Origin of the sequence: Cellulosimicrobium funkei, assembly GCF_001019615.1 — a bacterium.
Classification (GTDB): domain Bacteria; phylum Actinomycetota; class Actinomycetes; order Actinomycetales; family Cellulomonadaceae; genus Cellulosimicrobium; species Cellulosimicrobium cellulans_E.
In genome coordinates, this window is record NZ_JNBQ01000017.1 from 1 (window position 1) to 56949 (window position 56949).

A 56949-nucleotide genomic window follows, 5' to 3' on the forward strand; every position below is an offset into this window, starting at 1 on the left:
CGCGCGGCGTGGGCGGCGCTGGAGTCGACGTGGGCGGCGACGCTCGAGCGGGCGGCGGCCCTGCCCGCGAGCGCCGTGGACGTGTCGGTGGACGGCGAGTGGTCGTTCGCGCAGACGTTGCGGCACCTGGTGCTGGCGACGGACGCGTGGTTGGGGCGGGCGGTGCTGGAGGTGGAGCAGCCGTTCCACCCGTTGGGGCAGGCCGGCCCGCAGGCGGCGGAGGACGGGCTGGACCTGTCGTTGTTCGTGACGGGGACGCCGTCGTACGGGGAGGTGCTGGAGGCGCGCGCGGGCCGGGTGGCGATGGTGCGGGACTTCCTGGCGGGGGTGACGTCGGAGGGGCTGGCGGTGGTACGGCGCAACCCCTGGTCGCCGCAGTACCCGGAGACGACGTTGTCGTGCGTGCACGTGATCCTCGAGGAGGAGTGGGAGCACCACCGCTTCGCGGTGCGCGACCTGGACACGATCGAGGCGTCGTCCGGAGGGTGAGCGGGGCGGCCTGAGCTCCCGGGGTTCAGGGGGTGCGTGAGACCACGGCGGCGAGGTTGGGCGTGACGCGGGTGAGGCCGGCATCGGTGGGGAGGCCGTCGGGGACGAGGACCGCGGTGACCCGCGTCCCGTCCGGGGCGAGGAGGCTGAGCGGGAGGTCGGAGTCGTCGAGGTCGGTGACGAGGCCGCACGTGGCGGCTCCCGCGTCGTCCTGCGGGGTGTCTCCTGGCACGACGGTGACGAGGCAGACGACGTCCTGCCCGTCGCGGCTGCCGGCCCCGGCGTAGAAGGTGACCCCGTCGAGCTCGCCCAGGCGTCGGGCCGAGTCGGGGTCCATCTCGTCGGGCGTCATCGTGCCGGGGAGGGCGTCGTAGGGGACGGGCTCGTCGGCGAGGCGGGTCACGAGGTCGTGGGCCGTCACCCCGCCGGAGCAGGCGGTGAGGGCGGCGAGCACGGCGGTGGCGAGGACGACGGGTCGGGTGCGACGACGGGGTTGGTCCATCGGGGTGGGATATCACGACGCGGAGGACGGGTGCGGCGGGCGCCGGTACACGGACACGTGGGAGCGGGACTCGGCGGTGAACGGCTCCCCCGCCCATCCCGCGTGGCGGGTCTCGAGCTCGAGGCCGGCGAGGCGGGCCATGAGGTCGAGCTCGGCGGGCCAGACGTACCGGTGGGGTGTGCGTCCCACCGTGGTGCGGCCGTCGTCGTCGAACCGGACGTGGTGGGACACGACGCGCTGGTGGAGGACGTCGTAGGTGTCGACGCCGAGGTAGCCGGGCTCGTCGTGCCAGACGGTCGCGGTACGGCCGGGCGGGAGGGCGCGCAGCTCGGGGACCCAGAGCTCGACGACGAACCGGCCTCCGGGGGCGAGGTGGCGGGCGGCGTTGCGGAAGCACGCGACCTGGGCGTCCTGGGTGAGCAGGTTCGAGATCGCGTTGTACACGAGGTAGACGAGCGTGTGCTCCCCCGGGACCCGGGCGGTGGCCATGTCGCCGACGACGACGGGCAGGGTCGTCTCGTCGGCCTTCTCGCGCAGCCGGGCGACCATGTGCCGGGAGATCTCGATGCCGGTCACGGGCACGCCGCGCGCGGCGAGCGGGATCGCGACCCGGCCGGTGCCGACGGCGAGCTCGACCGCGCTCCCCCGGCCTGCGAGCGCCGCGAGCCGGTCGACGGCGGGGTCGAGGACGTCGGGTGCGAACATGCCCTCGCCGGGGGTGTCGTACCGGGCTGCGGCGCCGGCGTCCCAGAGGCGTTCCTGGTCGGTGCCGGCGAGGTCGGTGCGGAAGTCCGTCATCGTGCGACGGTGCCAGGTGGCGTCCGTGGCGGTCCAGGGTTTTCGTGTCGACGTCTTCCCTGTCTCCGGTCCGGCGGGCGGGGCGCTACGGTGGCGCCATGGACCGGGAGACGTTCGTCGGCTATGTCCGTTCTCAGGGGTGGGGTGTCGTCGCGTCGCTGGGCGACGACGGCGGGCCCCAGGCCGCCTTCCTCGCGGTGGCGGCGACGGGCGCGGGCGAGCTGGTGTTCGACGCGCGTGCGACGTCGCGCAAGGTGGCGAACCTGGCTCGAGACCCGCGCGTCGCGGTGACCGTGGGTGGCACGGACGGGACGACGCTGCAGTGCGAGGGCGTGGCGGACGTGCCGGTGGGTGCGGACCGGGAGCGCTGCGCCGCGGCGTACGCGGCGGCGTTCCCGCAGTTCGCGGGGTCGCTGGCCGACGACGGCATCGTCGTGCTGCGGGTCGTGCTCGCCTGGGCGCGGTACGGGGACTTCCGCGACGGCCGGTCCGTCATGACGCAGGTCGACGTGACCGGGTGGGGCCCGACCGGGGACTGACGGCAGCCGGACCCCGGCCGGCCCGTCAGCCGAGCAGCGCCTGCTTCGCGCGCGCGAACTCGGTGTCGGTGAGGTCGCCGGCGCGGTGCAGGGCGGCGAGGCGTTCGAGGCGGGCGACGAGCGCCGCTCCCCCGTCGCCCGTGGTGGCGCTCGCGGCGGGTGTGCCGCGCCCGACGACGCGCCACAGGGCGCGGGCGAACACGCCGGGGCGTCGGGCGGTGCCCGCCTGGTCGGGCTGAAGGCGTGGCACGCGCGGCGAGGGGACGGTCCGGTCGTCGACGACGATGCTCCCGGGTCGCGTGTCCGCGAGCGAGCGCGCGAACCGGGCGAAGCGTGCGGACGACCCGTCGAGCAGGACGGCGCGGGTCGACCGCGCCCCGGGGTGCTCGTCGCGCCAGGTCACGACGACGGTCGGCCCGTCCCCGGTGACGGTCACGACGGGTCGCCCGGCGGGCTCGACCACGGTGTCGTCGCCGCGGACGAGGCGCAGCCGTGCGCCGTCCCACACGAGCCGGCCGCCGGCGACGTGGAACATGGCCGGGTAGCGGGGCGCGGCGGCGAAGCGCGACGTGTCGGGCACCCGGCCGGGGACGGTCACGACGCCTCCGGGTCGCCTCCGGGGCGGGGCCGGGAGGCGGCCGTCGGCGTGCGCGGCGAGCGCCTCGACGACCGGGACCGCGACCGTGACGGGGGCGACGGCCTCGACGCCGGGCTCCGGGGCCGGTCCTGCCGGCTGCGCCTCGGTGTGGCCCTCGGTCGCGCTGGTGCTCATGGTGCTCCCCCGTCGTCGTCGGTCCCCCGATCCTGCCGCGCGACACCCTCCGAGAGCAACCCCTCGGGTGGTGTCGCCGCAGGTCAGGACGACGTGAGCGCGCCCCCGGCCGGGAGCACCGGTGGCCGGGGGCGCGCGGTCACGGGGTGGGTCAGAGTCCGCCGAGCAGCGCCGTGAAGTCGGGCGTGGCCGCGAACGGGTCGGCGGGGCCGGTGTTCTTGCGCAGGGCGACCTTCTCCGCGAGCTCGCGTCCCGCGCGCGCGATCCGGGCGGGCAGCCCGCCGCCGGCGTCGGCCTCGGCGGCGGCCCAGTCGTCCGTCGCGGCGAACACGGACGTCGTGGCGACGTCGGCCCGCAGGTAGGTGAACAGCGGCCGAAGGGAGTACTCGAGCGCGAGCGAGTGGCGCGAGGTGCCGCCGGTCGCGCCGAGCAGCACGGGCGTGCCGGTGAGCGAGTCCTTGTCGAGGACGTCGACGAACGACTTGAGCAGCCCGGAGTACGTGGTGGTGAACAGCGGGGTGGTCACGACGATCCCGTCGGCGGCGGTCAGGCGCTCGAGGACCCCGGCGAGCTCGCCCGTGGGGAAGCCGGTGAGCATGGCGTCGACGACGGCGTGCGCGTGGTCGCGCAGCTCGACGGTCTCGACCTCGGCGCTCACGCCGAGGCCCTGGAGCTCGCGCACGGTGGCCTCGCCGAGCCGGTCGGCGAGCAGGCGCGTGGAGGACGGCTTGGACAGGCCGGCGGACACCACGACGAGGCGGCGGTCCGGGGCGGGGGTGCTGGCGGTCATGCGGTGCTCCTGGGGTGTGGCGAGTCGTGCGGGGGTCGGCCCGTCGCCGGGCCGGGTGGTGCGGGTGCCCGACGGCGGCCGGTCGACCGGGTGCGCGGGGCACCCCTCGACCGTACGTCGTCGGGCGGCCGGTCTCGCGGCCGGTCGTGCCGGCCGCGGGACGGCGCGGGCTACAGCCCGAACGCGGCGCCGGCCTTCGCCGGCTCCTGGTCGTCCTCGGCGGTGCGCCCGGTCCAGCGGTCCTCGGTGCCGCCGACGTGCGCGGCGCCCTCGGTCCCGGCGGCGCGGGCCGCGGCGACCCGCTCGGCGTGGCTCGGCGGGTTCGCCGGCACGTGCGCGGGCCGGGCGGCCTCCATCTCCTTGCGGAGCACGGGCACGACCTCGCCCGCGAGGAGGTCGATCTGCTCGAGCACCGTCTTGAGCGGCAGGCCGGCGTGGTCCATGAGGAACAGCTGACGCTGGTAGTCGCCCACGTGCTCGCGCATCGCGGCGTACCGGTCGATCACCTGCTGCGGGGAGCCGACGGTGAGCGGCGTCTCGCGCGTGAAGTCCTCCATCGACGGGCCGTGCCCGTACACGGGCGCGTTGTCGAAGTAGGGGCGGAACTCGTCCCACGCCTTCTGGGAGTCCTTGCGCATGAACACCTGGCCGCCGAGCCCGACGATCGCGGTGTCCGCGGGGCCGTGGCCGTGGTGCTCCCAGCGCTGGCGGTAGAACTGCACCATCTGCTTCGTGTGGCTGATGGGCCAGAAGATGTTGTTGTGGAAGAACCCGTCGCCGTAGTAGGCCGCCTGCTCGGCGATCTCGGGGCTGCGGATCGACCCGTGCCACACGAACGGCGGCACGCCGTCCAGCGGGCGCGGGGTCGAGGTGAAGCCCTGCAGCGGGGTGCGGAACTTGCCCTCCCAGTCCACGACGTCCTCGGTCCACAGGCGACGCAGCAGCGCGTAGTTCTCGATCGCGAGCGGGATGCCGTTGCGGATGTCCTGCCCGAACCACGGGTACACCGGGCCCGTGTTGCCGCGGCCCATCATGAGGTCCATGCGCCCGTTCGAGATGACCTGGAGCATCGCGTACTCCTCCGCGAGGCGCACCGGGTCGTTCGTCGTGATGAGGGTCGTGGACGTCGACAGGACGATGTTCTTCGTCACACCGGTGAGGTAGCCGAGCATGGTCGTCGGCGAGGACGGGACGAACGGCGGGTTGTGGTGCTCGCCCGTGGCGAAGACGTCCAGGCCCGCCTCGTCCGCGTGCTTCGCGATGGTCAGCATCGCGCGCACGCGCTCGGTGTCGTCGGGGGTCCGGCCCGTCGTGGGGTCCGTCGTGACGTCGCCGACGGTGAAGATGCCGAACTGCATGGTGTGCTCCCGTGAGTCCTAGGTCGATGCGTTTGCATGTACATGCCGCTCAACCCCCCGCCCCGCGGGTTTGTTCCCGGGTCCTCGCGCCGCCGGTGTGAGCGTGCGCACGTCCGGGCGGTGGCGGCCGTGACGAGTTGCGTCGGGCATCGAAACCCGGGAGCCTGGGACCGCGACGCGCCGAGGCGGACCGGCCGGGCGCCGTGGGGGGCGGCGAGGCCGCGGACACCCCGCGACGTTCACCGGACCTTCACGACGCGTCGGAACACCGACCGACGGTGAGGCGTTGCCTCTCGTAGACCGGGCCGCTGCCCGCACCCCACCGGGCGCGCCCACCCACCCCCGAAGACCCCTCAGGAGGACACCATGGCCGACCGTTCGCTGCGCGGGATGAGCATCGGTGCGAAGAGCATGGAGTCGGACGAGGGCGTCGACTTCGCCCCCCGCTTCCAGGCGCACTACGACTGCCCCAACGGGCACACCATCATCCTGCCGTTCTCGACCGACGCCGAGGTCCCCCCGGTGTGGGAGTGCCGCTGCGGCGCCGAGGCGCTCCTGCGCGACGCGGAGCGTCCCGAGCCCAAGGCCGGCAAGCCCGCCCGCACCCACTGGGACATGCTGCTCGAGCGCCGCACGATCTCCGAGCTCGAGGAGCTCCTCGACGAGCGCCTCGGCCTGCTGCGCGCCGGCAAGCTGCGCCGCAGCGCCTGACACCGCGCGGTCGCCCGACGACCGGAGAGGCCCGGACCCCGCAGGGTCCGGGCCTCTCGTGCGTCACGGGCAGGTCGCAGGCCCCCGCCCCGCTCGCGCACCGCTCCGTCCCCGCTGCGCCCGGCCTCAGCGAGAGGCCCGGCTCCCCCGCCCCCGGACCGCCCCCGCGAGCTGGGCGGCGCGGCGTCGCGCACCCCACACCGTCACCTTCCACAGCGCCTCGGTGACGATCGCGCGGCTCATCTTCGACCGGCCCGCGGTGCGCTCGACGAACGTGATCGGCACCTCGACCACCCGCCCGCCCGCACGCACGACCCGCCAGGCCATGTCCACCTGGAAGCAGTAGCCGTGCGACTCCACGCTCGCGAGGTCGACGGCGCGCAGCGCGTCGGCGCGGTACGCGCGGAAGCCCGCCGTCGCGTCCCCCAGGTCCAGCCCGAGCGCGACGCGCACGTACACGTTCCCCGCCCGCGAGAGCACCTCGCGGTGCCACGGCCAGTTCTCCACCCGCCCGCCCGGCACCCAGCGCGAGCCGATGACGAGGTCAGCACCGTCGCCGGGCTCCCCCGCCGGGGCGAGCGCCGCGAGCAGGGACGGCAGCTGCTCGGGCTGGTGCGACCCGTCGGCGTCCATCTCGACCAGGACGTCGTACCCGGCGTCCAGGCCCCAGCCGAACCCCGCGACGTACGCGGCGCCCAGGCCCTCCTTGCCCGCCCGGTGCAGCACGTGCACGCCCGGGTCCGCGACGGCCGCGGCGTCGGCGAGGTCGCCCGTCCCGTCCGGGCTCGCGTCGTCGACCACGAGCACGTCCGCGTCGGGCACCGCGGCACGCAGGCGCGCGAGCGTGCCCGGTAGGGTCAGCGCCTCGTCGTACGTGGGCACGACGACGAGCACGCGGCCCGGCGCGGCGGGCTCCCCGGGGGCGCTCGCTCACCGCGCGGCGTCCCCGGTCGCAGCGGACGTCGCGGACGCCCGGACCGCGCGGCGCTCGCGGACGGCGCCCACGACCCCGCCGCGAGCAGGCCGAGCGCGAGGAGCTCGACGACGCGCCCGGGCCAGTCCCCCGCCTGCACGGCCGGGGTCAGGCTCGTGCGCAGCGGCAGGTCCGCGACGAGCTGGTCGGCGGTGAACAGCCCGGTGCTCTGCAGCAGGGTGCCGTCGGGGGCGATGACGCCGCTCACGCCGACGGTCGAGACCTGCACGGTCGCGCGCCCGGTCGACACGGCGCGCAGCCGCGACATGGCGAGCTGCTGCGTGGACTCGGCGGTGTACCCGAAGGAGGCGTTGTTGGTCTGCACGACGAGCACCTCGGCGCCCGCGTCCACGGCGTCGTTCACGAGGCCGTCGTAGGCGACCTCGAAGCAGATGACGACGCCGAGCGGCACGGTGCGCCCGAGGCGCTCGGACGCGAGGTCGACGACCCCGGTCTCGGTGCCGGGGATCATGTCGATGCTCACGCGGTCGACCTGGTCGGAGAAGATCCGCAGCAGCGATCGCAGCGGGATGTACTCGCCGAACGGCGCGGGGTGCTGCTTGGCGTACCGGTCCACGACGCCCGCGCCGGGCTCCCACAGCAGCGACACGTTGTACCGGCCGCCGGTCTCGGGGTACTCCTGGGCGCCGACGAGGATCGGGGCGCCGACCTCGCGCGCGGCGTCGTCGATGGCGCGCGCGACGTCGGGCGCGGTCTGCGGGTCGAGGTCGGACCCGTTCTCCGGCCACAGCACGACGTCGAGGTCGCCGGGCTCCACCTGGTCCAGCAGCGCGACGGTCCCCTGCAGGTGGTTGTTCAGCACCTCCGCCCGGTTCGCGAACGACCCGAGGCCGGGCTCGCCCACGTTGCCCTGCACGGCGCCGACGGCGAGCGTCCCCGCCTCGGCGCGCGTGTCGAGCGGCACGAGCAGCGGCGCCGCGACGAGCGCGCCGGCCACGGCGACGGGGACGACGACGCCCGTCACGCCGCCGCGGCGGCGCACCAGCGCGAGGACGGCGACCGCGAGCAGCGACCCGGCGAGCGCGACGAGCAGGGACACGAGGACCTCGCCCCCGAGCCACGCCGCGCGCCCGAGCGGGGAGTCCGCCTGGGAGAACGCGAGCCGGCCCCAGGGGAAGCCCCCGAAAGGGACCTCGGTGCGTGCCTGCTCGACACCGACGAACAGCAGCGCGAACGCGACGGCCCGCGCCCACGGGCGCCCGGCCAGCCACGGCCAGCGCCGCGCCCACACCCACGCGGCGCCGAGCACGGCGACGAAGCACGCCTCCATGACGGACAGCGCGACCCACGGCACGGTCTCGGTCGCGTAGTTGGCCCACCACAGGTGCGGCAGGAAGAACGCCAGGCCCCACACGAGCCCGACGAGGAAGCCCCACCGCGCACCGTCGCGGCGCAACGCCCAGAACAGCGCGGCGACGCCGACGAACGCGAGAGGCCACCACCCGCGGTCGGGGAACGCCGCGTCGCTGACCAGGCCGCCCGCGAGGGCCAGGAGCAGCGTGAGCGGCCGCGACGGCGTCCCGACCCGGGTGCGCGCGTCCGCCGCGCCGGGGACGTCGGGGCCGGTCTCCGTGGGTCCGGCCGCGGGTGCCGACGAGATCGTGGCGGGGGCGTCAGGTCCGACGGGGCGGGATCGCCCGGCCGGGGCGGCCGTGGGCTCGGGGGCGTGCACGGGTGCACCCTACGCCACCCACCTGCACGGACCCGGGTCCGCGGCGGCGGCCCAGCGGGTGAACGAGGGGTGGTGTGTGCGGGCCCGCGCGCCCTTCGGCCCGTACACCGCCGCCACCGGCGGAGCACGTTTTCTACTGAGCGCGCGGGCCCGGCCAGGTACCCGGCGCGGCACGCCGAGGGGTCGTCGTCGGTGGCTGATCCCCCTGCGGCCGCGGGGGCCGGAACACCCTGTCGAACCTACTCCGGCTCAGGGCCGTGTCAAGCGGTAGCGGTCAGACGAACGTGTCGAACAGGGGGACGCCGTCGCGCACGGTCTGCAGGCACCGCGGCCGCGGCACGTCCGGGCCGAGCTCCGGCAGGAGCGGCTGCCCGGCGCGCGCGTCCGTGCTCCACGACGACGTCGTGCGCCCGAGCGCACCCTGCACGACCAGGTGCTCGCCCCGCCACACCGCCAGGTGTGCGGGAGCACCGACGCGCAGCTGCCCGGCGCCCGTGTGGTCCAGCCCCGCGATGCGCCACCCGCCGCGCGTGTGCGCGCGGAACGCGGCCCGCGCCGAGATCTGCTGGTCCGGGTCCACGTGCGACATCGCCGCGAGCACGCCTGCCCACGGGTCGAGCCGCGTCACCGGCGCGTCCGACCCGAACGCGAGCGGGACGCCCGCGCCCGCGAGGTCCGCGAACGGGCTCAGGCCCTCGGCCCGGGTCGCGCCCACGCGCGCCGCGTACATGCCCTGCGGGCCGCCCCACGCGGCGTCGAACCCCGGCTGGATGCTCAGGCTCACCCCGAACAGCAGCAGGGAGGCCAGCGCCGACGCGTCCACGAACAGCGCGTGCTCCACCCGGTGCCGCGCCGCGCGCACCGCGCCCTGGCCGTGGACCTCCGCGGCGACCTTCAGCCCGAGGACGAGCTCGTCCATCGCGCGGTCCCCGATGACGTGGAAACCGCCCTGCGAGCCCGCCGCGCCCACCGCGGACAGGTGGTTCGCGATCTGCTCCGCGCTCAGGTAGAGGTTCCCGCGGTCGGTCCGGTCCGGCCCGTCCTGGTACGGCAGGCGCATCGCCGCGGTGCGCGACCCGATCGAGCCGTCCACGTTGAGGTCGCCCGCGATGCCCGCCAGGCCCGGCACGTCCGCAAGGAGCTCGCGCGCGTCGTCGACCGTGGTGCACAGCTCGCCCCGGTACCCGACGACGTGCGCCAGCCCCGAGGACGCCTCGCCCGTGAGCGCGAGCAGCTCGCGCAGCCCGGCCCGCGTGTCGATGTGCGGAGCGCTCATCTCGTGCACCGACACGATCCCCTGCTCCGCCGCGGCACGCAGCGCCGCCCGGTACAGGTCGGTGCGCCGCGCCGGCGACACGTCGCGCGCGACGTCCCGCGCGACGTGGTGCGCCTCCCCCGTGACCCAGCCCGACTCGTCCCACCCCGGCCGCTCCGCCAGGGCGCACCGCCGCGCGAGCGTCGTCGAGACCACGGCCGAGTGCACGTCGACCCGCGCCGCGTACACCGCGCGCCCGCCGGCGGCCGCGTCGAGCTCGTCGCGCGTCGGGGGGCGCCCCTCGGGCCAGGACCGCTCGTCCCACCCGAACGCGAGCACGACGTCGTCGTCCCCGACGTCCGCGGCGGCCTTCGCGACCGCCTCGAGCGCGGCCGCGAGGGTCGTCACGCCGGCGCTCGCGGACAGGTCGACGCCCGCGAGGGCGAGCCCGACCTCGAACAGGTGGACGTGCGCGTCGACGAACCCGGGCGCGACGAGCGCGCCGTCGAGGTCGATCACGCGGTCGGCGCGGGCGGCGAGCCCGTCGGCCGTGTCGTCGGCGCCGATCCAGGCGATGACGCCGTCGTCGACGAGGAGCGCTTCCGCGAACGGGTCGGCCGGGGAGTGGATCACGCCGCCGCGGTACAGGGTTGAGGCCACAATCCTTCACGATACCGCCACAACCGCCCGAACCTCACCCCTCCCGACCCCGCGTCCACGCAGGTGGGACCGGGTGTCGTGCACGTCACGCCGCCGCCTTCCCCGGCGCGGCCGTGCGCCGCCGTCGGCTCAGACGCTGGAGTACGCGACGACGCCGCGCCGCAGCTTCTCGATCGCCTGGTGCGCGGTGCGGCGCACCGCGGGGGTGGGCGCGGCGGTCGCGACCTGGTCGAGGACGTCGATCACCTGCTTGCACCAGCGCACGAAGTCACCGGCCGCGATCTCCGAGCCGCGCAGCACGGCGTCGAGGCTGCGGCCCACGGCCCACCGGTGCACGGCGGTGACGAGGCCCTCGTCGAGGGCGCCGGTCGCGTCGATGTCGTGCGCCTCCTCGAGGTCGTCCACCTCGGACCACACGCGCGTGGTCGCCTCGAGCGCGCGGGCGAGCTTGCCGTGGGGGCCGCCGGGGACGTCGGGCTCGCCGTGGTCCTCGCGCCGCCCCGCGTACACGCACGTGGACACCACCGCCGCGAGGGCGGGGGCGTCGAGGTCCTCCCACACGCCGCGGCGCAGGCACTCGGCGAGCAGCAGGTCGTTCTCCGCGTACAGGCGGCGCAGCCACTGCCCGTCGGGGGTGACGCGCAGCCCCGCTCGGACCGCCCCCCGTCCGCCCGCGCGGCCGGAGCCGTCCTCGTCGTCGGGGGACCCGCCCGCGGGTTCCTCCGCGTCCAGGGCGTCCTCGAGCGGAGCGACCGGGTCGTCCGCGACCTCGCCGGGGGCGAGGTAGCCGAGGGTGAGCAGCACGTCGCAGATGCGGTCGAACACGCGCGCGATGGACCCGGTGCGGCCCTCGACGCGGCGCACGAGCTGGTCGTGCTCCTTCTTGAGCCGTGCCCACCGCTCGGCCCAGCGGGCGTGGTCCTCGCGGTCGGGGCAGTCGTGGCACGGGTGGGCGCGCAGCTGGGCGCGCAGCCGCGAGAGCTCGGCGTCGTCCGCGGCGGCCGACCGGGAGCGGGTGGTGCGCCCGGGGCGCGCGCCGGGCTCGTCGAGCGCCCCGAGGGCGTTGCGCAGCGTGGACGCGAGGTCGCGGCGCTGCGCCGGGACGCGCGGGTTGAACGACTTGGGCACCCGGACCTTGGCGACGGTGCGGATGCCGCCGGGCGCGTCGGCGACGGTGAGCTTCTTCACCTGCCGGTCCTGGGTGAGCACGGTGGGGCGCGGTCCGTCGAACCCTGCCCCCTCCCCCGGGTCGAGCACGACGACGTAGCCCGCGCGCCGCCCCGACGGCACCTCGACGACGTCCCCGGGTCGCAACCGCTCGAACGCGGCCACGACCTCCGCGCGGCGGGACCGGCTCGCGGCGCGCGACAGGTCGCCCTCGCGGGCGGTGATGCGCCGCCGCAGCGCGGCGTACTGGGCGAAGTCTCCCCGGTCGCACGTCATGGCCTGGGCGTACCCGTCGAGGGCCTCGGCGTGCGCCTGCGCCTGCTTCGCGAGCCCGACGACGCCGCGGTCGGCCTGGAACTGGGCGAACGACGTCTCCAGCACCTCGCGCGCCCGGTCCCGCCCGACCTGCGCGACGAGGTTGACCGCCATGTTGTACGTGGGCCGGAAGCTGGAGCGCAGCGGGTACAGGCGCTTGGACGCCAGGCCCGCGAGGTGCACGGGGTCGAGGCCCGCGTGGTCGACGACGACGGCGTGCCCCTCGACGTCGATGCCGCGCCGCCCCGCCCGGCCGGTGAGCTGGGTGTACTCGCCGGGCGTGACGTCCACGTGCGCGGTCCCGTCCCACTTGACGAGCTTCTCCAGCGCGACGGACCGCGCGGGCATGTTGATGCCGAGCGCGAGCGTCTCGGTCGCGAACACGACCTTGACGAGGCCGCGGCTGAACAGCTCCTCGACGGTCTCCTTGAACACGGGCAGCATCCCGGCGTGGTGCGCCGCGATCCCGCGCGCGAGCGACTCCGTCCACGTCCAGTAGCCGAGCACCTCGAGGTCCTCCGCGGGGATGGTCTCGGTGCGCTCCTCGGCGACGCGCCGGATCTCCGCCTCCTCCGCGGGCGAGGTGAGGCGCAGCCCCGCGGCCAGGCACTGCTGCACGGCACCCTCGCACCCGGCGCGGGAGAAGATGAAGTAGATCGCGGGCAGCAGCCCGTCGGCGTCCAGGGCGTCCACGACGGCGAACCGCGCCGGGGTGCGGCGCGCCCCGAGCCCGGACCGGTCGGGGCCGGGACGCCGCCCGCCCCGCCCCCGGTACCCGCGGTCGCCCGGGCCGCGCCGCCCGCCCGGACCCGACGCGCCCGTGCGCGGGGCCGCGCGGAACGCGGCCAGCAGGTCCGGGTTGATGGGCGGGTTCACGCCCGGGTCCGTGGGGTCCACGTGCCCCGCGTACAGGTCGAGCAGGTCCGCGCCGAGCGCCCGGCCGCCGCCCGCGTGCGCGACCCCGGTCGCCGGGTTCGCCGACGCGACGAGCACGTGCTGCCACAGCGGCACGGGCCGACGCTCGCTGACGACGACGGTCGTGTCGCCGCGCACCATCTCGAGCCAGTCGCCGAACTCCTCCGCGTTGGACACCGTCGCGGACAGGGACACGAGCTGGACGTCGTCGGGCAGGTGGATGATGACCTCCTCCCACACCGGCCCGCGGAACCGGTCGGCGAGGTAGTGCACCTCGTCCATGACGACGAACGCGAGGCCCTCCAGCGTGCGCGAGCCCGCGTACAGCATGTTGCGCAGCACCTCGGTCGTCATGACGACGACGGGCGCCTCCCCGTTGATCGTCGTGTCGCCGGTGAGCAGGCCCACCGAGTCCGCGCCGTAGCGGCGCACGAGGTCGCCGTACTTCTGGTTGGACAGCGCCTTGATCGGGGTGGTGTAGAACGCCTTGCGCCCGCCGGCGAGGGCGAGGTGGACCGCGAACTCGCCCACGACCGTCTTTCCGGCACCCGTGGGGGCCGCCACGAGGACGCCGCGCCCCTCCTCGAGCGCCTCGCACGCGCGCTCCTGGAAGTCGTCGAGCGGGAAGTCGAGGACCTGCCGGAACTCCGCGAGCCGGGTGCGGGACGCCGCCTGGCGGGCCCGGGACGCGGCGTAACGGGCGGCGGGCGATTCAGCGGCCGTCATGGTGCCAGCCTACGGTCCGGCGCCGACCTCGCCGGTCGGCGCGCGAGGTGCGGCGCGGCGGGCCGTCGGGACGCGGTCGGCGCGTCGTCGGCGGAGGGTCAGGGCGCGGCGTGGCCGGCCGTGTCGTCCAGGACGTGCAGCGCGCCGGGGACCACGTCGACCCGTAGCGGCAGGGGACCCAGGTGCTCCCCGTCGGCGAACGCGTGCGGCGGGGTCGCGCCCGCCTCGGTCGCCGCGACCGTCACCGACGTCGCACGCAGGGTCCCGACCCCGGGGTTCGCCAGGTGCCGCCCCGCGTACATGCCGGGGAAGATGCGCGTCGCGCCCCAGCGCCCGAACGGGCCCGCGACGACGACGTCGAGCAGGCCGTCGTCGAGCGCCGCGCCCGGCGCGATCCGGATGCCGCCGCCGATGCGCGGACCCGTTCGCGACCGACACGAGCGCGACCCGGCGACTCCCACACCACGGTCCGCCCGCCCTGCGCGCCGGGGGCGTCCGCGCTCGTCCCGAGGGCGGCGCCGTCGAGCAGGAGGGGCGCGCCGGCGAGCAGGTCGGGCAGCTCGTCGCCCGCGGGCACGCCGCGCAGCGTGACCCGGTACCCGTACGGGCGGTACCGCGTGATCTCCGTGAGGGCCGAGCGCGCGTACCGCGACCGCCCGCGCGGCCACGTGGCCGCGTTCGCGTGGGCGTTGACGGCCGCGTCGATCCCCGCGGACAGCACGCCCGCGTACCAGCGGGGCGCCACCAGGTGCTCGCCCGTGACGCGGGCGGCGTCGACCGCGCGCACGGACGGCGGCGCGCTCGCCGAGGACCCGGCGCTCGCGACGGTGCCGAGAGCGGTGAGGACGGCGTCCACGCACCGGTCGGTGCGGGTCGTGGGCAGCCCGAGGCCGTGCGCGAAGTCGTTGCCCGTCCCGACCGCGACGATGCCGAGCGGGACGCCGGTCCCGGCGGTCGCGTTGACGCCGAGGTGCACCATGCCGTCCCCGCCGACGACGACGAGGGCGTCCACCCCGGGTCGGGCTCCCGCGCCGTCGCCGCCCGGGCCGCGCACGGCGGCGTCGGCCGACTCCTGGGCGAGGGGAAGGCTCGGGGCGCTGAGGTCGACGACGTCGTGCCCCGCCGCGCGCAGCGCCTCGGCGGTGCGCGCCCCCGCGGTGCGACCGCGGCCGCGCCCCGCCGTCGGGTTGACGACGAGCGCGACCGTGCTCATGCGCGTCCCCCGCGCCCGGCGGGGCGCGGCCGGGGCGTGGCGCTCACAGAGCCAGCCGTGCGGCGTCGCGCTTGTCGACGCGCCGGTCGTGGAGGTAGCTGATGCCGAGCGCGGCGAAGTAGAGCCCGCAGATGGGCAGCGCCACGAAGATCATCGTCAGCGCGTCGGGCGTCGGGGTCATGACGGCCGCGAACACGAACGCGACGAGCACCGCCCAGCGCCAGCCCTTGGCCATCGCGGACGCGCGCAGGAGGCCGGCAGCGTTGAGCGCGACGAGCACCACGGGCAGCACGAACGCGAGACCGAACGCCAGCACGAGGCGCATGACGAAGCTCAGGTAGCCCTGCGCGTCGGCGAGGTTGGTCGCGCCGTCGGGCACGAACCCGGCGAGGATGTCGACCGCGTGGGGCAGGACCCACCACGCGAGGTACGCGCCGCCGAGGAACAGCGGGACGGACCCGCCGAGGAACGCGAACGCGTACCGCTTCTCCCGGGTCGTCAGACCCGGGGTGATGAACGCCCACAGCTGGTACAGCCACCACGGGCACGTGACGAGGACGCCGAGGAAGAGCGAGACCTTGACCTTCATGTCGAGCGCGGAGGCCAGGCCCGAGAAGTTCAGGCTGATGACCTTGCCCTGCTCCTCCGCCGCCTTGAGCAGCGGCGCCTGCAGCGCCTCGAGCAGCGGCTCGTAGAGGAACCATCCGACGATCGCGCCGACCACGAGGCCGCACGCGGCGAGGAAGAGACGCTTGCGCAGCTCCAGGAGGTGCTCTCGGAGCGGCATCCGCCCCTCGGGGTCACGGGAGGTACGTGACACCGACTATCCCTTCGAGGTGTCGCCCGGTTCGGGCGACGTGGTCCCTCCGGTCACGGTCGGCGCGGAGGTACCGGTCGACGGGTTCGTCGTGCCCGGGCCACCCGCCGCGGGCGGGGGGTTGTCGTCCTCGCGCAGGTCCTTGACCTCGCTCTTGAAGATCTTCAGCGACTGGCCGACGCTCTTGGCCAGGTCCGGGAGCCGGCGCGCGCCGAACAGGAGCAGGATGACGACGACCAGCACGATGATGTGCCAGGGCTTGAGCATGCCCATGGGCTAACTCCTCCTCGAGGCGAACGGCGCTACGCGAGCGAGTCTACGCGGTGAACCCTACGCGTTGAACCGGCGCCAGCGGGACCAGACCTGCTCGTCGCGCCGCCGCCGCAGCACGCGCCGCTCCGCGCGCTCGGCGCGCAGCAGGTCCACGCGCTCCTGGAGCACGACGGGGTCGTCGAACAGCGTCGGCGCGGTCGAGGGCTGCGCCTCCTCCAGGGCGCGCGACAGCTCGTCCGCCCGCGCGCTCAGGTCCGCCGCGACCTGCGAGGCGCGCGACAGCTCGCGCCCCAGACCCTTCACGGACCGCCACAGGCGTCGCGCGAGGAAGAACGCGCCGACGAGCGTGCCCACGACGAGCAGCGTCCAGACCCAGAACCACATGCCGCCCACCCTAGCCAGCGGTCCGCTCGTCGCCCGCCCCGCCGTCGGGCTCGCCCGGCAGGTGCGCGTACGCGGACAGGGCGGCGCTCGCGGCGTCGCGCACGTCGCGCGCGACCGACGCGGGTTCGACGGCGAGCACGTGCCGCGCCCGCTCGGTGAGGAGGTGGCGCAGCCACACCGGGTTGGTGACGCGCAGGCGCACCTCGAACGCGCCGTCGGGCAGGTTGCGCACGGACTCGACGGGGACCTGCTCGGCGACGGCGCGCGCGGGGCTGGCGAACGTGATCGTCGCGAGCGGGGCGTCGCCGGTGGGGGTGAAGTCGACGTCGGCGTCGACGTCGTGCCCCTCGACGGGCTGGTCCAGCTCGGTGGCGGCGAGGATGCGGTCGACGCGGAACGTGCGTCGACCCTGCGCGCGGTGGCACCACGCGAGCAGGTAGGCGTGCTCGTCCTGCGTGTGCAGGGACACGGGGTCGACCTCGCGCTCGGACTCCTCGTCGGCGGCCGTCACGTACCGGATGCGCAGCCGGTGTCCCGCGACGAGCGCGCTCGTGATCGCGGCGACCACGCGCGGGTCGCCCTCGGGGGCGAGCTGCACGTCGAGCGCCGCCGCCGCCTCACCGGTCGCGTCGGTGAGCTTGCGCAGCACCGACTCGACGACTCCCGCGCGCTCCGGGTCGGCCTGCACCGCCGCGGTCTCCCGCATCGCGCGCAGCGCCGCGATGAGCGCGACCGCCTCGCGCGTGCCGAGCCGCAGGGGCCGGGTCATGCCGCGCGCCTCGGTGAGCCGCACGACGCCGCGCTCGATCGAGTCGGCGTCGAAGTCGATGAGGTCGTCCGGCCAGTAGCCGGGCGTGCCGGACACCCACAGGGCGTCGACGTCGTCCAGGACCTGGCGCTCGCTGACGCCGAAGTGCCGGGCGAGCTCCCCCACCGGCACCGGGCCCGCCCCGTCCAGGTACGCGACGATGCCCAGCAGGCGCACCAGCCGGTCGTCCGCGCGCTCAGCCACGCCCCGTCACCTCCGTCGTCCCCTCGCCCGTGCCCGCGCCGGCGTCCTGCGCGGAGCCCAGCGCCGCCGCGTCCCGCAGCCGCCGCACGACCGCCGCGCGCAGGTCCGGCGGCCCGAGCACCAGCACCGCGTCCCCGTACCCGACGACCTCGTCCGCCAGCGCGTACCGCACGTCGTACGCCACCTCCAGCACGTCCCGGCCCGCGCCGTCGCCCGCCCGCGCGTCCGGCACCGACCCCACGACCGTGCCGCGCGCCCGCAACGCACCCGCGCGCTCCGGCACGACCGCCAGGCGCGCGACCCCGCCCGCGTCGCGCGTGCCCAGCGCCGCGTCCACGTCCACGTCGACCGGCACCTCGAACGCGTCGCGCGGGCCCGTCGCCCGCACCCGGCCCTCGACCCGGCTCAGCCGGTAGGACCGCGGCGCCCCACGGTCCAGGTCGAACCCGACCAGGTACCAGCCGCCGCGCCGCGCCGCGATCCGCCACGGCTGCGCGCGCCGCGCCCGCACCTCCCCCGTGCTCGCCGCCCGGTACGTGAACGACACCACGCGCCGCGCCGAGATCGCGTCCATGAGCGTCGCGTACGCGTCGCCCACCGGCCGCACCTGCGGCGCCAGGCCCGCCACGACGTCCATCGCGGTCTCCCCCGCGCCCGCCGCCCGCAGCTTCGTCAGCGCCCGCGAGATGTCCGTCCGCAGCGTCTTGTCCTGCCAGAACTGCGTCGCCAGCGCCAGCACCCCCAGCTCCGCCGGCGTCAGGTCCACCGCGGGCAGCGCGTACGCGTCCTGGTCGATCCGGTACCCCACCTCGTCCGCGTGCCCGCCCGCGTCCACCGTGACGATCGGGATCCCCAGGTCGCGCAGCGTGTCCTTGTCGCGCTCGAACATGCGTTCGAACGCGTCCGGGGAGGGCGCGTCGCCGTACCCCGCCACGCTGGTGCGGATCTGCTGCTTCGTCATCGACGCGTTCGTGTTCACCAGCGCGATCACCAGGTTCAGCAGACGCGCCGCCGGATTCGTCGGCGACGACCCCGACGACGAGGGCGCGGGATCGGGCGCGACGGAGGGAGGCGTGGGCTCGGACATCGGCACCACGCTAGTCGGTCGATAGGGTGTGCCGCGTGATCACGTGGCGGACCGCGACCGTGGTGTCGCACGCGAAGGCCTGGACCGGCGCCCAGGAGCTGCACGTGCGGCTCCACGACCCCCTCCCCGGGCGGGACGACGACCCCGACGCCACCGTGCGCGCCCTCGCCTACACCCAGCTCGTCGGCACCCCCGACCCCGGCGACCACGTGCTCCTCAACGTCTCCGCCCTCGCGCGCGGCCTCGGCACCGGCGGGTACGCCCTCGTCGTCGGGCCCGCCCAGACCGGCACCCCCCTCCCGCCCGACCCCGCCCCCGGGCCCGGGCACCTCGTCAAGGCCCGCTACACCCCCCTCCAGGCCCTCGTCCTCGGCGTCGACGAGCAGGAGTCCCCCCACCACGACACCCTCCGCGACGCCGACGACCTCGACGCCACCCCCGTCGTCGTCGCCGACCTCCACTCCGCCCTGCCCGCCGTCGTCGCCGGCGCCCGGCACGCCGCGGCGCTCGCGGGCCGCCCCGCACCCCGCGTCGCCTACGTCATGACCGACGGCGGAGCCCTGCCCGCCGCCTTCTCCCGCACCGTCGCCACCCTGCGCGAGACCGGCTGGATCGACACCTGCCTCACCGTCGGACAGGCGTTCGGCGGCGACCTCGAGGCCGTCACCGTGCACACCGGCCTCCTCGCCGCGCGCCACGTCACCGGCGCCGACCTCGTCGTCGTCGCCCAAGGCCCCGGCAACCTCGGCACCGGCACCCGCTGGGGCTTCTCCGGCGTCGCCGCCGGCGAGGCCCTCAACGCCGTCGCCGCCCTCCGCGGCCGCCCCGTCGCGTCCCTGCGCGTCTCCGGCGCCGACGCCCGCGACCGCCACCTCGGCGTCTCCCACCACTCCCTCACCGCGTACGGCCGCGTCGCGCTCGCCCCCAGCGACGTCCCCGTGCCCGTCCCCACGGCCGACGTCGAGCGGCTCACCGGGTGGGGGGGCCGACCTCACCCGCCGCGTCGCCGAGCAGGCCGCGACCCTCGCCGCCCCCACCGGGCGCCACCACCTCGTCGACGTCCCCGCCGGCCCGGACCTCCTCGACGCCCTCCACGCCGTCCCCGTCAGGCTCTCCACCATGGGCCGCGGCCTCGACGCCGACCCCGCCGCGTTCGTCGCCGCCGCCGTCGCCGGCGTCCACGCCGAGTCGCTCCGACCCGTATGACCGCACCGCAGGGGGACGACCACCGCCGGCCCGGACCGGCACGCTTCGCCGCCGTCGCCGCACTGGCGCTCGCGGCGGTGCTCGCCGCGGCCGTCGGCGCGCCGTGGGGCTGGGAGGCGCCGGGCTGGTTCGACCGCGTCGGGCAGGAACAGGTCGCGCCGCCCCCGGAGACCGCGACGACCGACGTCCTGTCCGACGCGCGGGACCAGATCCGGTCGCAGACGGACTCCGGCGGTCTGTCGGTCGATGCCTTCATCCTCTGGACCCTGGGCATCGTCGCTCTCGTCCTCCTCGTCGTGCTCGCGCGCCGGTACCTCCCGGCGCTCCTCGTCCGACGACGCCGACGCGAGCTCCTCGTCACGGCACCCGGCGACGTCTCCGTCCACGCGGTCGAGGACCCGGTCGTGCCCGAGCTGCGGGAGGCGGTCGACCGGGCGCACGACGACCTGCACGTGCCTGACGTCGATCCGCACGACGCCGTCGTCGCCGCGTGGGTCGCGCTCGAGCGCGCCGCGGAGCGGGCGGGCACCCGGCGAGACCCCGCGCAGACCCCGACCGAGTTCACGAGCGCCGTCCTGGCCAGCACCCGGGTGGACGCCGACGCCGTCGCGACGCTCCGAGGCCTGTACCACCGGGCCCGCTTCGGCGAGACGCCACTCGGCGCGCGCGACCTGGAGGCGGCTCGCGCCGCCCTGGCCCGCATCGCGGCGGACCTCGCGACGCGGGCCGGACGCCCCGCGGACGGGACACCCGACCCGGCCACGCCCCACGACCGCCCGCTCTACGACGAGGCACGGCCGTGAGGGCGCGCGAGCGCTGGGGTCGCCTGCGCCCGGCGGACCGGCACGCCCTGCTCGCGGCCGTCGTCGTCGTCGGGCTCGGCGTGGTCCTCGTGCTGCTCGGGTCCTCGCCCGCGCACGCCCTCATGCTCACGACCCTGGGCGTCGCGGGCGTCCTGCTGTGGCACCGCACCGGCTACGCCGGGGACACCGTGTGGCCGCGCGTCCCGGACGTGCGGCGCGACGGCAACCGGCGCGACGTGTCCGACCTCGGCTGGTCGGTCCTGGGCCGCGACGGCCGCGTCACGGTCACCGCCGCGCGCCGGGTGCGCCGCCTCACGGAGCGTCGCCTGACCCGCTGCGGGATCGACGACCTCGCCGACCCCGGCGCCGCGGCCGACGTGGCCCGTCTCCTCGGCCCCCGCGCCGCCCGCACCGTCCACGACCTCGTCACCGACGGGCGCCTCCCGACGCCCGCGGAGCTCGACACCTGGCTCGCGGCACTCGACCGGCTCGACCAGACCCTCACCACCCACGCCACCCCGGACCGCCCCGACGGAGGGACACCCCGATGACCGCCGACCCCGCCCCTCGCACCGCCGGACCGGGCACGACTCTCGACGTGCCGACGGTCGCCGCGCACGGCCGCGCCGTCCTCGACGAGGTCGCGACCGCCGTCGTCGGGGCCCGCGAACCCCTCACGCTGGCGCTCGCCACCGTGCTCGCCGGCGGGCACGTGCTGTTCGAGGACGTCCCCGGGCTCGGCAAGACCCTCGCCGCCCGCAGCCTCGCCCGCGCGCTCGGCCTCGACTTCACCCGCCTGCAGTGCACCCCCGACCTCCTGCCCTCGGACGTCACCGGCTCCTCCGTGTACGACCCCGCCACCCGCACCTTCGAGTTCCGGCCCGGGCCCGTCTTCACCGGGCTGCTGCTCGCCGACGAGATCAACCGCACCGCCCCCAAGACGCAGTCCGCGCTGCTCGAGTCCATGGCCGAGCGCCAGGTCACCGTCGAGGGCACCACCCACGCGCTGCCCCGCCCCTTCCACGTCGTCGCGACGTCCAACCCCGTCGAGCACGAGGGCACCTACCCGCTGCCCGAGGCGCAGCTCGACCGCTTCATGGTGCGCCTGTCCGTCGGGTACCCCGGGCGCGACGAGGAGCGCGAGGTCCTCACCCGCCGCATCGCCCGCCGCCACGACGACCCCGTCGTCCGCCAGGTCGTCGACCGCGACACCGTCCTCGCCATGCAGGCCGCCGTCGAGCAGGTCGACGTCCACCCGGACGTCATCGCCTACTGCGTCGACCTCGCCGCCGCCACCCGCGCCCACCGCGACCTCGAGGTCGGGGCATCCCCCCGCGGGTCCCAGAACCTCGCCCTCCTCGCCCGCGGCGTCGCCGTGCTCGACGGGCGCGACGTCGTCCTGCCCGAGGACGTCAAGCGCGCCGCCGTCCCCGTGCTCGCCCACCGCCTCACCCTCACCCCCGGGGCGTGGGCCGCCGACCTGCGGCCCGAGACCGTCGTCGCCGGCATCCTCCAGACCGTCCCCGGCCCCGCCACCGTCGGCGATCGCGGATGAGCACCCCCACGGCGGACCGCGACGACCCACCACGCTGGCGCACCACCGTCCACCTCGCCGCCGGCGTCCTCCTCGGCGCCACCCTCCTCGCCCTCGGCGTCCTGTTCCGCCGCCCCGACGCCGCCCTCCTCGGGCTCCCGCCCCTGCTCAGCGCCGTCTGGGGCTGGACCCACCGCCCCCACGGACCCGTCACCGTGCGGGTCGACCTCGACACCGACGCCCCCGCCGGGACCCTCGCCGCCCGCACCGTCGCCGACGTCCCGCCCGGCGTCGAGCTCCTGCGGCTGCGGGCCCTCGCTCCCGGCGGCCTCGTCACCGAACGCCTGGTCCGCACCACGGCCGGAACCCACGAGCTCGCCTGGCACGCACCGTCGGCCCGCACCGGCGTCACCGACACCCTCCGCGTCGACTACGCCGCGTACGGGCCCGACGGCGTCGAGGAGCAGGTCGCCCGCGTCGCCCGCGGCCCACGCCGCCTCGTCCTGCCCCGCCCGACCCCGCTCGGCCGCCTGCCCCTCTCCTCCCGCCTGCGCGGGCTCTCCGGCCCCCACACCTCCCGACGCCCCGGCGACGGCACCGAACTCCGCGACGTCGACGCCTTCCGCCCCGGCGACCGGCTCCGCCGCATCGACTGGCGCGCCACCGCCCGCCGCTCCCCCACCCTCGACACCCTCTACGTCCGCCGGACCTTCGGGACCGCCGAGGCGACCGTCGTCCTCGTCGTCGACTCCCGCGACGACGTCGCCCCCGACCTCGCCACCTGGAGCGGCGTCGGCGCCCAACGCCCCGACGAGGCCACGTCCCTCGACCTCGCGCGGCACGCCGCCGCGTCCGTCGCCCAGGCCGTCCTCGCCGACGGCGACCGCGTCGCCCTCGACGACCTCGGCCGCCTCGCCCGACCCGTCCGTCCCGGCGGCGGACGACGCCACCTGCGCCGCATCCTCCACGGCCTCGCCCTCGCCCGTCCCGTCGGCGACCCCTCCGCCCGCCACCGCCCGCCCCAGGTCCCCACCGGCGCCGCCGTCTACCTCTTCTCGACCCTGCTCGACGACGAGGCACCCCGCCTCGCCCGCCAGTGGCACGACACCGGACACGTGGTGGTCGTGGTCGACGTCCTCCCGTCCGTGTCCGTCGCCGAGGTCGACGACCACGTCGCGACCGCCTGGGCCGTCACCCGCCACGAGCGCGCGGACCGCGTCCATGACCTGCGCGAGCGCGGGATCGTCGTCGCACGCTGGTACGACGGCACGCCCGGCGCCGACGGCGCTCGCGGGACGCTCGAGCTCGCGGCACGACGGCTCGACCGGCAAGGACCCGGGCGCCCGAGCCCGACCGGAACCACCCGATGAGGCGACTCGTCCGACGCGACGTCGTCACCGCCGGACCGCGCCCGCGCCTCGAGGTCGAGACCGAGCGCACCTTCCCCGGGTGGTGCCCGCGCGTCCTCCTCCTCGTCCTCGCCACCGCCTTCGCCGGAGCCGCGCTCCAGACGACCGGGCTCGCGCAGTCGCTGGTCTGGGGGGCCGCGATCGGCCTCGGGGCCGTCACCGCCTACCTGCCCGCCCCGCCGGTGCCCCACCTGCTCGTGCTCCTCGGCGCGCTCGTCCTGCTCCTGGACGGGGACGCTCCCTTCGACCCCGTCGTGCTCGTCCTCCTCCCGCTGGGTCACCTCGTGCTGCGCACCGCCTGGTGGTCGGACCACGTGCCACCCGAGGCGCGCGCGGAGCTGCGGGCCGTCGCGCCCGACCTCCGCAGGGTCGCCGTGCTCCAGGCCGCGCTCCTCCTCGTGGCGCTCGCGGTGCAGGCGATCACCGCGGGAGACGTCTCGTCGGCGGTCGCCACCGCCCTCGGCGGGATCGCCGTGCTGGGCCTCGTGCTGCTCGTCACGCCGCGGGACTGACCTCGCGCTGCGAGCGGCCGGGGACCGCCCGACGATGGCGGGACGGCGCCCGACGCCGTCCCGCCACCACGGCGGCGACCGCACCCGACCCGAGGAGGCACCCATGGCCGCTCGCTCCGACCTGCCCAAGTACACCGTCCCGTCGCTCACCCCTGAGGAAGGGGCGAAGGTCGCCGGGATCCTCCAGGAGCGCCTGCACGCGCTCAACGACCTCCAGCTCACGCTCAAGCACATCCACTGGAACGTCGTCGGACCGCACTTCATCGCGGTGCACGAGATGATCGACCCGCAGGTCGACGCCGTCCGCGCGATGGTCGACGCCGTCGCGGAGCGGATCGCGACCCTGGGCGTCTCGCCGAAGGGCACGCCCGGTGCGCTGGTCGCCGAGCGGAGCTGGGAGGACTACTCGCTCGGCCGCGCCTCGACCATCGCCCACCTCGGGGCCCTCGACGAGGTGTACGTCGGGGTCATCACGGCGCACCGCGAGGCCGCGTCCGCGACCGAGGAGCTCGACGACGTGACCAACGACCTGCTCATCGGGCACCTGCACGACCTCGAGCTGTTCCACTGGTTCGTCCGCGCGCACCTCGAGTCGACCGGTGGCGACCTCTCCACCGACGGCGCGCGCACCGAGACCGGTGCCGCTCGCAAGGCCGAGCAGGCGGCCGTCGGCCAGCCCTGACGCCCGCTCCCCCGCTGCTCCGCAGCACAGAGCCGGCCGCACGCCACCGTCCACCCGACGCGGCGTGCGGCCGGCTTTTCCGTGCTGTCTGGTGAGGCCGTGCACGGAGGGCGGGGTGGGTAGGAAGGCTTGGCACACTATTTTTACAGGATGTGACATAGGGTCGCCGGATGAGCGACAACACTCCTCAGCGGCCCGCCGTCCGCCAGCTCCGCCTCGTCGTGGAGGCCGACGACTACGACGCCGCCCTCGCCTTCTACCGCGACGTCCTGGGCCTCCCCGAGCGCATCGCGTACGCCGACGGCGAGGACGACCGGGTGGCGATCCTCGACGTCGGGCACGCGACGCTCGAGATCGCGAACCCGGCCCACAAGCGGGCGATCGACGACGTGGAGGTCGGGCGCCAGGTCGCCGGGCACCTGCGGGTCGCGTTCGAGGTCGACGACGCGCGGGTCGCCACCGGCCGCGCGGTCGAGGCCGGGGCGGAGCTCGTCGCTCCCCCGACCCGCACCCCGTGGGGTTCGCTCAACTCACGCCTCGACGCCCCCGCCGGCCTCCACGTCACCCTGTTCCAGGAGCTCGGCGGCGAGGAGGGCGTCCCGCCCGGCGTCGTCGCCGAGCCCGGGGCCCGCGACGATCCCTCTGCCGGCGGGAGCTGACGCCTCGACCCACGCCCGCCGGACCTGCTCGAAGCGCGTCGGCAGCGGCGCCCGCACGGCGCCGTAGCGGGCGTTCGTCCGGTGCACGAACCGCCGCCACGAGAGTACGAGCCCCTGCTTCGTGATGGGCAGGCCGCTCGACACCGTGACGCCGTTGTCGTGCGTGTGGTGCACCGTGAGCAGCAGCGCGCGCGGCACCGATCCCTCGAGGTCCGCCGCGAGCACCTCCCGCACGGCCATCCAGCGCCGCAGCACCACGACGACGCTCGCGCTGAGCACGTGCTCGCGGACCGTGCGGTGCTTGCCGTGCGTGAGGACGACCCTCCCCTCCCCCGCGCGTGCCGTCGCGGGACCGAGGTCGATCGCGTCCGCGGTGCAGCGCAGGAGGTCGCCGTACCGGGCGCCCGTCGCGCGCGTGAGCCCCGCGATCACGGCGAGCCGCACGGTCTCGGGCTTCGCCGACTCCACCATCGCCTCGGTGGCGAGCGTCCGCCACACCCACTCGGCCTCGTCGAGCGAGACCGTCGGCCGGGGGTACCGAGACGGCGAGGCTGCGGGGGCAGCAGCCGTCTCGTCGGGGCGGTCGGCGGGTGGGACGGTGGCGTCGGTGGTCACGAGGCGAACCTACCCGCTTGGCACACTATTACCACCATCACACGCCGAGAGGGACTCGCAGAGACCTGCTCCATCGCGCGAGATTGAATACCTATGCAGAATCGCGCATACTTTGACCATGTCCAAGGTTCTCACCTCCCTCCCCGTCGGCGAGCGCGTCGGGATCGCGTTCTCCGGCGGCCTCGACACGTCCGTCGCCGTCGCCTGGATGCGCGACAAGGGCGCCGTGCCCTGCACCTACACCGCCGACATCGGCCAGTACGACGAGCCCGACATCGCGTCGGTGCCGGGACGCGCCACCGCGTACGGCGCCGAGGTCGCGCGCCTGGTCGACTGCCGCGCGGCGCTCGTCGAGGAGGGCCTCGCGGCCCTGGCGTGCGGTGCGTTCCACATCCGCTCCGGCGGGCGCGCGTACTTCAACACCACTCCCCTGGGCCGGGCCGTCACCGGCACCCTGCTGGTGCGCGCCATGCACGAGGACGACGTGCAGATCTGGGGCGACGGATCCACCTTCAAGGGGAACGACATCGAGCGGTTCTACCGCTACGGCCTGCTCGCGAACCCGGCCCTGCGCATCTACAAGCCGTGGCTCGACGCCGACTTCGTCGCCGAGCTCGGGGGCCGCAAGGAGATGTCGGAGTGGCTGCTCGCCCACGACCTCCCCTACCGCGACAGCACCGAGAAGGCCTACTCGACGGACGCCAACATCTGGGGCGCGACCCACGAGGCCAAGACGCTCGAGCACCTCGACACCGGCATCGAGACCGTCGAGCCCATCATGGGTGTGCGGTTCTGGGACCCGTCGGTCGAGATCGCGACCGAGGACGTGACGATCGGCTTCGTCCAGGGCCGTCCCGTCACGATCAACGGGCACGAGTTCGAGTCCGCCGTCGACCTGGTGAACGAGGCCAACGCGATCGGCGGCCGCCACGGTCTCGGCATGTCGGACCAGATCGAGAACCGCATCATCGAGGCCAAGAGCCGCGGCATCTACGAGGCACCCGGCATGGCGCTCCTGCACGCCGCGTACGAGCGCCTCGTCAACGCGATCCACAACGAGGACACCCTCGCGCAGTACCACACCGAGGGCCGCCGCCTGGGCCGCCTCATGTACGAGGGCCGCTGGCTCGACCCGCAGGCGCTCATGATCCGCGAGTCCCTCCAGCGCTGGGTCAGCACCGCCGTCACGGGCGAGGTCACGCTGCGCCTGCGCCGCGGCGAGGACTACTCGATCCTCGACACCACCGGGCCCGCGTTCAGCTACCACCCGGACAAGCTCTCGATGGAGCGCACCGAGGACTCCGCGTTCGGCCCGATGGACCGGATCGGCCAGCTCACCATGCGCAACCTCGACATCGCCGACTCGCGCGCCAAGCTCGAGCAGTACGCCGGGATCGGCATCGTCGGCACCGCGCACGCGGCGCTCATCGGGGCAGGCGCCGGGGCGACGACCGAGCTCATCGGCGCGATGCCCGAGGGCGGCGCCGAGGTCATCGCGTCGCGCGGCATGGCCGAGGGCGACGACGCGCTCCTCGACCGGGCCGCCATGGAGTCGGGCACGGACTGACCCGACCCGGGCCACACGCAGCGGGACGACGGCGCACGGCCGCGGAGAGTGGTTCTCCGCGGCCGTGCGTCGCCCTTCCGGCGGCAGGTCGCCGCTCGCCGAGGGCGTGGCGCGTGCCCGTGCGCGGATAGGCTCGCGGGATGAGCACGGGCACCGGTGAGCTGTGGGGAACGATCGCCGGACCGGTCGACCACGAGCTCGTCGTCAAGAAGTCCCGGTTCCTCACGCACCTCTCCCCCGTCGCGTCCGTCGCCGACGCGGACGCCGTGATCGCCCGCGTCCGCAAGGAGCACTGGGACGCGCGGCACCACTGCGTCGCGCTCGTCGTCGGCGCGCACGCCGACCAGCAGCGCTCCACCGACGACGGCGAGCCGTCCGGCACCGCGGGCGTCCCGATGCTCGAGGTGCTGCGGCACCGCCAGGTCACCGACGTCGTCGCCGTCGTCACGCGCTACTTCGGCGGCGTGCTGCTCGGCGCGGGCGGGCTCGTCCGGGCGTACTCCTCCGCGGTGAGCGAGGCGCTCGACGTGGCGCGGCCCGTGCGCCGCGCGGTCCTGACCGAGGTGCGCGTCGACGTCCCCCACGCCGACGCCGGCCGTCTCCACGGCGTCCTGCGCGACTGGGCCGCCCAGCACGACGGCTCGCTCGACGCCGTCGCCTACGGCGCCGAGGCGGAGTTCACCGTCCTCGTCCCGCCCGCCGAGCTGGCCCGGTTCGACGCCGACCTCGCCGCCGCTACCTCGGGCTCCCTGACGGCGCTCCGAGGCACCGACCGCGTCGTCGACCTCCCCGCCTGACCGGTCGTCCGTCACCGTCCAGCGTCGAGCAGGTGGTCGCGGCTCGTCCTGGTCGCCGGACGCGCCGGGATCGCCTGCTCGACCGGCCGGGATCGCCTGGTCGGCAGGTCAGTCGCTGACCCCGTCCGGGCCGACGACGGCGCCGTCGGGGACGCGCGAGGAGCCGCCCGGGTCGGCGAGCTCGGCGTCGCCGGTGACGGTGACGCCGGAGCCGAAGGTCCAGTCGCCGCGGACCGTGAGGGAGCGCGCCGCGCGCAGCGAGGGCGTGCCGTCGTCGAACCGGGCGTCGAACGCGGCGATGGTCTTGTAGTAGGCCGGGTCGAGGTCGACGAGCGGCGCGTCGGTCCGGGCGACGAACCGGTACCGGTCGTCGAGGTCGTAGACGTCGGAGCGCAGGACCAGGAGGTCGTTCGTGGTCTTGACCGGCAGGAAGCGGTCGCGCCCGACCTCGATGGCGAGTGCGCCGTCGAACACCTCGACGGCGGCGCCCATGGCGGACTCGATCTGCACGACCTCGGGCGACGACGGGTCGGTCGGGTCGACCGTCTTGGTGTTCTTGATGAGCGGGAGCTCGAGCACGCCGCCGGTGCGGTCGAGCTCGGCCGCGAGCGCCTCGAGGTCGAACCAGAGGTTGTTGGTGTTGAAGTACCGGTGCCGGCTGATGTCGGCGGCGGCGTCCTGGTCGTCGGCCGGGGTCTGCGCGGTCTCGCGCAGGACGAGGCGTCCGTCGCTGCGGCGCACGACGAGGTGGCCGCCCTTGCGGTCGGCGGGGGTGCGACGGGCGACCTCGGCGGCGAAGGGTGCGCCGCTGGCGGCGAACCAGCCGGCCATGGCGGCGTCGGGTGCGGCGCCGAGGTTGTCGGAGTTGGAGACGCTGGCGTACCGGTAGCCGGCGTCGAGGAGGGCGCGGAGGGCGCCGGAGGCGTAGAGGGCGGTGTAGAGGTCGCCGTGACCGGGCGGGCACCACTCGAGCTCGGGGTCGGCGGGCCAGTCGACGGGGGTGAGGTCGTCGGCGCGGAGCTTGGGCTCGCGGTTCTGGAGGAAGTCGAGCGGGAGGCCGGTGACGGGGAGGTCGTCGTGGGGGGCGAGCGCGGTGAGGGTGTCGTCCTGGGTGCGGAACGAGTTCATGAGGAGCAGGGGCAGGGGTGCTCCGGTGGCGTGCCGGGCGGCGCGGACCTGGGCGACGATGACGTCGAGGAAGGTGAGGGGGCCGCTGTCGGGGCGCTGCGGGTCGGCGTCGCGCACGGTGAGGAGGGACTTGGCGCGGTCCATGCCCATGGAGGTGCCGAGGCCGCCGTTGAGCTTGATGATCGCGGTGCGCTGGAGGGCGTCGCGCGCGGCGTCGTCGGGGACGTCGAGCGCGTCGCGGCGGGTGACGTCGGTGAGGGGCTCGACGTCGGACTCGGGGATCATGCCGGTCGCGCCGGACTCGAGGAGCCGGTAGAAGCGGGTGAAGACGTCGATGGCGGCGGGGGCGACTCCGGCGTCGCGCATGCGGTCGGTGGACTGGGTGAGGCCCTGGCTGCTCATGGCTCGATCGTAGGGGCGGGGACCCGCTCGGGGCAGGGCGGCGGGAGCCTGCCGCGCTCGGGTGAGACGCGGGTCACACGCCTACCGTGGGGGGATGGCGGACGGGTGGCCCGGCCGCGCGGAGACGTGGCTGGGGTCGTGGTTCTGGGCACCGGACTACGACGTGGCGCGCGAGGTGCTCCAGCGGGGCACGGGGGCGGTGCTGGTGGTGGCGTTCGTCGTGGTGGTGCGGCAGTGGCGGCCGCTGCTGGGCGAGCACGGGCTGCTGCCGGTGGGGGTGTTCGTGGCGCGCACGTCGTGGCGGGACGGGCCGAGCGTGCTGCGGCGGTGGTGCTCGGACCGGTTCGTGGTGGGGATGGCGTGGTGCGGCGTCGTGCTCGCGGGGCTGATCGTGGTGGGGGTGCCGCAGCGGGGCCCGTGGTGGGTGACGACGCTCGCGTTCCTGCTGCTGTGGGCGGCGTACCTGTCGGTGGTGAACGTCGGGCAGCGGTTCTACGGGTTCGGGTGGGAGTCGCTGCTGTGCGAGGTGACGTTCCTCGTGGGCTGGCTGGGGTCGTCGGGCGGGGGCGTCGCTCCCCCGGTGCTGGTGCTGCTGGCGGCCCGGTGGTGCCTGTTCCGGGTGGAGCTGGGTGCGGGGCTCATCAAGATCCGCGGCGACCGGGTCTGGCGGGACCTGACGGCGCTGGACTACCACCACGAGACGCAGCCGCTGCCCGGCCCGTTCTCGTGGCATGCGCACCACCTGCCGCGGTGGTGGCACCGGGTGGAGGTGGCGGGCAACCACGTGACGCAGCTCGTGGTGCCGTTCGCGCTGTTCGCGCCGCAGCCGGTGGCGAGCGTCGCGGGAGGCGTCGTGGTGCTCACGCAGGCGTGGCTGCTGGTGACGGGGAACTTCGCGTGGCTGAACTGGCTGACGGTCGTGCTCGGGCTGGGGGTGGTGAGCGACGGCGCGTGGGCGGCGGTGGGGTCGTGGCTGGTGCCGGCGCTCGGGAGCGGCGAGCGGGTGCCCGACGGCGGGGCGGACCTGGGCGGCCCGGCCGCCCTGGTCGTGGCGGTGCTGGGGGTGTCGGCGCTGCTGCTCGCGCTGAGCGTGCGCCCGGCGCGCAACCTGGTCGCGCGTCGGCAGCTCATGAACGCGAGCTTCGAGCCGTTCCGGCTCGTCAACGCGTACGGGGCGTTCGGCTCCGTGTCCCGGCGGCGGGACGAGGTCGTGATCGAGGGATCGACTGCCCGTTCGCCCGGGCCGGACGACTGGGTCGAGTACGCGTTCCGCGGCAAGCCGGGCGAGGTCCACCGGCGACCGCCGCAGGTCGCGCCGTACCACCTGCGGCTCGACTGGCAGATGTGGTTCCTCGCGCTCGGGTCGCCGGGCACACGGTGGTTCGAGGTGCTGCTGCTCCGGCTCCTGGAGGCCGACCGCCCCACCCTGCGCCTGCTCGCCGCGGACCCGTTCGCGGACGACCCCGCCCGCCCGGCTCCGCGGTGGGTGCGGGCCCGCGTCTTCCGCTACCGGTACACGACGCGCGACGAGCGGCGGCGCTCGGGCGACTGGTGGGTGCGCGAGGAGCGCGGCACGCTCGTCGACCCGATCGACCTCGCCCGCCTGCGCCGCCTCGTCGGCCCAGAGGCCTGACGCGGGCCGCCCGCCCGCGTGCGGCCTCCCCTACTCGAAGCGGGAGGGGTCGCCCGCGCCCGTGCGGACGACCTCGGGGGCGCCGTCGGAGAAGTCCACGACCGTCGTCGGCTCGCTCCCCCGCTCGCCGCCGTCGACGACGGCGTCGACGACGTGGTCGAGCTCCTCCTTGATCGCCCACCCGTCGGTGAGCGCCTCCGTCGATCCCGGGAGGATGAGCGAGCTCGACAGGATCGGCTCGCCGAGCGCGGCCACGATGGCCTGGGCGACCGTGTCGTCGGGGATGCGCACACCGACGGTCTTCTTCTTGGGGTGGGCGAGGCGCCGCGGCACCTCGGACGTCGCGCGCAGGATGAACGTGTACGGGCCGGGCGTGGCGGCCTTGATGGAGCGGAACGCGGAGTTGTCGACCATGACGAAGTGGCCGAGCTGCGCGAAGTCCGCGCACACGAGCGTGAAGTGGTGCCGGTCGTCGAGGTGCCGGATCCGGCGGATGCGGTCGGCGCCCTCGCGGTCGTCCATGCGGCAGCCCAGGGCGTAGCCGGAGTCCGTCGGGTAGGCGACGAGCCCACCGTCCTCGAGGAGGGCGACGACCTGCGCGATCGCGCGCGGCTGCGGGTTGTCGGGATGCACGTCGAGGTAGCGGGCCATGTCCCGAGCCTAGGCCCGTCCCCCGCGCGGGCCCGGCGCTCGTGCCCGGCGTGCCGTGTCCGCGACCGCGACACGACCCGAGCTACCCCGGCAGGTGCGCGGCCACCCGGCGCAGCTCCGCCGGGCTCGCGTTGCCGCCCGAGCACACGACGCCGACCCGACGGCCGGCGAACCGCTCCGGGTCGGCGAGCACGGCCGCGAGCGCCGTGGCGCCCGCGCCCTCGGCGACCGTGTGCGCGGCGGTGAGGTAGAGCGCCGCGGCGCGGTCGATCGCGTCGTCGTCGACGAGGACGAAGTCGGCGAGGTGCTCGCGCAGCATCGCCTGGGTGAGGGCGAAGCCGGTGCCGGTCGCCAGCCCCTCGGCCCGCGAGGTGTTGGGCCGCGCGAGGAGGTCTCGGGCGCGCCAGGAGTCGTGCGCGGCCGGCGAGGCGGCGGACTGGACGGCGACCACGTCGAGGTCGGGTGCGAGCGCGTGGGCGACGAGGCATGCGGCCGCGGCGCCGCTGCCCCCGCCGACGGGCACGACGAGCACGTCGAGGTCCGGTGCGCGTTCGAGGAGCTCGAGGTACGCGGTCGCGACGCCGGCGACGAGGAGCGGCTCGTTGGCGGCGCTGACGAGCCGGGACCCGTCGTCGGCCGCGAGCGCCGTGGCGTGCTCGCGCGCGTCGTCGAAGGTGCTGCCGGCGAGGACGAGGCGGGCGCCGAGGTCGCGGACGGCGTCGGCCTTGGTGGGGTTGGGGCTCGTGGGCATGACGATGGTGCAGGGGGCGGCGGCGGTGCGGGCGGCGTAGGCGACGGCCTGTGCGTGGTTGCCGGTGGAGAACGCGGTGACGCCGCGGGCGCGTTCGTCGGGCGTGAGGCGCTGGAGGAGGTTGAGGGCGCCGCGGAGCTTGAACGCGCCGGTGGGCTGGAGGTTCTCGTGCTTGACGACGACGTGGGCGCGGGTGGCGTGGTCGAGGGCGGCGTAGGTGCGCGTCGGGGTGGGGTCGAGGTGTGCGGCGAGGAGGCGGCGGGCGTCGAGGACGTCGCGCATCGTGGGCGGGGCGAGGTCGGCGGGGGCCATGCGTCCACGGTGCCGCGCGCCGTCCCATAGGTCCAATGCCTGTTCTGAGTGGATCGATCGATCGGACCTATGCTTCGTCGGTGAGGAAGTCGAGATGGACCTGACGCGGCTGCGTGTGCTGGCGGCCGTGGCGCGCGAGGGGTCGGTGACGGCGGCGGCGCGGTCGCTGCACTATGCGCAGCCGTCGGTGAGCCACCACCTGGCGCGGCTGGAGGCGGAGGTGGGCGTGCCGCTGCTGGAGCGGCACGGGCGCGGGGTGCGTCTGACGGCGGCCGGGCGGCTCCTCGCCGCGCGGGCGGAGGAGATCCTGGGGCGCGTGGGCGCGGCTCGCGACGAGCTGGACGCGCTGGTGTCGCTCTCGGCAGGCCGGGTGCGCCTGGCGGCGTTCCCGTCGGCGCTGGCGACGCTGGTGCCCGACGTCGTGGCTCGGCTCGCGCGGGACCATCCGGGCCTGGGCGTGGGGCTCGTGGAGGCGGAGCCGCCGGAGGCGCTGGACGCGTTGCGGCGCGGCGCGACGGACGTGGCGCTGGTGTTCGAGCACGACCGCTCCCCCGTGGACGTGGAGGGTCTGCGCGCGGTGCCGGTGCTCGCCGAGGAGCTGTTCCTCGTGCGGGCGGCGGTCGACGCGGCACCCACGGGCGGGGGCGGGAGCGCGCCGGGTGCGGACCCCGTGCTCGACGACCTCGCCCCGCTGGCGGAGGCGGCGTGGATCGCGGGCTGCGAGCGGTGCCGCGCCGACCTGGTGGGCCGGTGCGAGCGGGCGGGCTTCACCCCACGGGTCGCGTTCGAGACGGACGACTACGTCGCGGTCCAGTCCCTCGTGGCGGCCGGGGTCGGGGTCTCGCTCCTGCCGGCCCTGGCGCTGCGCGCCCACCGCGACCCCCGGGTGCGGACGGACGCCCTGCCCGGGGCGGCGCGCCGGGTGCTCGCGGTCACGTACGGGGAGCGGCCCTCCCCCGGTGCGGCGGCCGTCGTCGACGGTCTGGTGCGCGCCGCGGGGTGAGGTCGCGGCGCGGGTGCGCTCCCCGGGCACGCGTGGCACGCTCGCCTCGTGCCGCAGAACACGACCCAGGGGACCGGCGCGAGCATCGCCGTGCCGGCCGACGTGCCCGAGCCGCAGCCCGTGCTGGGCGGGCTCACCGAGTCCGCGGTGTTCCTCGTCGTCAGCGCCACGGGATCGCCCGGGTCGCGTGCCCGCCTGCTGGACGTCGCGGCGTCGGTGAACGACCTCGTGCGCGCGGTCGGGTTCCGCCAGTCGGCCGCGGGGCTGACGTGCGTCGTCGGCCTGGGCGCGGCGTTCTGGGACGCGGTGCGCCCGCCCGGGGCGCCGCGGCCCGAGGGGCTCCACCCGTTCCGGGCCGTGCAGGGCGCCGTGCACGACGCGCCGTCCACCCCCGGCGACGTGCTGTTCCACGTCCGCGCCGACCGGGCCGACCTCACGTTCGAGCTGACCCGGCAGGTCATGGCCGCGCTCGGCGACGCGGTGCGCGTCGACGACCACGTGACGGGCTTCCGCTACTTCGACTCGCGCGACCTGCTCGGCTTCGTCGACGGCACCGAGAACCCGACGGGACGGTCGGCCGCAGGCGCCGCGATCATCGCGGACGGGCCCTTCGCGGGCGGGAGCCACGTCGTGGTGCAGAGGTACGTGCACGACCTCGCGGCGTGGGGCGCGCTGCCCGTCGAGGCGCAGGAGCGCATCATCGGGCGGACCAAGCTCGACGACGTCGAGCTAGCGGACGACGTGCAGCCCCCGGACTCGCACGTCTCGCTCAACACGATCGTCGACGACGACGGCACCGAGCGCGACGTCCTGCGCGACAACATGGCGTTCGGCGACCCGTCCACGGGCGAGTTCGGCACCTACTACATCGCGTACGCCGCGGACGTCGGCGTCGTGGAGCGCATGCTGGACAACATGTTCGTGGGGAACCCGCCGGGCCGGTACGACCACATCCTCGACGTGTCCACGGCGCTGACGGGGACGTCGTTCTTCGTCCCCTCGCTCGACCTGCTCGAGTCCCTGGCCGACGACGCCCCGGACGACCTCGGCCAGGACACGCCCGCCGACCCGGGTCCCGCGACCGCGGAACCCGCCGCACCCCCCGCACCCGCCACCACCGCGCCCGTCGGTTCGCTCGCGATCGGGTCGCTGAAGGGAGAGCCGTCGTGAGCACCTCGGAACCGGACCTGGGCTCGGTCGTCCCCACGAGCGGCGCCGGCGCGCCCGGGGACTCGAACCTGCACCGCTGGCTCGCGCCCGTCACCGACGCGGCGTGGGAGGAGATCGCCGACGAGGCGCGGCGCACGTTCGTGCGCAACGTCGCCGGGCGGCGCGTGGTCGACGTGACGGGCCCGCTCGGCTTCGGCACGGCGTCCGCCCGCACGGGCCACGTCACCGACGTCGAGGCGCCGCACGACGGCATCCGGGCGCGCCTGCGCGACGTCGTGCCGCTCGTCGAGCTCCAGGTGCCGTTCACGGTGTCCCGGCAGGCGGTCGACGACGTCGCGCGAGGCTCCAAGGACTCGGACTGGCAGCCCGTCAAGGACGCGGCCACCGCGCTCGCACGCGCCGAGGACCGCGCCGTGTTCGAGGGGTACGCGGCCGCCGGGATCCGCGGCATCGGTCCCGGGTCGGACAACCCCCCGATCGCGGTCCCCACCGACCCGCGCGACCTGCCGGACGCCGTCGCCGCCGCGCAGACCGAGCTGCGGCTCGCGGGCGTGGAGGGCCCGTACGCGCTCGTGCTCGACGCCGACCTGTACACCGCGGTGTCCGAGACCCGCGACCACGGGTACCCGATCCGCGAGCAGCTCGAGCGCATGGTGCAGCGCGACATCGTGTGGGCGCCCGCGCTGCGCGGCGGCTACCTGCTCACCACGCGCGGCGGGGACCACGAGCTGACGATCGGGCAGGACGTGTCCATCGGCTACCTCGACCACACCGCCGACGAGGTGCGCCTCTACCTGCTCGCCTCGCTCACGTTCCAGACCTACACCGCCGAGGCGTCCGTCCACCTCACGCGCTGACCCGCGTCCCGGGCTCGCGCCGGCCGGCTCCTCCGCCGCCCGCTCAGCCCGGGAGGACGACGGCGGGCGCCGCGAGCACGAGCAGCACGACGCACACGCCCGCCACCGCCATCGACAGCGCGAACGGGGCGCGGCTGCGCGGTCGCACCACGCCCACGACCCCGGCGGCGACCGCGAGCCCGACGGCGGCCCCGCCCAGGGCCGCGCGCGCGGCGTCCGGCGCACCGGGCGGAGCGAGCACGACGAGCACCGCGGCGACGCCGAGCAGCACGGGGGCGAGCACGCTGCTCGCGCGCCGCCCGAGCCGGTGCGGCAGGCCCCGCACCCCGGTCGCGGCGTCGTCCTCGAGGTCCGGCAGCGTGTTCGCGACGTGCGCGCCCACGCCCAGCAGCGCCGCGGCCCCCACCGCCCACGGCGCGGGCCGGCCGTCCCCGGGCGCGGCGAGCACGACGAACACCGCCAGCAGGCCGAAGGAGAGCGCGTACGGGGCCCACGACCACCACGTCGCCTTGAGCAGCGCGTTGTAGGACCACGCGCTCGCGACCGCGACGACGTGCACCAGCCCCGGCACCACGCCCGTCGCGAGCGAGAGCACCACGCACGCGCCGAGGGCCACGAGCGCCGCCGTGCGCAGGGCCGCGGGCGTGACGAGACCGGTCACGACGGGCTTGTCGGCGCGCCCGACCGCGAGGTCGCGGCGCGCGTCGAGCCAGTCGTTGCTCCACCCGACCGAGAGCTGGCCGGCGAGGACCGCGAGCGCGACGAGCGTCGTCGTGCGAGCGCCGGCACCGATCCCGGCCGAGAGCGCGAGCGCGAACGCGGTGACCATCACGGTCGGCGGGAAGTGGCTCGCGACGACGAGCCCCCGCACGAGCCCCCGCGGGCGACCGGTCACCATGGCGGCAACCTAGCCCGCCGGCGGGCCCCGCGCCCGGCACCGGAGCCGTGTCCGCCATCGGCCCCCTCCCCCGCGCGGGCCGACCGGGCCGGTGGGACGATGCGGGCATGTCGCGCGTCGTCGCCGTCGGGACCTCGCTTCCCGACCATGCGTACCGCCAGGACGAGATCTCCCGGGTCACGAGCGAGCTGCTCACCGACGACCCGGTGCGCCGTGCGCTCACGCGCCGCCTGCACGCCCACGCGGGCGTGGAGACCCGTCACCTCGCGCTGCCGATCGAGGACTACGGCGGGCTGTCGTTCGGCTCGGCCAACGACACGTTCCTCGCTCTCGGCACCGACCTCGCGGAGCGCGCCTGCCGGGCCGCGCTCGACGACGCGGGGCTGGGCGCGGACGAGGTGGACCACGTCGTCCTGACGACCGTCACGGGCGTCGGCGCGCCCACGCTCGACGTCCTCGTGGCCGCCCGGCTCGGCCTGCGCACCGACGTGCGACGCACCCCGTCGTTCGGGTGGGGCTGCGCCGGGGGCGCGGCGGGGCTCGCCCGCGCGGACGACCTGCTGCGCGGGCGGCCGCGCGACGTCGCGCTCCTCGTCGCGGTCGAGCTGTGCTCCCTCACGCTGCAGCGCGGCGACCCCTCGACGGCGAACCTCGTCGCGTCGGGCCTGTTCGGCGACGGCGCGGCCGCGGCCGTCCTCGTGGGCGACGAGCACCCGCTCGCGCGGCGCCCCGGCCCGTACGGGCGGGCCGCGCGCGACGGCGGGCGGGCGCGCGGGGCGCGCGTCGTCGACTCCCGCTCGCACCTGCACCCGGGCACGACGGGCGACCTGGGGTGGCGCGTGGGCGACACGGGGTTCGAGATCGTGCTGTCCGCGCGCCTGCCGGAGCTCATCGGGGCGCACCTGCTCGGGGACGTCAAGGCGCTCCTCGCCGAGCACGACCTCGAGCCGGCCGACGTCGGCGCCTGGGTCGTGCACGCGGGCGGCCCGCGCGTCCTGGACGCCGTGCGCGACGCGCTGGGGCTGGCGGAGGAGGACCTCGCGCTGAGCCGTGCCTCGCTGCGCGAGGTCGGGAACCTGTCGTCCGCGTCCGTGCTGCACGTGCTCGCCGCGACGCTCGGACGCGACCGCACGCCGTCCGGCACGCCCGCCGTCCTCATGGCCTTCGGCCCCGGGGTCAGCACCGAGCTCGTGCTCCTGCGCCTCGACGGTCGCGGGGCGCCGCGGTCGGGGGCACGCGGATGAGCCTCGCCTGGTACGTCGTGCTCGTCGGCGCCACCGCCGTCGAGCGGCTCGCGGAGCTGGTCGTGTCCGCGCGCAACGCCCGCTGGTCCTTCGCGCGCGGCGGCGTCGAGTCGGGCCGGGGGCACTTCCCCGCCATGGTCGCCCTGCACACCGGCCTGCTCGTCGCGTGCGTGGCCGAGGCGTGGCTCGCCGACCGGCCGTTCCTGCCCTGGCTGGGCTGGCCCATGCTCGTCCTCGTGCTCGCGAGCCAGGGCCTGCGCTGGTGGTGCATCGCGACGCTCGGCCCACGGTGGAACACGCGCGTCATCGTCGTGCCCGGGCTCCCGCTCGTGGCGCGGGGCCCGTACCGGTGGCTGCGCCACCCCAACTACGTCGCGGTCGTCGTCGAGGGCGTCGCCCTCCCCCTGGTGCACTCGTGCTGGGTCACGGCGCTCGCCTTCACCGTCCTCAACGCCGTGCTCCTGGCGCGGTTCCGCATCCCCGCCGAGGAGCGCGCGCTCGCGCTCGCCACCGCGGGCGGGCCCCGCCCGGCGTCGTCGTGACCGTCGCGCGCACCGACGTGCTCGTCGTCGGCGGCGGGCCCGTCGGGCTCGCCGCCGCGCTGCACGCCCGCCGGGCCGGGTACGACGTCGTCGTGGTCGACCGCCGCGCGGGCGTCATCGACAAGGCGTGCGGCGAGGGGCTGCTGCCCGGCGCGCTCGCCGCGGTGCTCGACCTCGGCGTCGACCCGCCCGGGCACCGGCTCGCGGGCATCAGCTACCGCGACGCCGAGCGCCACGCCGACCACCCGTTCGCCGCCGGGCCGGGACGCGGCGTGCGGCGCACCGCCCTGCACGCGGCGCTGCGCCAACGCGCGCTCGCGGAGGGCGTGACGATCGAGCACGCGACCCTGCGCGCGCTGCACCAGGACGAGCGCGGGGTGGAGGTCGCGCTCGACGCCGCGCGCGCCGAGGGCGGGGCACGCTCGGTCGTGCGTGCCGGCTGGGTGCTCGGCTGCGACGGTCTCCACTCCACCGTCCGGCGCCTCACCGGGCTCGATGCGACGCCGCGCGGGCGCGCCCGGTTCGGGCTGCGCACCCACTACTCCGTCGCCCCCTGGAGCGACCTCGTCGAGGTGCACTGGGCCCCGCACGCCGAGGCGTACGTGACCCCGGTGGGTCCCGACGTCGTCGGCGTCGCCGTGCTCACCCATCGCGCCCCCGCGAGCCGGGAGACGGGCTCCGGGCCCCGGAGCGGTGCCACCACGGGGCTGGACGCCTTTCCTGAGCTCGCGCAGCACCTGCGCGGCGCACCGGTGCTGGGCCGCGTGCGCGGGGCCGGGCCGCTGCGTCAGCGGGCCCGACGGCGCACGGCCGGGCGCGTGCGCCTCGTCGGCGACGCGTCCGGGTACGTCGACGCGCTCACGGGCGAGGGCGTGCGCGTCGGGCTCGCCCAGGCCGACGCCGTCGTGCGCCACCTCGACGACGCCGCGGCCTACGAGCGGGCGTGGGTCCGCGCGACGCGCGACTACCGCGTCCTGACCACGGGCCTGCTCGCCTGGGCGGGCAGCCCCGCCCGCGGCGCGATCGTGCCCGCCGCGAGCGCCGCCCCGTGGCTGTACGGGGCGGTCGTCGAACGCCTCGCCCGCTGACCCGCTGCTCCCGCCCGGAGCGTGTCGCGCCCGGGGACCGCTGGGAGCCGACGTCGTGTGGGTGCGGGCGGCTACGGTGCCGCCCATGACCTCGCTCGACCTGCACGTCGTCCCCGACCGCTTCCTCCTCGGGCACGTCCCGGGTGCCACGTTCCCCGAGGACGACGAGTGGGTGGCGCTCGTGCGCGCCCCGGAGGGGCTCACGGTCGTGCGGCACGCGTCGCCGTTCGACGAGGCCGAGCGGTGGGCCGGGTTCTACGGCTCGGCCCACGGGCTGGAGACGACGGGCGTCCTCGCGTCCGTCGTCGGCCCGCTCGCCGAGGCGGGCATCCCCGTCTTCGTCGCGTCCACGTTCCACGCCGACCTCGTGCTCGTGCCCGAGGCGCGCCTCGACCCGGCGACGCGCGCGCTGCGCGACGCCGGGCACGCCGTCGCCGGCCCCCGCTGAGGCCCGCGCCGGTCCCCGCTGAAGCCAGGGCGTGCGTCAGTCGCGCGTCACCGCCGCGGCAGCGGCGAGGAGGTCGCGCGCGCGCTCGCGGGTGAGGAACGCCAGCACCGCGTCCTTCTCCCCCACGCGCACGCGGTCGGCGACCTCGAAGCCGAGCGCGCGCATCCGGGCGTGGGCGCGCGCGTTCGCCGCGTCCGGCTCGACGACGACGCGGTCCACGCGCGCGTCGGCGAAGCAGAACGCGACGAGCAGCGGGCCGACCGCGCCCCACAGGTCCACGCCCCGGGGCCCGCGCGCCCCGAGCAGGAAGTGCGCGCCGACGTCGCCCGGCCGCACCGGGTACGCCTCGCCGACCGGGTCGTGCTCCGGCTCGTACGTCTGGAGCAGCGCCACGGGCGCGTCGTCCCACCGCACGAGGAACGCGTGGTGCGTGGGCAGCGAGCCGACGTACGCGTACAGGTCGCGCAGCTCCGCCCGGGACAGCTCCGCGAGCCCCCAGAAGCGCGCCCACGGCCGGGTCACCCAGTCGTGCAGCACGTCGAGGTCGGCAACGGGGTCGAGCACGCGCAGCGTCAGCCGGCCACCGGACGGGGCCTCGTGCGTCACCAGGAGCTCGCCCGGCACCCCCGTCAGCAGCCGCCTGCTTGCGAGGGGAGCGACGTCGGCAGCGGGCGCGGGGAGGTCGGCCTCGTCACCCGGTCCGGTCGGCACGTCGGGGCGGGTCGCGGTCCTCGCGGGGGTCGTCAACGGGTCTCCTCGTGGCGCAGCAGGGTCCAGTCGGTCACGACCGGGACGGTCTCGGCGTCGGCCCATGCGGCGAGCTGGTCGGCGAAGTGTGGCGAGCGCGGGTCCCCGCTCGCGCCGAACGGCACGCCCCACCGGCTCGCGCCGCGGTCGTCCAGGTCCCACACCCACCGCGCGACCGACCCACGCACGCACACGTCGCTGATCCCGGGCACGCTCGCGGTGCAGCGCACGGTGTCCGTGTCCCCGGCGAGCGGCAGCGACGGCACGCGCGGCGCCGCGGCGCCCGGCACGTCCAGGAGCACGTGCAGGCCGAGCACCCGGTGGGTGTCGCCCCACACGGGCGCGGCCCCCGTCGGCCTCGGGTCTCTCGTGTCGTGGTCGTCCGCGTCCCCGAGCCCGCGGACCACCTCGCCCAGCGCGCCCCACGCCTCGCCCGCACCGTCGATCCCCAGCCAGTCAGCACCGAGCAGTGCTGGCAGGGCGTCCGCGACGCGCGCCGTGACCGAGAGCCACGGGGTGAAGACCGGGTCGAGCCCGTGCGGCACGTGCAGGGGCGCGAGCGCCGGGTGCGCGGCGACCCGGCGCGCGAGCGCAGCGCGCCACGCGGCGAACAGGGCCGCGTCGGCGCTGTCGGAGTCCATGCGGCGGTCCCACGCGCGCAGGCGGTGGGCCGCCCGGACCGACCGGAGGTCGCGCCCGTCCGCGGACCTACCGACGGCCCCGGGGGTGCGCTCGCCACCGGCCTCTTCGCCCGAGGGCCCGGAGCCCGCGGTCTGGTCGAGCCAGCGCAGCAGCTCGTCCGCGGCGCCGAGCCGCGTGTCCGCGTGCACGCGCGACTGGTCCGCGGCCGTCCCGTCGCCACCGGCCGCGTCGAGCAGCGCGCGGATGCGCCGCGCGCGGTGGGGTGGTGCGTAGGTGTGGCCGAGGTCGATCTCCGGGCGCGCGGGGCGCTCGTTCGCGTCGACCGCGACGTCCTCCACGACCACGGGACCGGGCGGGACGACCCAGGGGCGGGCGCGCGCGGCGTCGGACCACGCCGGCAGCGGCAGGGTCCGGTCCGCCACGTCCCGGTGCGGCACGCGGCCGGCGGTGACCGACAGCACCGTGTCCCGGTCCGCCGCCAGGACGCGGTCCACCGGGTCGACCCACGTCGCGAACGCGTCCGTGACGTCGCGCGCCGAGCGGGCGCGCAACAGTCGCCGCCACGCGGCGACGCCGAGGTCGGCGTCGACGCGCGCGGGCAGGCGGACCGCGAACGTGCGGTCGGGCTCGTCCGGGCCGCCGGTCACGACGACGCCGCGCGCCGTCTCGACCGTCTCCACCCGGTGCTCCACGGGCCCGCCGGCGGCGCGCACGCGCACGGTCGCGACGACGACGTCCGCGCGCTCCGGCCCGTCCGGCCCGAGCGACTCCACCCCGCCGTCGGCGGTCCGTCGCAGCCGCTCGGCGACGACGTCGACGTGGTGCGCCATCGCGTTCGTCACGCCCCAGGCCGCGGCCCCGGCGTGGCCGAAGTGCGGGAGCCCGGGCACGCCCGGGAACGCGAGACCCACGACGTCGAAGTCGTCGCACGCGAGCCGCACCTGCTGGTAGACCCCAGGCAGCTCGAGCAGGCGGTGCGGGTCGCCCGCGAGGAGCGGCGCCCCGCTCCGGGTTCGCCCGCCCGCGAGCGCCACGCGTTCGACCCCGAGCCGGGGCCGCCGTCCACGGCGAGCAGGTCGAGCACGTCGGTGAGCGGCACGTCGGGCCGCGACCGTGCGACGGCGGACCCGAGCGTGCGGGCGACGTGGTCGCGCCACAGCACGTGCGGGAAGCCGGAGAAGAGGACGTGCGCGACGAGGAACACGCCGAGCGGCGCCCACTCGGGCCACGGCTCGTGCGGCGGCAGGTCGCCCCCGCCGGGCCGTCCCGGGTCGGCGAGCGCGTGCAGCTCAGGCACGTCGCGCCCCCGCGCCAGGCCCTCGTTGACGCCCGCGGTGTACGCGTCGACCCAGGCGCGGTCGTCGTCCCCGAGCGCCGCGTAGGCGCGGCGCGCGGTGTCGGCGAGGCGCACGCGGTGGGCGAACCGGTCCCAGGCGAGGCCGGGCTCGCCGAGGCGCTCGGCGAGACGGCTCTCGGCGCGCCACCGGTCGACCTCGATCTGCCAACCGCGGTCGAGCGCGGTGACGTACCCCTGGCCGCGCGCGAGGGAGAGCTCGTCGGCGGCGCGCAGGTGCGGCACGCCCCAGGCGTCGCGGTGCACGGTGAACCCGCCGGGCGGGACGACCGGCACCCCCGGAGCGCCCACGTCAGGCGTCCCGTGCGGCGGGGTTGGCGAGGGTGCCCGCGTACAGGAGGGACGCGGACTGGTCGGCGAGGTCGACCATCTGGAGCGTGTTGCGCAGCTGGAGCCGGTTGAGGCACGAGTGCGCGAACCGGGGTGCGCGCAGGTCGACGCCGCTGCGCAGGTCCGGGTGGTCGGCGCGGTGGGCGTCGAGGCACTCGGTGACGAGGCGCCAGAACCGGTCCTCGGGCAGCACCCCGTCCCCGGCGAGGATCGCGGCGAGGTGGCGCAGGACGCCGTCGTAGACGTCGGTGAAGACCGCGAGCGCCTTCTCCTCGTCGTCGACGACGGCGCGCACGCGCTCGACCCCGGGCGGGAGCGGCGCGTCCCCGAGGACGGCGACCTCCTCGCCGACGTCCTTCATGACCGCGCGGACGACGACGTGGTCGCGCAGGACGAGGATGAGGTTCTCCCCGTGCGGCATGAACGCGAGGTCGTGCGCGAGCAGGGCGTGGGCGAGGGGCCGCAGGTAGGCGTCGAGGTAGGCGCGCACCCAGTCGGCGGGGTCGAGCCCGGAGGCCCGCACGAGCGCGGTCGCGTGGGCGGCGCCGTCGGGGTCGCGGTGCAGGAGCGAGGCCATGGTGGCCAGGCGCTCCCCGGGTGCGGTGCGCGGCACGGGGCTCTCGCGCCACAGCGCGGCGAGCATCTTGCGGTGCGCGGACGGGGTCGTGGTGCGGTGGTAGACGTCGCCGGTGTACCCGATCGAGGCGAGCTCGCGCAGCACGGTGAAGCCACGCCCGCCGAGCTCCGGGTCGGCGGCGACGAGGTCGGCCACCCAGTCGTTGATCGCCGGGGTGTCGCGCATGTAGGCGGGCGACAGCCCGCGCAGGAACCCCATGTTCTGGATCGCGAGCGCGACCTTGACGTAGTGGCGGCGGGGCCGGGTGAGGTTGAACAGCGTCCGGATCGACTGCTGCGGCTGGTACTCGTCGGCTCCCTGGCCGACCGGGACGAGATCGCCGCGCGCGACGTCGGCGGCGAACGTGATGGGGACGCGGTGCTCCCACTGCCACGGGTGCACGGGCAGGTAGAGGTAGTCGGCCGGGTCGAGGCCGCGCGCGGCGAGCCGGTCGGCGAACGCGGCGCGCTCGTCGGGCGTGAGCTCGGCCCCGTAGTGCGTCTCCTCGTCGAGCCCCGCTCCCAGCGCGAGGTGCGTGTGCGCGCGCCGTGCGGCGAGCCACACGAGGCGCACGCGCCCGCCGTTCTCGGGCGCGTACGCCCGGTACTCCGCGAGACCGAACCCGATGCGCCCGTTGTTGGCGACGAACCCCGGGTGCCCCTCGGTCATCGCGGCCTCGACCTCCTGGAAGGAGGCGCCCAGCAGGTCGACGGCGCTCGGGCCGCCGGTGCGCTCGTAGCGCTCGGTCTTGGCGGTCGCGCTCGCGAGCGTCGACGACACCTCCTCGAGGTAGGTGGCGAGCAGGTCGTCGGGGATGTGGAGGTCGGGCTGGAGCTCGACGACGAGGTCGAGCGCGTCGACGGGCAGGTCGCGCGGCGTGCCCACCGGCCCCGGGGGCACGGCGGTGCGGCGGATCGACGCCTCGTCGAGCACCCAGTGCTCCAGCGCGTAGCGGCGTGCGACGAAGCGGTACTCGACGGCGCCGCCCGCGACGGGCAGCACGTACTCGCCGGGGCCGTTCGCCTCGACCGGCCCGACCTCGGCGCGCGGCGCGAGCAGGCGCTCGTGCGTGAGCTCGGCGATCGCCTTGGCGACGAGGTGGCGGTGCGCGCGGTCGGCCAGGTCGGGCCGCAGGTGCGGGGCGAGGTCCACGCCGTCGCCCAGCGGGCTCGCGTCCAGGTCGGCGCGGGTCGCGACCGCGAGGTGCGCCGTCTTGCCCGGCAGCTCGAGCTCGCGCAGCACGCGGAACCCGGCCGCGGCGTTCTTCGCCGCGATCGCGGCGTTGCGCACGTCCGGCTCGACGACGACGCGCCGCCCCCCGCGCCCGGCGGGGTCGAGGCAGAACCGCACGACGGCGCCCATCACCGCGGACGTGAACCCGCTGCGCGCGGGTCCCGCGGGCGGCGCGACGAGCAGGTGCATCCCCACGTCGCCCGGCTCGAGGAGCGCGACGGCGGCGGGGACGTCGGCGAGCGTGACGCGCGCCGGGTCGTAGGTCTCGGCGAGGAACGCGGGCTCGCCGTCGACGCGCCCGAGCCACGCGTCCTGGTGCGGGTCGGCGGCGACCTCGGCGAGGTAGGTGCGCACGCCGTCCACGTCGAGGTGGCCGAGCTGCCAGAACGCCGAGCGCGGGTGGGCGAGCCAGCCCTGCACGAGCGCGGCGTCGCGCGCCGGGTCGACGGCGTCGAGCGAGACGTCCGCTCGGCCCGCGCCGAGGCGGACCCGCACCGCGAACGCGGGGTCCGGGGTCGCGGCCGGGGCGCCGTCGCCCGTCGGGACCGCGGACGGCGGCGGGGTGGTGGTCACCGTGCTCATCGGGCCTCCCCTCCTGCGCGCTCGCCGGCGGGCAGGGGCACGCCCGCAGGGTGCGTGGCGGCAGACGTGGCCGCGTCGTCGGGCAGGCCGAACGTCTGGAAGGCGATGCGCTCCTCCACCGGGTACACCTCGCGCCCCGTGACGGTGCGCAGCACCACGGCGTTGCGCCACGCGGCGAACCCGAGGTCCGGCGCGGTGATGCCGTGCGTGTGCTCCTCGCCGTTGAGCACGTGCACGCGGCGCGCGTCGTCGACCGTGTAGTCGCGCGCGACGTCGAACCGCCCGAGCTCGTCGAACCGGAGCAGGTGGCGCACGGGGTCGAGGAACGCGGGCACCGCCGCGGCGTAGCCCGTCGCGGCGACGAGCGCGCGCGTGCGGCGCTCGACCTCGACGCCGAGCTGGGCGTGGCGCAGGCGCAGCACGTACTCCCCCGCCGCACCGGCCCCCGGCTCGTAGCGCGCGGCCACGACCTCGGTGTCCGTGAGCAGCGTCGTCGGCACCGGGTGGTCCAGGCTCAGCCGGTACAGGGCGTCGTAGATCTCGTCCACGAGGTCGCCGCTGATCCCCTTGTACAGGCCGCGCTGCTCGCGACCGAGGAGCTGGCGCAGCTCGAGCGGCAACGCGTGGAAGTGGTCGGTGTACTCCGGCGACGTCATCTCGAGCGTGAGCTTGGTGTACTCCATGGGGAAGAAGCGCGGCGAGCGCGTCACCCAGTCCAGCCGGTACCCGGGGCCGTGCGCGCCGCCGTGCACGCCGTCGAGCAGGTCGCGGTACACCTCGGCGGCCGACTGGCCGCTGCCGACGACCGTGACCGACCCGGAGGCGGCGAGCGCGTCGCGGTGCGGCAGGTACTGGGCGCTGTGCACGACCGGCCCGGCACCCTGGTGCTCGCCGCGCGCGACCTCGTCCGCGAGCGCCCGCAGCGCGGGCGGCAGCACCGGGGCGGTGCCGACGCCGAGCACGAGGTGACGACCCCGGTGCTCCTCGGTACCCGTGACGGCGCCGTCCGCGTCGAGGACCTCGGCCCGCACGACGAACGCGTCGGCGACCGCGTCGTGCTCGACGGCGACGACGCGCCGCGACCAGCGCAGCGAGGTCAGCCGCGCCGCGACCCAGCGGCAGTAGGCGTCGTACTCGGCGCGCAGCGGGTAGAACGACTCGCGGATGTAGAACGGGTAGAGCCGGCCCGTGGCCTTGAGGAACGCGAGGAACGAGTACGGCGACGTGGGGTCGGCCATGGTGACGAGGTCCGCGAGGAACGGGACCTGGATCGTCGCGCCCTCGATCATCATGCCGGGGTGCCAGCGGAACTCCGGCGCGGCGTCGAGGAAGACGGCGTCGACGTCGTCGAGCGGCGCGGACAGCGCGGCGAGGCCGAGGTTGAACGGCCCGATGCCCACCCCGACGACGTCCCGCACGCGGGCAGGGTCGTGGCTCGCGGCGTCGTGGTTCACCGGGTCGTGGCTCACGGTCGCGGCGCTCATCGGGCCACCGCCCCGACCGTCGCGAGCGAGGCGACCAGGTCCGCGGCGTGCGCGTCGTCGCCGTCCTCGTCGCCCAGCAGCGCGTCGCGCTCGACGAGCGCCTGCGCGGTCGTGCGCACGAGGTCGAGCATGTGGCGCACGTCGGCGAGGGTGACCGTCGGGTTGAGGAGCGTGAGCTTGAGGCACGGGACGCCGTCGAGCACGGTCTTGGCGACGATCGCGCGCCCCGACTCGAAGAGCACGCGCCGCACGAGCGGGACGAGCCGGTCGGCGTGCTCCGCGGACAGGCCCGGCGGCTCGTAGCGGAACAGGACCGTGGAGAGGTCGGTGCGCCCGAGCACGCGCAGGTCGGGGTCGTGGGCGAGGTCGGCGTGCACCGCCGGGGCGAGGTCGCACACCGCGTCGACCATCGCACCGATCCCGTCGGGGCCGAGCGCGCGCAGCGTCGCCCAGAGCTTGAGCGCGTCGAAGCGCCGGGTCGTCTGGAGCGACACGTCGACCTGGTTGGGCTCGGCGTTCTCGCGCGGGTTGAGGTAGTCCGCGTGGTGGGCGACGCGTTCCAGGTCGGCGCGGTCGCGCACGATCAGGGCGCTCGCGGACACGGGCTGGAAGAAGGCCTTGTGGTAGTCGACGGTCACCGACCGCGACCGCTCGATCCCGTCGAGCAGGTGCCGGCGCGTCGGGGACACGAGCAGCCCGCAGCCGTACGCGGCGTCGACGTGCAGCCACACGTCCGTCGCGTCGCACACGTCCGCGACCGCCGCGAGGGGGTCCACGCAGCCGCGGTCGGTCGTGCCCGCGGTCGCGACGACCGCCATGACGAGGTCGCCCGCCGCGCGCACCGCGCCGATCGCCGCCGCGAGCGCCACGGGGTCGAGGCGGCCGTCGGCGTCGGACGCGACGTGGACCACGGCGTCGTCGGCCAGGCCGAGCAGGAGGGCCGAGCGGGCCACGCTGAAGTGGCTCGACGCGGCCGCGAGGACGCGCAGGCGCGGCAGCACGGCCGACCGCCCGGGTCCGCCCGCGCGGGCCGCGCGCTCGACGGCGCGTTCCCGGGCGAGGAAGAGCGCGTGCAGGTTGGACTGCGTGCCTCCGGAGGTGAGCACGCCGTCGCCGGCGGCGTACCCGACCCGGCGCGCGGTCCACGCGACGACGCGGCGCTCCATGAGGGTCGCCACCGTCGACTGGTCGAACGTGTCGACGGACGTGTTGATCGCCGCGAGCATCGCCTCGGCGCCGACGGCGGGCAGCGCGACCGGGCAGTTGAGGTGGGCGGCGTACGCGGGGTCGTGGAACCACACGGCGTGGGTCGCGTAGAGGTCGGCTGCCTCGCGCAGCGCGGCGTCGGTGCCGAGGCCCGGGGCGTCGAGGTCGACCGCGTCGACGAGCTCCGCGAGGTGGGCGCGGCTCGCGCCCGACCAGGGCTGGGTGACCGCGGCCGCGCGCGCCGCGACGTCGTCGACGACGGCGTGCAGGGTGCTCGCGTAGTCGCCCGCGGTCGCGCCCGTGAGCAGGGCCGGGGCGGTCGAGGTACCGTGCGCGGGCGCGACGGATCGTGCTGAGAGCATGCGAGGCTCCAAGTACGGGGAGAGGACCGCCACGGATCGCAGCGGGACAACCTGAGGTTTGCCTTGCCTAACCTAGCGCAGCGACGGCGATCGTCAAGAGTGACCTGCGCCACGCCGCCGTGGACGCGCGGGCACCGCGGCGAGAGGATGGCACTCGCCCGTCCGTGGCTCCCGAGGAGGCCGTGTGGAACCGACCGTCGCGACGACCCGCCCCGCCATCGTCACCGTGGACGACGACCCCGGGGTCTCGCGCGCGGTCGCGCGCGACCTGCGCCGCCGCTACGGCGACCGGTACCGCATCGTGCGCGCCGAGTCGGGAGCCGAGACGCTCGACGCGCTGCGCGAGCTCGCGCTGCGGGGCGAGGACGTCGCCGTCGTGCTCGCCGACCACCGCATGCCCGGCATGACCGGCGTCGAGCTCCTCGAGCAGGCGATGGACCTCTTCCCCGCCGCCCGCCGCGTGCTGCTCACCGCCTACGCGGACACCGAGGCCGCGATCGAGGCGATCAACGTCGTCGACCTCGACTACTACCTGCTCAAGCCGTGGGACCCGCCCGAGGAGAAGCTCTACCCCGTCGTGGACGCCCAGCTCGAGGCGTGGTCCGCCACCGACCGACGCCGGCCGGCCGAGACGGTCGTCGTCGGGCACCGGTGGTCGGCGCGGTCGTCGCAGGTGCGCGAGTTCCTCGCGCGCAACCGCGTGCCCTACCGCTGGTACCCGTCGGAGTCCGCCGAGGGCGCGCGGTTGCTCACCGCCGCGCAGACCGACGGCGAGGCCCTCCCCCTCGTGGTGACGCCGGAGGGCGAGGCGCTCGTCGCGCCCGACGACGCGACGCTCGCCGAGCGCGTCGGGCTCGCCACGCGGCCCGCGGCCGACTTCTACGACCTCGTCGTCGTCGGCGGCGGCCCCGCCGGCCTGAGCGCCGCGCTCTACGGGGCGTCCGAGGGGCTGCGGACGGTGCTCGTCGAGCGCACGGCCACGGGCGGGCAGGCCGGGCAGAGCTCGCGCATCGACAACTACCTCGGCTTCCCCGACGGGATCTCCGGCGCGCAGCTCGCCGAGCGCGCGCGGCGCCAGGCCGTGCGGTTCGGTGCGGAGATCGTCACGACGCGCGACGCGGTCGAGCTCGACGTCGACGGCCCGGCACGCAGCGTGCGCTTCCCCGACGGCACGTCGATCGACGCGCACACCGTCATCCTCGCCTCGGGCGTGTCCTACCGGCTGCTCGACGGCCCCGGGCTCGGCGACCTCGTGGGGCGCGGCGTGTTCTACGGGTCGGCGCTCACGGAGGCCTCGGCCTGCCACGACCAGGAGGTGTACGTCGTCGGCGGCGCGAACTCCGCGGGGCAGGCGGCGCTCTACCTGGCCCGCGAGGCCAAGCGGGTCACGCTCGTGATCCGCGGCGACTCCCTCGCCCGCTCGATGTCGTCCTACCTCGTCGAGCAGGTCGAGGCCCACCCGCGGGTGCGCGTCCTGACCCGCACGGAGGTCGTCTCCGCGTCGGGGGACGGCCACCTGGAGCACCTCGAGCTGCACGACCTCGACACCGGCGGGACCACGCGCGTCGAGTGCGGGTGGGCGTTCGTGTTCATCGGCGCCGCACCCCGCACCGACTGGCTCGACGGCGTCGTCGCGCGCGACCCGCGCGGGTACGTCCTCGCCGGGCCCGACCTGCTGCGCGACGGCGCCCCGCCCGCCGGGTGGACGCTCGACCGCCCGCCGTACCACCTCGAGACGTCCGTGCCCGGCGTGTTCGCCGCCGGCGACGTGCGCTCGGAGTCCGCCAAGCGCGTCGCGTCCGCCGTGGGCGAGGGCGCCATGGCCGTCATGCTCGTGCACCGCTACCTCGAACAGCTCTGACCGCCCCGTCCCACGCGACACAGCCCCGACCCGAGACCCGGAGGCGACACCGTGACCAGCACCGAGGACCCCACCACGACCCCGCCCACCCCGGGCGCCTCCGCTGCGGCGGCCGCCCGCGGGTGGCTGCCGTGCGACGTCGACGAGCTGCGCGCGACGTTCCTCTTCGAGCACCTCACCGACGACCAGCTCGCCTGGCTGTGCGCCACCGGCCACGTCGAGCGCCACGACGCGGGCTGGCTGTTCCACGAGGGCACGCCCGCCGAGGCGTTCTACGTCCTGCTCGACGGCGGCGTCGCGCTCTACCGGCGCGTCGGCGAGGACGAGGTCGAGGTCTCGCGCACGCACCAGGTCGGCGTCTACATGGGCGCGTGGAACGCGTACCTCGGCGACCGACTCCCCCAGACCTACCTGCACTCGGCGCGCGCCCTGGAGCCCTCGCGCCTCTTCGTCCTCGAGGCGCACGACTTCGCCAAGCTCATGACGGAGTGGTTCCCCATGGCCGTGCACCTGCTCGAGGGCGTGTTCTGGGGCACGCGCGACGCGCAGCAGCTCGTCGGGCAGCGCGAGCGGCTGCTCGCCCTCGGGTCGCTCTCCGCGGGCCTGACGCACGAGCTCAACAACCCCGCCGCGGCCGCGGTCCGCGCGACCGGGACGCTGCGCGAGCGCGTCGCGGCCATGCGGCACAAGCTCGCGCTCATCGCCGACGGCCCCTACGACCGCGCCACCCTCGCCGAGCTCATCCGGCTCCAGGAGGAGGCGCTCGAACGCTACGCGGACACTCGCACGGCGGACGCCGTCGGCGCGCTGGAGACGTCCGACCTCGAGGACCGCCTCACCGACTGGCTCGACGACCACGGCCTGCCCGAGGGCTGGCGCGTGTCGCCCGCGCTCGTCCAGGCCGGGATCGACGAACCGTGGCTCGACCGCGTCGCCGAGCGCGTCGACGCCGGTGCGCTCACCGGCGCGGTGAGCTGGCTCGCGTACACGATCGAGACCGAGCAGCTCATGGCCGAGATCGAGGACGCGACCGTGCGCATCTCCACGCTCGTCGGCGCGGCGCGCCAGTACTCCCAGCTCGACCGCGCGCCCTTCCGGCCGGTCGACCTGCACGAGCTCCTGGACTCGACCCTGACGATGCTCGACCACGCGCTCGCGGGCGTCGAGGTCGTGCGCCGCTACGACACGACCCTGCCGCCCGTGCCCGTCTACGCGGCCGAGCTCAACCAGGTGTGGACCAACCTCGTCGAGAACGCCGCGCAGGCGATGGGCGGGTCCGGCACGCTCACGGTCACGACCCGCCGCGCCGACGACCGCGCCGAGGTCGAGATCGCCGACACGGGCCCCGGCATCCCCGACGACGTGCGCCCCCGGATCTTCGAGCCGTTCTTCACGACCAAGCCCGTCGGGCAGGGAACCGGGCTCGGCCTCGACATCTCGTGGCGGATCGTCGTCAACAAGCACCACGGCGACCTCACGGTGACGTCCGTGCCCGGCGACACGCGGTTCGTCGTGCACCTGCCGCTCGAGCCCGCGCAGACCCCGCCGCAGCCCGCGCAGACCCCGCGGCCGTGACAGCCCCCGCGCCCGCCGCGGGGACGTCGCCCGTCGGGGAGGAGCGCCACGCGTCGTGGCTCGAGCTCTTCTTCGACCTCGTCGTCGTCGCGGGCATCGGCATGCTCGCCCACCTGCTCCAGGAGGACCACGACCTCGGCGGGCTCGCCCTCTACGTCGTCGCGTACACGGCGTTCTGGCTCGTGTGGGCGTGCTTCACCACGTACGGGAACGTCGCGGGCGAGGGCGCCCGGGCGCTGCCGATCCTCGCCGGGATGGCCGCGCTCGCCGTGATGATCGCCGCGGTGCCGGGCATCCACGACGAGCACGCGCAGGCGTTCGCCGTCGCGTACGTGGTGGGCCGCCTCGTCGCGGCGCGACCCTGGCGCCGCACGACCGTCGTCGTCGACCTGCCCGTGGTGCAGGCGCTGACCGGCGTCGTGCCGTGGATCGTGTCGTGGTGGTTCGACGGCCAGACCCGGTACACGCTGTGGGCCGTCGGCCTCGGGATCGACCTCCTCCTGCTGCTCACCCTCTCGGGCGAGCGCCTCGTGCAGCGAGCCCAGGAGCGCCTCGACGAGGTCCGCGAGCGCCGGGGTCGTGGACGCGGCGGCCGACGCGACCGCAAGGGGAGCGCCGCCCGGGGACGTTCGGGGCGCGCGCCCGCGGGGCATACCCACGAGGAGCGCGGCCGCGGCGGACGGCGCGGCGCAGGAGGCCCGGCGGATGCTCGGGGACCCGAGGTGCCGACGACGGTCGACGCGGCCGTGAGCGACGTCCCGCACCTCGGCGAACGGCTGGGCCTGTTCGTCATCATCGTGCTCGGCGAGGGCCTCATCCAGGCGATCGACGCCGCGAGCGAGGCCGAGTGGGACCGCACGCTCCTCGTCGCCGGAGCCGGGGCGTTCACGCTGCTGGTGGGTCTGTGGGCCCTCACCGTGCGGTCGGGCTACGCGGGCGTCGCGCTGCTGCGTCCCGCCGGGGTGCCGCCGCGGTCGGCGTGGTTCCTGCACCTGGTGACCACCGGGGCGCTCGCGACGCTCGCGGGCGCGCTCGGGGGCGTCCTGGACCGTCCGGCGCGCGCGCTCGACCCCGGCGAGCTCGCGCTGCTCGTCGGCGCGTTCGCCGTGCACGGGCTCGTGTCCGCGGGGGTGCACGCGGTGCTGCACGACGCGCGCACCGCCGTCCTGCTCGCCGTCCCGGTCGTGGCCGCCGGCGCGGTCGCGTGGCTCGCCGGCGGGACGATCTCGGCCGCCGGCCTGGTCTGGGTGCTGTCGGGTGCGCTGCTGGTACAGCTCGCCCTCGCCGGCCGGCCCCGCGCGGCGCGCGCCCCGGCCGGGGCGGGCACCTGACGCCGGCGACCTGCCCGGGCAAAACCGTGGACGTCGGACGATCGCGGGCATAGCCTCGTGGCGTCCGGTCGAACCCGCCCGGACGCTCGACCATGACGACCGGTGAAGGGGAGGTGGACCCGCGTGCTGCACCAGTGGTCCACCGACCCGTCCCGAAGGGCGCTCCTCAGGTAGACGACGTACGTCGTCCACCCGAAGAGCCGTCCTGGGGCACCGTCCTGGGGCGGCTCTCGTCGTCCTCCCCAGTTCGGGCCCCACGTCACGGCCGCCACGGCCACCGACACGACAGGAGGCGCGACGATGAGCGAGGTGGTCATCTACAACCTCGGCGGCAGCCAGGAGCTCGGCCGCGTGTCGTTGCGCCACGCGATCCGCATGCTGCACCGGCGCGTCGCCGAGGTGCTCGAGGCCGTCGAGGGCGAGACGTTCGGCCCGTACCAGCGGCCGCGCTCGGTCGCGCTCGTGCGGTACGTGCACGCGCGGTGGGTGTACGAGCGCCAGGGTCGCGTGCCGTACTCGCGCGCGGCGCTGCTGCGCCGCGACCGGTACCGCTGCGCGTACTGCGGCGGGACGGCGACGACCATGGACCACGTGGTCCCGCGCTGCCAGGGCGGGACCACGACGTGGCTCAACGCCGTCGCCGCGTGCGAGCCGTGCAACGCGACCAAGGGCGGCCGCACCCCCGAGCAGGCCGGTCTGCGGATGCTCAGACGCCCGTTCGAGCCCACGTTCCGCGACATCTACCCGTCGGCGCCCGCCCCGCGCAGACGCTGACGGGTCCGCCGACCTGCGCTGCGGTCGGCTCCCCAGGCCGCCCGGCCGGTGGCGGTGACACCGGCCGGGCTTCCCTACGCCTGCGCCCTGCCTCCCGGGGCGCGACGCCGTCGACCGTCCGGGACCGGGCGGCGCGCCCTCCCTCCCGATAGAGCCGGTCCGCGTCTCGCACCCACCCCGGGTCCCGGACCGCGCGAGGGAGACCACGATGGCGAGGTTCCGGATCGGGACGTTCAACGTCGAGAACCTGTTCGAACGCCCGCGCGCGATGGCGGGCCCGCTCACCGGCGGCAACCCGGTCCTCGCGGCGCACGCCCGGGTCAACGCGCTCGTCGCCGAGGAGCAGTACGGGCCGGACGTGCGGGCGGAGATCCTGCAGCACCTGGAGACCCTGGGCCTGCTGCGCTCCGACTCCGCGGCGCTCGCGGTGCTGCGCCAGGTGCGCGGCCGGCTCGTGCGTCGCACGGGCTCGCAGGCGGCGGGCACCGCGCGCACCGAGGTCGTCGCCACCGGGCGCGGCGACTGGGTCGGCTGGGTCGACCTCGTCAAGGACCGGGTCGACGAGCTCGCCATGACGCACACGGCGCGCGTCGTCGCCGACGTCGACGCCGACGTCCTGGCCGTCGTCGAGGCCGAGAGCCGGGTCGCGCTCAAGCACTTCACCGACGCGGGAGTCGTCACGCGCGCCGGTCGCCCGGTCTACCCCCACGTCATGGTCATCGACGGCAACGACGACCGCGGGATCGACGTCGGGCTGCTCACGACGCGCCCGTACCGGATCGGGACCGTGCGCTCGCACGTCGACGACCGCGACTCGCGCGGGCGCCTGGTGTTCGGGCGCGACTGCCCGGAGTACGTCGTCGAGCTGCCCGGCGGCGGCACGCTCACCGTGCTGGTCAACCACTTCAAGTCCAAGGGCTACGGCACGCAGGCCGAGTCCGACGCGACCCGGCGCCGCCAGGCGACCCGCACCGCCGCGATCTACGCCGCGCTGCGCGCCCGCGGCGAGGAGAACGTCGTGGTCGTGGGCGACCTCAACGACACCCCGTCGTCCACCCCGCTGCGGCCGCTGCTCGAGGGGACCGACCTGCGCGACGTGAGCGAGCACCCGGCGTTCCGCGGCGACGGGAGGCCGGGCACGTACGGCAACGGGACCGCGGGCCAGAAGATCGACTACGTGCTGCTGTCCCCCGCGCTGTTCGACCGCACCGTCGGCGGGTCGGTGTTCCGCATGGGCGTGTGGGGCGGCACGAAGGGCACGCTGTTCCCCCACTACGACACGATGACGTCGGCGACGCACGCCGCCTCCGACCACGCCGCGCTCTACGCCGACGTGGACCTCGCCTGAGGCACGGCGTCGAACCGGATCGCCCCGGACACCACGAGGTCGGCGCGCGAGCGGGTCGACTCCACGAGGAGCGCGTTGCGCCCGTCGACCTCGTTCGCCCAGGCGGTCGCGGCCTCGACGGTGCGCCCGTGGCGCGTGTGCCGGTCGACGAGGCGCCGCTCGCGCTCGGCGTCGTCCGTGCCGCAGAACCACGCCTCGTCGAGCAGGTCGCGCACCCTCCCCCACGGCTCCTCCGGCACGAGGAGGTAGTTCCCCTCGACCACGACGACCGCGTGCGACGGATCGACGGCGATCTCCCCGGCCACGGGCTCGTCCACCTCGCGGTGGAAGGACGGCGCGTACACGGTGTGGTCGCGCTCCGCGCGCACCCGGCGCAGCAGGGCGACGAAGCCCCAGCCGTCGAACGTGTCGAGCGCGCCCTTGCGGTCGTGGCGGCCCAGCCGGTCGAGCGTCGCGTTCGCGAGGTGGAACCCGTCCATCGGCAGGTGCACCGCCTCCGGTCCGAGCGCCTCCACGAGCCGGAGCGCGAGCGTCGTCTTGCCCGCGCCCGGGCTGCCCGCGATCCCGACGACGACGCGCCCGCCGCCCGATCGCTCGCGGAGCGCGCGCACGCGCGCGAGGAGGGCGCCCGGGTCCGCGACCTCGGCAGGCGGCTGCGCGGTTCCGGGCACGAGGGGCACGGCGTCCTTCTCGACGGTCATGCACCCAGTGTCCCGTGCCCACGGCTCCGGGGTCGTGGGTCGCGAGGCCGGGACCGATGAGTCGGCGGCGCAGGGCTGGTCTCCCCCTCGACCCAGCATCTCGAACCCAGGAGGAGAGCATGGCCACGGTGGTCGCAGGAGCAGCGGTGTCGCTGGACGGCTACGTCCAGGACGCCGACGGAAGCATCGAGGCGCTGTACGCGGACTTCGAGGAGCTGGCGAGCAGCGCGTACCTGCGGGAGCTCCAGGAGCGGACCGGCGCCGTCCTCATGGGCCGGCGCACGTACGACATGGCCCCGGACCCTGACGGCTACGCGGACGGCTACGAGTTCCAGGTGCCGATCTTCGTCGTCACCCACACGCCGCCGCCGGTCGCGCCGAAGCGCAACGAGCGGCTGTGGGTCACGTTCGTCACGGACGGCGTCGAGTCGGCGGTCCGGCAG

Annotated in this window: 50 protein-coding genes and 3 pseudogenes (1 of these 53 only partly in view); 27 read left to right on the forward strand and 26 right to left on the reverse strand. The window is 76.0% G+C overall.

The window, feature by feature from the left end; all coding sequences use genetic code 11:
- The coding region (locus FB00_RS12820; RefSeq protein WP_047233324.1) for a DinB family protein at window positions 1-489 on the forward strand (489 nt) is incomplete at its 5' end.
- 25 nt (window positions 490-514) lie between these two features.
- Here FB00_RS12820 and FB00_RS12825 read toward each other — a convergent pair.
- Window positions 515-991, reverse strand: coding sequence for a hypothetical protein (locus tag FB00_RS12825; protein WP_047233325.1), 477 nt, complete (start codon window positions 989-991; stop codon window positions 515-517).
- 12 nt (window positions 992-1003) lie between these two features.
- Window positions 1004-1789, reverse strand: a complete 786-nt coding sequence (locus FB00_RS12830) for a class I SAM-dependent DNA methyltransferase (protein WP_047233326.1) — start codon at window positions 1787-1789, stop codon at window positions 1004-1006.
- Between the two features lie 98 nt (window positions 1790-1887).
- Here FB00_RS12830 and FB00_RS12835 point away from each other — a divergent pair, with 98 nt between their 5' ends.
- On the forward strand, window positions 1888-2328 hold the full coding sequence (locus FB00_RS12835; RefSeq protein ID WP_047233327.1) for a pyridoxamine 5'-phosphate oxidase family protein: 441 nt from the start codon (window positions 1888-1890) through the stop codon (window positions 2326-2328).
- Window positions 2329-2353: 25 nt separating this feature from the next.
- On the opposite strand, the gene FB00_RS12840 is transcribed toward FB00_RS12835, so the two are convergent.
- From FB00_RS12840 to FB00_RS12850, 3 genes are all read right to left on the reverse strand, one after another.
- Window positions 2354-3100 (reverse strand): SHOCT domain-containing protein, encoded by a 747-nt coding sequence (locus tag FB00_RS12840; RefSeq protein WP_047233328.1) that lies wholly within the window; start codon window positions 3098-3100, stop codon window positions 2354-2356.
- 151 nt (window positions 3101-3251) lie between these two features.
- A complete protein-coding gene (locus tag FB00_RS12845) occupies window positions 3252-3890 on the reverse strand; it encodes a CE1759 family FMN reductase (RefSeq protein ID WP_047233329.1) in 639 nt (212 codons plus the stop codon).
- A gap of 170 nt (window positions 3891-4060) precedes the next feature.
- Complete coding sequence (locus FB00_RS12850) at window positions 4061-5248, reverse strand: LLM class flavin-dependent oxidoreductase (RefSeq protein ID WP_047233330.1); 1188 nt, start codon at window positions 5246-5248, stop codon at window positions 4061-4063.
- A 366-nt stretch (window positions 5249-5614) separates the two neighbouring features.
- On the opposite strand from FB00_RS12850, the gene FB00_RS12855 reads away from it, so the two are divergent.
- Window positions 5615-5959 carry an RNA polymerase-binding protein RbpA gene (locus FB00_RS12855; RefSeq protein WP_021483180.1) on the forward strand — a complete coding sequence of 115 codons (345 nt, stop codon included), beginning with the start codon at window positions 5615-5617 and terminating at the stop codon, window positions 5957-5959.
- Between the two features lie 126 nt (window positions 5960-6085).
- Here FB00_RS12855 and FB00_RS12860 read toward each other — a convergent pair whose 3' ends face one another.
- From FB00_RS12860 to FB00_RS12905, 11 genes and pseudogenes are all read right to left on the reverse strand, one after another.
- Window positions 6086-6841, reverse strand: a complete 756-nt coding sequence (locus FB00_RS12860; RefSeq protein WP_331386745.1) for a polyprenol monophosphomannose synthase — start codon at window positions 6839-6841, stop codon at window positions 6086-6088.
- Window positions 6817-8625, reverse strand: a complete 1809-nt coding sequence (gene lnt, locus FB00_RS12865; protein ID WP_231581836.1) for an apolipoprotein N-acyltransferase — start codon at window positions 8623-8625, stop codon at window positions 6817-6819. The genes FB00_RS12860 and lnt overlap by 25 nt, the downstream gene beginning before the upstream one ends.
- A 274-nt stretch (window positions 8626-8899) precedes the next feature.
- Window positions 8900-10540 (reverse strand): amidohydrolase, encoded by a 1641-nt coding sequence (locus FB00_RS12870; protein ID WP_047233332.1) that lies wholly within the window; start codon window positions 10538-10540, stop codon window positions 8900-8902.
- Between the two features lie 129 nt (window positions 10541-10669).
- Complete coding sequence (locus tag FB00_RS12875; protein ID WP_047233333.1) at window positions 10670-13663, reverse strand: DEAD/DEAH box helicase; 2994 nt, start codon at window positions 13661-13663, stop codon at window positions 10670-10672.
- Between the two features lie 98 nt (window positions 13664-13761).
- Window positions 13762-14022: pseudogene (locus FB00_RS22780) on the reverse strand (diacylglycerol kinase family lipid kinase); the annotation flags it as partial.
- Complete coding sequence (locus tag FB00_RS12880; protein ID WP_052877650.1) at window positions 13905-14876, reverse strand: diacylglycerol/lipid kinase family protein; 972 nt, start codon at window positions 14874-14876, stop codon at window positions 13905-13907. The gene FB00_RS12880 and the pseudogene FB00_RS22780, both read right to left, overlap by 118 nt.
- 43 nt (window positions 14877-14919) lie before the next feature.
- On the reverse strand, window positions 14920-15663 hold the full coding sequence (gene tatC / locus FB00_RS12885) for a twin-arginine translocase subunit TatC (RefSeq protein ID WP_047233334.1): 744 nt from the start codon (window positions 15661-15663) through the stop codon (window positions 14920-14922).
- Between the two features lie 36 nt (window positions 15664-15699).
- Window positions 15700-15966, reverse strand: coding sequence for a Sec-independent protein translocase subunit TatA (gene tatA, locus FB00_RS12890; protein ID WP_047233335.1), 267 nt, complete (start codon window positions 15964-15966; stop codon window positions 15700-15702).
- Window positions 15967-16023: 57 nt separating this feature from the next.
- Window positions 16024-16350: a hypothetical protein gene (locus FB00_RS12895; RefSeq protein ID WP_047233370.1), complete on the reverse strand. Its 327-nt coding sequence runs from the start codon at window positions 16348-16350 to the stop codon at window positions 16024-16026.
- A gap of 10 nt (window positions 16351-16360) precedes the next feature.
- Window positions 16361-17362, reverse strand: coding sequence for a helix-turn-helix transcriptional regulator (locus tag FB00_RS12900; RefSeq protein WP_047233336.1), 1002 nt, complete (start codon window positions 17360-17362; stop codon window positions 16361-16363).
- Window positions 17355-18353, reverse strand: a complete 999-nt coding sequence (locus tag FB00_RS12905) for a helix-turn-helix transcriptional regulator (RefSeq protein WP_231581837.1) — start codon at window positions 18351-18353, stop codon at window positions 17355-17357. The genes FB00_RS12900 and FB00_RS12905 overlap by 8 nt, the downstream gene beginning before the upstream one ends.
- Window positions 18354-18484: 131 nt before the next feature.
- Here FB00_RS12905 and FB00_RS23245 point away from each other — a divergent pair.
- From FB00_RS23245 to FB00_RS12960, 10 genes and pseudogenes are all read left to right on the forward strand, one after another.
- Window positions 18485-19655 (forward strand): annotated as a pseudogene (locus FB00_RS23245) (DUF3866 family protein).
- A complete protein-coding gene (locus tag FB00_RS12915; protein WP_047233337.1) occupies window positions 19652-20458 on the forward strand; it encodes a DUF4129 domain-containing protein in 807 nt (268 codons plus the stop codon). Before FB00_RS23245 ends, FB00_RS12915 begins: the two are co-directional and overlap by 4 nt.
- Window positions 20455-21009, forward strand: a complete 555-nt coding sequence (locus FB00_RS12920) for a hypothetical protein (protein ID WP_047233338.1) — start codon at window positions 20455-20457, stop codon at window positions 21007-21009. Before FB00_RS12915 ends, FB00_RS12920 begins: the two co-directional genes overlap by 4 nt.
- Window positions 21006-22013: an AAA family ATPase gene (locus FB00_RS12925; protein ID WP_047233339.1), complete on the forward strand. Its 1008-nt coding sequence runs from the start codon at window positions 21006-21008 to the stop codon at window positions 22011-22013. The genes FB00_RS12920 and FB00_RS12925 overlap by 4 nt, the downstream gene beginning before the upstream one ends.
- Complete coding sequence (locus FB00_RS12930) at window positions 22010-23362, forward strand: DUF58 domain-containing protein (RefSeq protein WP_047233340.1); 1353 nt, start codon at window positions 22010-22012, stop codon at window positions 23360-23362. The genes FB00_RS12925 and FB00_RS12930 overlap by 4 nt, the downstream gene beginning before the upstream one ends.
- Window positions 23359-23913, forward strand: a complete 555-nt coding sequence (locus FB00_RS12935; RefSeq protein WP_047233341.1) for a hypothetical protein — start codon at window positions 23359-23361, stop codon at window positions 23911-23913. Before FB00_RS12930 ends, FB00_RS12935 begins: the two co-directional genes overlap by 4 nt.
- Before the next feature lie 103 nt (window positions 23914-24016).
- The gene (locus tag FB00_RS12940; protein WP_047233342.1) at window positions 24017-24595 is read left to right on the forward strand and encodes a Dps family protein; all 579 of its coding nucleotides are present in this window, start codon (window positions 24017-24019) and stop codon (window positions 24593-24595) included.
- A 170-nt stretch (window positions 24596-24765) separates the two neighbouring features.
- Window positions 24766-25254 carry a VOC family protein gene (locus FB00_RS12945; protein WP_082141279.1) on the forward strand — a complete coding sequence of 163 codons (489 nt, stop codon included), beginning with the start codon at window positions 24766-24768 and terminating at the stop codon, window positions 25252-25254.
- Window positions 25255-25987: 733 nt separating this feature from the next.
- Window positions 25988-27436: an argininosuccinate synthase gene (gene argG / locus FB00_RS12955; RefSeq protein ID WP_047233343.1), complete on the forward strand. Its 1449-nt coding sequence runs from the start codon at window positions 25988-25990 to the stop codon at window positions 27434-27436.
- Window positions 27437-27576: 140 nt separating this feature from the next.
- Complete coding sequence (locus FB00_RS12960) at window positions 27577-28233, forward strand: YigZ family protein (protein ID WP_047233344.1); 657 nt, start codon at window positions 27577-27579, stop codon at window positions 28231-28233.
- A gap of 108 nt (window positions 28234-28341) precedes the next feature.
- On the opposite strand, the gene FB00_RS12965 is transcribed toward FB00_RS12960, so the two are convergent.
- Window positions 28342-29763, reverse strand: a complete 1422-nt coding sequence (locus tag FB00_RS12965) for a UTP--glucose-1-phosphate uridylyltransferase (RefSeq protein ID WP_047233345.1) — start codon at window positions 29761-29763, stop codon at window positions 28342-28344.
- 94 nt (window positions 29764-29857) lie between these two features.
- On the opposite strand from FB00_RS12965, the gene FB00_RS12970 reads away from it, so the two are divergent.
- Window positions 29858-31396 (forward strand): lipase maturation factor family protein, encoded by a 1539-nt coding sequence (locus FB00_RS12970; RefSeq protein ID WP_047233346.1) that lies wholly within the window; start codon window positions 29858-29860, stop codon window positions 31394-31396.
- Between the two features lie 30 nt (window positions 31397-31426).
- Here the strand turns inward: FB00_RS12970 and FB00_RS12975 are convergent, their stop codons facing one another.
- A complete protein-coding gene (locus FB00_RS12975; RefSeq protein WP_047233347.1) occupies window positions 31427-32047 on the reverse strand; it encodes an L-threonylcarbamoyladenylate synthase in 621 nt (206 codons plus the stop codon).
- Between the two features lie 82 nt (window positions 32048-32129).
- Window positions 32130-33110: a threonine ammonia-lyase gene (locus FB00_RS12980; protein ID WP_047233348.1), complete on the reverse strand. Its 981-nt coding sequence runs from the start codon at window positions 33108-33110 to the stop codon at window positions 32130-32132.
- A 94-nt stretch (window positions 33111-33204) separates the two neighbouring features.
- On the opposite strand from FB00_RS12980, the gene FB00_RS12985 reads away from it, so the two are divergent.
- The 3 genes from FB00_RS12985 to FB00_RS12995 are packed head-to-tail and all read left to right on the forward strand — an operon-like array spanning window position 33205 to window position 36140.
- Window positions 33205-34113, forward strand: coding sequence for a LysR substrate-binding domain-containing protein (locus FB00_RS12985; RefSeq protein WP_047233349.1), 909 nt, complete (start codon window positions 33205-33207; stop codon window positions 34111-34113).
- Window positions 34114-34161: 48 nt separating this feature from the next.
- Window positions 34162-35283, forward strand: a complete 1122-nt coding sequence (locus tag FB00_RS12990) for a Dyp-type peroxidase (protein ID WP_231581839.1) — start codon at window positions 34162-34164, stop codon at window positions 35281-35283.
- Complete coding sequence (locus FB00_RS12995) at window positions 35280-36140, forward strand: family 1 encapsulin nanocompartment shell protein (RefSeq protein WP_231581840.1); 861 nt, start codon at window positions 35280-35282, stop codon at window positions 36138-36140. The genes FB00_RS12990 and FB00_RS12995 overlap by 4 nt, the downstream gene beginning before the upstream one ends.
- A 43-nt stretch (window positions 36141-36183) precedes the next feature.
- On the opposite strand, the gene FB00_RS13000 is transcribed toward FB00_RS12995, so the two are convergent.
- Window positions 36184-37038, reverse strand: coding sequence for a UbiA family prenyltransferase (locus FB00_RS13000; RefSeq protein ID WP_047233350.1), 855 nt, complete (start codon window positions 37036-37038; stop codon window positions 36184-36186).
- Window positions 37039-37145: 107 nt separating this feature from the next.
- Between FB00_RS13000 and FB00_RS13005 the strand changes: the two genes are divergently transcribed.
- The 4 genes from FB00_RS13005 (at window position 37146) to FB00_RS13020 (ending at window position 40360) form a co-directional block, all read left to right on the forward strand.
- Complete coding sequence (locus FB00_RS13005; RefSeq protein WP_047233351.1) at window positions 37146-38282, forward strand: type III polyketide synthase; 1137 nt, start codon at window positions 37146-37148, stop codon at window positions 38280-38282.
- Entirely contained in the window at window positions 38279-38824 is a 546-nt protein-coding gene (locus FB00_RS13010) for an isoprenylcysteine carboxyl methyltransferase family protein (RefSeq protein WP_047233352.1), read from the forward strand. Before FB00_RS13005 ends, FB00_RS13010 begins: the two co-directional genes overlap by 4 nt.
- Window positions 38821-39912 carry an NAD(P)/FAD-dependent oxidoreductase gene (locus FB00_RS13015; protein ID WP_047233353.1) on the forward strand — a complete coding sequence of 364 codons (1092 nt, stop codon included), beginning with the start codon at window positions 38821-38823 and terminating at the stop codon, window positions 39910-39912. Before FB00_RS13010 ends, FB00_RS13015 begins: the two co-directional genes overlap by 4 nt.
- An 85-nt stretch (window positions 39913-39997) precedes the next feature.
- Entirely contained in the window at window positions 39998-40360 is a 363-nt protein-coding gene (locus FB00_RS13020; RefSeq protein ID WP_047233354.1) for an ACT domain-containing protein, read from the forward strand.
- A gap of 36 nt (window positions 40361-40396) precedes the next feature.
- Here the strand turns inward: FB00_RS13020 and FB00_RS13025 are convergent, their stop codons facing one another.
- The 5 genes and pseudogenes from FB00_RS13025 to FB00_RS13045 form a co-directional block, all read right to left on the reverse strand.
- A complete protein-coding gene (locus FB00_RS13025) occupies window positions 40397-41107 on the reverse strand; it encodes a GNAT family N-acetyltransferase (protein WP_231581841.1) in 711 nt (236 codons plus the stop codon).
- Window positions 41104-43394, reverse strand: a pseudogene (locus tag FB00_RS13030) (penicillin acylase family protein). Before FB00_RS13030 ends, FB00_RS13025 begins: the two are co-directional and overlap by 4 nt.
- Before the next feature lies 1 nt (window position 43395).
- Window positions 43396-45864 carry a GNAT family N-acetyltransferase gene (locus FB00_RS13035; protein WP_082141281.1) on the reverse strand — a complete coding sequence of 823 codons (2469 nt, stop codon included), beginning with the start codon at window positions 45862-45864 and terminating at the stop codon, window positions 43396-43398.
- A complete protein-coding gene (locus FB00_RS13040; RefSeq protein ID WP_052877653.1) occupies window positions 45861-47348 on the reverse strand; it encodes a lysine N(6)-hydroxylase/L-ornithine N(5)-oxygenase family protein in 1488 nt (495 codons plus the stop codon). The genes FB00_RS13035 and FB00_RS13040 overlap by 4 nt, the downstream gene beginning before the upstream one ends.
- Complete coding sequence (locus tag FB00_RS13045) at window positions 47345-48916, reverse strand: pyridoxal phosphate-dependent decarboxylase family protein (protein ID WP_082141282.1); 1572 nt, start codon at window positions 48914-48916, stop codon at window positions 47345-47347. Before FB00_RS13045 ends, FB00_RS13040 begins: the two co-directional genes overlap by 4 nt.
- A gap of 184 nt (window positions 48917-49100) precedes the next feature.
- Between FB00_RS13045 and FB00_RS13050 the strand changes: the two genes are divergently transcribed.
- From FB00_RS13050 to FB00_RS13070, 5 genes are all read left to right on the forward strand, one after another.
- The gene (locus FB00_RS13050; protein WP_047233355.1) at window positions 49101-50777 is read left to right on the forward strand and encodes an FAD-dependent oxidoreductase; all 1677 of its coding nucleotides are present in this window, start codon (window positions 49101-49103) and stop codon (window positions 50775-50777) included.
- A gap of 51 nt (window positions 50778-50828) precedes the next feature.
- The gene (locus FB00_RS23005; RefSeq protein WP_269430012.1) at window positions 50829-52352 is read left to right on the forward strand and encodes an ATP-binding protein; all 1524 of its coding nucleotides are present in this window, start codon (window positions 50829-50831) and stop codon (window positions 52350-52352) included.
- Window positions 52349-53683, forward strand: a complete 1335-nt coding sequence (locus FB00_RS13060; protein ID WP_047233356.1) for a low temperature requirement protein A — start codon at window positions 52349-52351, stop codon at window positions 53681-53683. Before FB00_RS23005 ends, FB00_RS13060 begins: the two co-directional genes overlap by 4 nt.
- A gap of 300 nt (window positions 53684-53983) precedes the next feature.
- Window positions 53984-54457, forward strand: a complete 474-nt coding sequence (locus tag FB00_RS13065) for an HNH endonuclease (RefSeq protein ID WP_047233357.1) — start codon at window positions 53984-53986, stop codon at window positions 54455-54457.
- A 208-nt stretch (window positions 54458-54665) separates the two neighbouring features.
- The gene (locus tag FB00_RS13070) at window positions 54666-55805 is read left to right on the forward strand and encodes an endonuclease/exonuclease/phosphatase family protein (protein WP_047233358.1); all 1140 of its coding nucleotides are present in this window, start codon (window positions 54666-54668) and stop codon (window positions 55803-55805) included.
- Here the strand turns inward: FB00_RS13070 and FB00_RS13075 are convergent.
- Window positions 55781-56506 carry a nucleoside/nucleotide kinase family protein gene (locus tag FB00_RS13075; protein WP_082141283.1) on the reverse strand — a complete coding sequence of 242 codons (726 nt, stop codon included), beginning with the start codon at window positions 56504-56506 and terminating at the stop codon, window positions 55781-55783. The genes FB00_RS13070 and FB00_RS13075 overlap by 25 nt on opposite strands.
- Before the next feature lie 119 nt (window positions 56507-56625).
- Between FB00_RS13075 and FB00_RS13080 the strand changes: the two genes are divergently transcribed.
- Window positions 56626-56949: the 5' portion of a dihydrofolate reductase family protein gene (locus FB00_RS13080; protein ID WP_047233359.1), read on the forward strand. Its footprint extends 255 nt past the window's final position; only the first 324 of its 579 coding nucleotides appear in the window; it begins with the start codon at window positions 56626-56628; its stop codon lies off the right edge, out of view.

Excerpts from the sequence above, each read along its gene's own strand:
- FB00_RS12925 (WP_047233339.1), top strand. The coding sequence starts at position 21,006 with ATGACCGCCGACCCCGCCCCTCGCACCGCCGGACCGGGCACGACTCTC.
- FB00_RS13040 (WP_052877653.1), bottom strand. The coding sequence starts at position 47,348 with ATGAGCGCCGCGACCGTGAGCCACGACCCGGTGAACCACGACGCCGCG.
- FB00_RS12825 (WP_047233325.1), bottom strand. The coding sequence starts at position 991 with ATGGACCAACCCCGTCGTCGCACCCGACCCGTCGTCCTCGCCACCGCC.
- FB00_RS13070 (WP_047233358.1), top strand. The coding sequence starts at position 54,666 with ATGGCGAGGTTCCGGATCGGGACGTTCAACGTCGAGAACCTGTTCGAA.
- FB00_RS12845 (WP_047233329.1), bottom strand. The coding sequence starts at position 3,890 with ATGACCGCCAGCACCCCCGCCCCGGACCGCCGCCTCGTCGTGGTGTCC.
- FB00_RS13035 (WP_082141281.1), bottom strand. The coding sequence starts at position 45,864 with ATGAGCACGGTGACCACCACCCCGCCGCCGTCCGCGGTCCCGACGGGC.
- tatA (WP_047233335.1), bottom strand. The coding sequence starts at position 15,966 with ATGGGCATGCTCAAGCCCTGGCACATCATCGTGCTGGTCGTCGTCATC.
- FB00_RS13065 (WP_047233357.1), top strand. The coding sequence starts at position 53,984 with ATGAGCGAGGTGGTCATCTACAACCTCGGCGGCAGCCAGGAGCTCGGC.
- FB00_RS12945 (WP_082141279.1), top strand. The coding sequence starts at position 24,766 with ATGAGCGACAACACTCCTCAGCGGCCCGCCGTCCGCCAGCTCCGCCTC.
- FB00_RS12830 (WP_047233326.1), bottom strand. The coding sequence starts at position 1,789 with ATGACGGACTTCCGCACCGACCTCGCCGGCACCGACCAGGAACGCCTC.
- FB00_RS12935 (WP_047233341.1), top strand. The coding sequence starts at position 23,359 with ATGAGGCGACTCGTCCGACGCGACGTCGTCACCGCCGGACCGCGCCCG.
- FB00_RS12930 (WP_047233340.1), top strand. The coding sequence starts at position 22,010 with ATGAGCACCCCCACGGCGGACCGCGACGACCCACCACGCTGGCGCACC.
- FB00_RS12880 (WP_052877650.1), bottom strand. The coding sequence starts at position 14,876 with ATGAGCACGGTCGCGCTCGTCGTCAACCCGACGGCGGGGCGCGGCCGC.
- FB00_RS12840 (WP_047233328.1), bottom strand. The coding sequence starts at position 3,100 with ATGAGCACCAGCGCGACCGAGGGCCACACCGAGGCGCAGCCGGCAGGA.
- FB00_RS12835 (WP_047233327.1), top strand. The coding sequence starts at position 1,888 with ATGGACCGGGAGACGTTCGTCGGCTATGTCCGTTCTCAGGGGTGGGGT.
- FB00_RS12875 (WP_047233333.1), bottom strand. The coding sequence starts at position 13,663 with ATGACGGCCGCTGAATCGCCCGCCGCCCGTTACGCCGCGTCCCGGGCC.
- FB00_RS13010 (WP_047233352.1), top strand. The coding sequence starts at position 38,279 with ATGAGCCTCGCCTGGTACGTCGTGCTCGTCGGCGCCACCGCCGTCGAG.
- FB00_RS12915 (WP_047233337.1), top strand. The coding sequence starts at position 19,652 with ATGACCGCACCGCAGGGGGACGACCACCGCCGGCCCGGACCGGCACGC.
- FB00_RS12960 (WP_047233344.1), top strand. The coding sequence starts at position 27,577 with ATGAGCACGGGCACCGGTGAGCTGTGGGGAACGATCGCCGGACCGGTC.
- FB00_RS12940 (WP_047233342.1), top strand. The coding sequence starts at position 24,017 with ATGGCCGCTCGCTCCGACCTGCCCAAGTACACCGTCCCGTCGCTCACC.
- tatC (WP_047233334.1), bottom strand. The coding sequence starts at position 15,663 with ATGCCGCTCCGAGAGCACCTCCTGGAGCTGCGCAAGCGTCTCTTCCTC.
- FB00_RS12850 (WP_047233330.1), bottom strand. The coding sequence starts at position 5,248 with ATGCAGTTCGGCATCTTCACCGTCGGCGACGTCACGACGGACCCCACG.
- FB00_RS13045 (WP_082141282.1), bottom strand. The coding sequence starts at position 48,916 with ATGCTCTCAGCACGATCCGTCGCGCCCGCGCACGGTACCTCGACCGCC.
- FB00_RS12985 (WP_047233349.1), top strand. The coding sequence starts at position 33,205 with ATGGACCTGACGCGGCTGCGTGTGCTGGCGGCCGTGGCGCGCGAGGGG.
- FB00_RS12965 (WP_047233345.1), bottom strand. The coding sequence starts at position 29,763 with ATGAGCAGCCAGGGCCTCACCCAGTCCACCGACCGCATGCGCGACGCC.
- FB00_RS12980 (WP_047233348.1), bottom strand. The coding sequence starts at position 33,110 with ATGGCCCCCGCCGACCTCGCCCCGCCCACGATGCGCGACGTCCTCGAC.
- FB00_RS12975 (WP_047233347.1), bottom strand. The coding sequence starts at position 32,047 with ATGGCCCGCTACCTCGACGTGCATCCCGACAACCCGCAGCCGCGCGCG.
- argG (WP_047233343.1), top strand. The coding sequence starts at position 25,988 with ATGTCCAAGGTTCTCACCTCCCTCCCCGTCGGCGAGCGCGTCGGGATC.
- FB00_RS12855 (WP_021483180.1), top strand. The coding sequence starts at position 5,615 with ATGGCCGACCGTTCGCTGCGCGGGATGAGCATCGGTGCGAAGAGCATG.
- FB00_RS13000 (WP_047233350.1), bottom strand. The coding sequence starts at position 37,038 with ATGGTGACCGGTCGCCCGCGGGGGCTCGTGCGGGGGCTCGTCGTCGCG.
- FB00_RS12970 (WP_047233346.1), top strand. The coding sequence starts at position 29,858 with ATGGCGGACGGGTGGCCCGGCCGCGCGGAGACGTGGCTGGGGTCGTGG.
- FB00_RS13075 (WP_082141283.1), bottom strand. The coding sequence starts at position 56,506 with ATGACCGTCGAGAAGGACGCCGTGCCCCTCGTGCCCGGAACCGCGCAG.
- FB00_RS12895 (WP_047233370.1), bottom strand. The coding sequence starts at position 16,350 with ATGTGGTTCTGGGTCTGGACGCTGCTCGTCGTGGGCACGCTCGTCGGC.
- FB00_RS13020 (WP_047233354.1), top strand. The coding sequence starts at position 39,998 with ATGACCTCGCTCGACCTGCACGTCGTCCCCGACCGCTTCCTCCTCGGG.
- FB00_RS13005 (WP_047233351.1), top strand. The coding sequence starts at position 37,146 with ATGTCGCGCGTCGTCGCCGTCGGGACCTCGCTTCCCGACCATGCGTAC.